Below are 57,671 nucleotides of genomic sequence, written 5' to 3' on the forward strand. Positions count from 1 at the left end.
AAGGCAACGATCTATATATATCTTGCCTTACAGATTTTTTTTTGCTCACTTTTTCAGTGCCATTGGACTTTAGTCCTCACTACAAAACCCGACTCGTTATCTCGATGCGATCGCCCCGATCGCACTTTAGGATTGTTCGCTCGGTTGTTCGATCGGCAATTCTATGATAAACTCGGCTCCGTGGCCGAGTGCAGACACGCAGCTAAGTTTACCACCGTGTTCTTGGACAACTTTGTAGGAAATTGACAAGCCTAAACCGGTGCCTTTGTCGGCGGGTTTGGTGGTAAAAAAAGCCTCGAATAACTGCTGGGAAACTTCTTCTGGCATACCGGGGCCGTTGTCAGAAATCCTAATTACAGCATTGGAGTTTTGGATTTCTGTTCTAATTTTAATTTTGCTGCGGTTAGCTTTGACTTCGGCAACTGAACGCCCTTCGTTGTATTCCTCGATCGCGTCGATCGCATTTCCGATCAAATTCATAAATACCTGATTGATTTTTCCAGCATAACACTCAACCAAAGGCAAATTTCCATAGTCCTTAATTACGGCAATTTCGGGATAATTGCCTCTGGCTTTCAGGCGGCTTTGCAGAATCAGCAACGTTCCTTCAATCCCTTCGTGCAGGTTAACTTTGCTCATTTGAGAATCATCTTTGCGGGAGAAATTTCTGAGCGATCGCACGATTTCCCGAATGCGATCGGCCCCAACCTGCATCGAAGACATCGCTTTCGGCAAATCTTCTAGCAGAAACTCTAATTCGATATCCTTAATTTTATTTTGAATTGCTGCCGGCGGCTGCGGGCAGTGCTGCTGGTACATATCGAGCAAATCCAGCAAATCTTCCGTGTAGTGGCCGACGTGAACGAGATTGCCGCAGACGCTGCTAACAGGATTGTTAATTTCGTGAGCAACACCGGCTACCATTTGACCGAGAGTAGACATTTTCTCAGTGTGAATCAATTGAGCTTGAGTTTGCTGCAATTCGTGCAAAGTATTTTCGAGTTGCAGTTTTTGTTGGGTTAACTCGGTTTGCGATCGCCGCAAAGCTTCTTCACTGCGTTTCTGCTCGGAAATGTCAGTAATTAACCCTTCCAAAGCTATCAATTCTCCCGAGTCGGAAAACACTCCCAAACCTTGCTCCCAAACCCATTTTAATTCGCCATTTTTAGCAGTAATTCGGTAATTTAGCTGATAGGGTCTATTTTCTTGCAAGGCAACTTGCACGGCATTCCACAAATTCTCGCGATCGTCCGGGTGAGTCAATTCCGAGATAGAAACTTGCCTAGTGCCGATAAATTCTTCAGGAGAATAGCCGGCTAACTGATAGCAACCTTCGCTGACAAACTCCATACTGCGATCGGCATCATTGCGAAAACGGTAGGCCATTCCCGGCAAATTGCTCATCAGCGTCGCCAAGGCCCGCTGACTTTCCCGTAGGGCTTCTTCGGCGTGTTTGCGATCGGTAATATCCGTCATCACCGCCAGCATACAGAGTTCGCCGTCCAAATTAATCAACTCTGCAGACAGCAAACACACCACCACCGATCCCGACTTCATCCGAAACTCGCATTCCTGATTGCGAACAACACCTTGTTCGTGCAAACGTCGCCTAAAATTAAGTCGGTCTTGAGGCCTTACCCAAATATTTAACCCCGGTACTGTATTCCAGGTCGTTTCTTCTAAATCGTAGCCAGTCATCGACAAGAAACTATCATTAACTTCAATAAAACGACCCTCTGCAAAAGTAGTAATTATCATCGGATCTGGACTTGAGCGAAAAGCCTTAGAAAACTTTTCTTCCGATAAACTTAACTTTTTAATAGCCTCTTCCAACTGACTTGTCCGCTCTTTAACCCGGCATTCCAATACCTCATTAGCCTGCTTCAGGGCTTCCTCAGCCTGCACCCGATAAGTGATATCGCGCACCACCCCTTGCAGCCCTATTTTGCCACCGATATCCATAGAAGTTAGCAGCACTTCCGCCGGGAACTCAGAGCCATCTAAACGGCAGTGCCGCCAGTCAAAACGGCAATTTCCCGATCGCAGAGCCGTATTAATTCGCTCTTGATAAAGACTCATAGAATCTTGTTCGTCCGGTTGCAACGGCGGGCTGAACTCCGAAGGATGCTTGCCGCAAAACTCCGACTCAGTGCTGCATCCAAATAACTTTAAAGTCGCCGGATTGCAATCCAAAAAACCCTCTTCGTCTAACAGCATTACCGCATCAGTCGTCGATTCGTACAAAGTGCGAAACTTTTTTTCCGACGCCTGCAAAGAAGCAATCAACTGCATCTTTTCCTCAGCCGCCCGCTTTTGCTCAGTAATATCCTGCATTACTTGAGAAAAGCCCTGCAACTTTCCCCTTTCATCGCGCAAAGGAGTAACAATAATATTCGCCCAAAATCGCGAGCCGTCTTTGCGAAGGCGCCAGCCTTCATTTTCGTATCGACCTTCTGCCACCGCCAGGATTAATTTTTCTTTGTGCTTGCCGATTTCAAGATCTTTTTTAGTGAAAAAACACTCCGAGTTATTGCCTACTATCTCATGAGCTCTGTATCCTAAAATGCGTTCGGCACCAGAATTCCAGCTAGCTACATACCCATCAGGATCTAACATGAATATAGCGTAATCCTTAACGCCTTCAATTATTAAGCGCAGGCGTTCTTCGCTTTCTCGAAGTGCAGATTCTGCTTGCTTGCGCTGGGTGATATCTTCTACAAAACCTTCGTAGTAGAGCAATTTACCTGCTTCATCGCAGACAGCCCGCGCATTCTCAGCGATCCAAATTATTGTTCCGTCCCGCCGATAAATCTGCGATTCAAAATCCGATACGATACCCTGTTCTTGCAAAGCAGAAACAAACTGATCGCGCCGATCGGGATTGACGTAAAGCTGATCGCTGATATCAGTCAGACAGCCCATTAATTCTTCGGCGGAACTATATCCGTAAATGCGAGCCAAAGCTGGGTTAGCGCTGATGTAGCGACCGGATTGGGTTGTTTGAAAAATACCCGACACAGCATTTTCAAACATACTATAATATTTTGCTTCCATTTGGTGCAGTGCCTCCGCGACATTCAGGCATTCTATCGCTTTATTTCCTAATTTTTGATTTCCCACTTGTGAATACCCTGCTCTTGTGTGTGAGTTGAATATTTTGGTCTACCGCCTGTTAAATTTGAGCCGTTAGTTAGGCTGAAAGATGGTGTGTCGCAGCCGGAGAGGAGTGTGTTTATTCATCTGTCCTACTGGGCTGTTAGTTGTTAATAGTTGCTGCGGAAAGTTTAGCTGCTCCGGTATTTATTTGAGGCTTGACTGGCTGTCACGATCGCATTGGCATATCGATCGGCCTGCGGTGCAGGTGTTCGAGCAAAACCCGCTCCTTGAAAACTCCCTGAATATATTAGCAGTTGAATACCCTGAAATAAGTTAGTAGCAAGGATGTTGTTACAATAAAAGGCAGCGACTTCTACAACCGCAAGAGCCTATTTTTAGGATTTGGGTGAGAGTACGATCGACTCTTACCCTAGGCAACTAACCCGCCTGCAAGAGCTAAACGCTCGCTGTCCTTGCTGTCAGTCGATTGGAGATTTTATATTTTAGATTAAAGTTGACTCCACAGATGAATCTGGGGTTCTCCTAAGATCTAAAATTTTTTGCTTTCCACAACTCCTGTCGGAAACTTTTATGGGTCTTTGGGTGCTCTGAGTTACTGTTAAGTATTATTGCTAATAGATAATACAGTAGACTGCTGGCTGGCAGTTGTACGATCAGGGGTTTCTATGTAAAGTTGGCACAACAATAGGGTAATTGTTGTATCAAAAAATTCATATTCTGCTGCTGCGGGCGGAAAAATTCTGTAGCGGTGCTGGCATTTGGGCAAAAATCTGGGTTCGATCGCGCAAAATTTGGTCGGCCAGTCTGGTAAAATCCCGATCGATTCTCGGTTTGGCCGCAAAGCTCGATCGAGCTAAATTTGACTAGAAATAAATGACAGATTCTCCTCTACTAGCAACGCCAGAGTTATCTCCTGCTTCAACCCAGACGGCGGATTCTCCTGTGTGGCCAGCCCTCCTGCAACAACTATTAGACAGACAATCTCTCTCGCGCGCCCAAGCAGCCGACTTGATGCAGGGATGGCTAGCAGAAGCTATTCCCCCCGTCCTCTCAGGAGCCATTTTAGCGGCCATCCAAGCCAAAGGCATCTCTGCCCCAGAATTGGCAGGAATGGCTCAGGTATTGCATTCTCAGTCGCTTGCAGGCGAGCCCGAGAGCGTTTTAAATCCCAAATCCTCAATCTCCAATCTCAAATTAATTGATACTTGCGGCACCGGCGGCGACGGCGCTTCTACGTTTAACATTTCCACTGCTGTAGCTTTTGTCGCAGCCGCGGGCAAAGTTCGAGTCGCGAAACACGGAAATCGCTCCGCATCAAGCAAAGTGGGTTCTGCTGACGTGTTGGAAGCACTGGGAGTCAACCTCAACGCCGATGCCGCGAAGGTAAAAGCTGCGGTAGACGAAGTAGGCATCACCTTTTTATTTGCGCCTGGGTGGCATCCCGCACTTAAGGCTGTAGCGTCGCTCCGGCGCACTTTGAAGGTGCGGACTATTTTTAACCTATTAGGGCCCCTTGTCAATCCTATGCGCCCTACAGGGCAGGTAATCGGGGTGTTCGATCCTAGTCTGGTATCAACTATTGCCCAAGCTTTGGGCGAGTTGGGGACTGAGTTAGCTGTAGTCGTTCACGGCAGAGAAAAATTGGACGAGGCGGGGTTGGGAGATGTGACTGATTTGGCGGTTTTGTCGGATGGCAAAGTGGAACTCACTACTTTAGACCCCCAAAAGGTAGGATTGACACCAAGTGCGATCGGCTCGTTAAAAGGCGGAAATGTTGAGGAAAACGCCGAGATTTTGCGGAACGTTTTGCAAGGCAAAGGTACGCCAGCACAAATGGATGTTGTAGCTTTGAATGCGTCTTTGGCTTTTCAGGTGGGAGGTGCAATTCCTATGGGTTCTCACGCCGCAGGAGTTTCTATGGCTAAGGACATTTTATTGAGCGGCGAATCTTGGTTGAAGTTGCAGCAGTTGATTGAGTTTTTGAAATGAAGGAAGAAGGAAGAGGGAAGAGGGAAGAGGGAAGAAGGAAGAGGGAAGAGGGAAGAAGTAAAGAAAAATTTAGAATACCCCAATCTTCCCGCTCTAACCGTCTAAAACTCAGCCTTCTGCATTCATACTTTTTCAAGTTGGGAAACTTTTTTCTCTCTTCTCTTCTTGTTGGTTAGTAAAAAAAATCCTTCTTCCTTCTTCCTTCTTCCCTCTTCCTTCTTCCTTCTATTTAAGAGCGCGATCGAAATTCAATGACATCTTGCTTAATAGTCACATCTTTATTACCAAAAAAGTCGTGACCCAACAGTCCGATATCTAGCGACGGCGAGACTGCGACAACTACATTGTTAACTGCCAGACCACCTGCTTCCATAGAAGTCAAGCGACCGAGGGGAAAAGTAGCAACTCCGTTGGGAGTTTGTGCTTGCACTGTTCCCTGGAGAACAACGCCCAAGGCTTTAGCCATTGCTGGTGTAATTACTGTGCCACTAGCTCCAGAATCTACCATCATCTCGAACTTTTGTTTGCCGTTAAACGTGACTTCTATGACGGGGATATTAGCCTCTCGGCGTTTGATTTTTGCCTGAAACACTCCCGACTTTGCCGCCGCCGAAGTGCTGGGAGTCAAGTCTTTGGGGAGAAAACCGCAGACTGATTGGCTGAGGTTGACGGTTCTGCCTGACGAGCTCCGCATGAAGCATCCCTCACTTTCTTGAGCCACTGCTCGCGAGGAGTTGGCAACAGTCCCTACTAAAATTGAACTGCTCAGAGAAATAACTGTTGTTACAACCAGTAACGGTTTGCACAGTTTTTGAGAGTTCAGTAGATGCTTGTATAAGTTTGAGAGTAAAGGCAAGGGAGATTTACTAGCCATAGTTTCGTTAAACGCTGTAGCTCGATCGTAACAGCGACAACTGCCTTTTGGTATAGATTTCGTATAGATAGAGAATTTCCGCCCGCCACCTAAGCTGCTGGCAGATAAATTGCTGGCGCGGGGGGAGATGGAAAATTTGCACTTGTTGCAGCTTTTTGATGACCTGCTGCTTCTGCCTCCGGCATAAGTGCCTTGGTTTTGCGAACCCTTGCACAAATTAAAATAATATCTGTACATTACTGACTAGCATCAAATCCCTGGCAGTGGTAAGAATGAAACCAAACGAAAGTAATTAAGGATGCCATGTCACTTTCAACTGCACAACCCGCTCTCCTAGTCCTGGCTGACGGTACTGCTTACCGCGGCTGGTCGTTTGGCGCTGATGCCACCGTCGTTGGCGAGGTAGTATTTAATACGGGAATGACGGGCTACCAAGAAGTATTGACCGATCCCAGCTATTGCGGTCAAATTGTAACTTTTACTTATCCAGAATTGGGCAATACCGGGGTAAATCTCGAAGACGAAGAATCCTCGCGCCCACAAATTCGAGGTGCGATCGCCCGGAACGTATGCAGCCGCCCCAGCAACTGGCGCTGCTCGCAATCTCTGCAAGACTACCTAAAACAGTACGATATCCCCGGCATTTACGGGATAGACACCCGCGCCCTCACTCGCAAAATTCGCACGGTGGGAGCGATCAACGGTGGCATTTCGACCACGATTCTCGACCAGGCAGAGCTTTTGGAGCTAGTACAAGACGCCCCCAGCATGGACGGGCTCAATCTGGTTCGGGAAGTCACCACCCGCGAGGTTTACGAGTGGTCTGAAGCCACGGACTCGGTTTGGGAGTTCAGTCCTACAGTTAAACCTGCTAACGGCAAAATGTGGACGGTGGTAGCGCTAGACTTTGGGATCAAGCGCAACATCCTGCGGCGTCTGGCGAGTTATGGGTGTCGGGTAATCGTTGTCCCCGCTGACACGTCGCCGGAGGAAATCCTCAAATACAACCCGGACGGCATTTTTCTGTCCAACGGCCCCGGAGATCCGGCGGCGGTAACGGAAGGGATCGCGACTGCAAAAGCTTTGTTAAAGTCGGACAAACCCGTATTCGGCATCTGCATGGGACACCAAATTTTGGGACTTTCCTTGGGCGCAGAAACTTTTAAACTTAAGTTCGGCCATCGGGGATTGAATCATCCAGCGGGTTTAACTGAGCAAGTAGAAATTACTAGCCAAAATCACGGTTTTGCGATCGACCCCGATTCCCTAGCCCCCGAAGTAGAAATTACTCATCTCAATTTGAACGATCGTACCGTAGCCGGATTGAAGCACAAAACTCTGCCACTGTTCTCAGTGCAGTACCACCCAGAAGCCAGTCCGGGCCCGCACGACGCCGACTATTTATTTGATCGATTCGTGCAGTCAATGCGAGACAATCAGAAAGTAGCCAGCAGTAAATAGTCCGCAGTCCGCAGTCAGCAGTCAACCGCTAATGACTGCTGCCTCAAAAAAACTAAAAACCGCTGACCAAAAAAAACTGTAGACAAAAGACCAAAAAACTCCTATAATGAAGCCTCGACTTTAAGCCATATCTAGCTAGGAGGGTGTCATTCCTGAGTCATTGACCCTGACCGTTAGCCTCAGAGGCACTCGCGAAGTCAGGAATAACTGTCAGTTATTTCGCCTGACGGGCCTGCTGGACGCTTTTTCTGAGGCCACTTTTCGGAAGGTAATAAGCAAATGTATTGACGAGGGCCCAAAACACGTAATTTTGGACTTGTCTCAGATAGACTTTGTGGATAGTTCAGGCTTGGGCGCACTTGTGCAACTTGTCAAAAAAGCCCAAACCTTGGAGGGGACATTGCAAATTGTCTCAAATCCCCGCGTAACTCAGACTGTTAAACTGGTTCGCTTAGAGAAATTTTTGTCTTTGCAGCCTTCGGTTGATGAGGCGGTAAAAAACGTCAAGGATGCTTGACGCCAAAGTGAATTAAATTAGCTATCCGGTTCTCAACGCTGGATAGCAAATTTTTATTTTTGTGCGGGTAAAACAATACCGATTTTCCCCGAAGCTGCGACACGCGCCAGCCGCTATTTCCCCGATGCTTAGAGTTTCGGTGGATGGGCAGTAAAATATGTGTGGCAAACACGCGGAAAAATGGTATAAAAATTAGAGCATCCCGCTTTGGTATAAAGCCTTTTTTAGGAGTGCGATCGTCACGCAAAGCTTTGCCTATATATCTCGTTTCGCGATCGGACAGCGAACACTCCTGTGAAAGCTATAATTGCTGAAGTAACGAAAGACGAAATAAGTAAGTGACTAGAAAAACCAAGCTGTGCGGAAGTTTTATTTAAAAAAGTATGTCGCCGATCGCAGATGACGGGCTCAAACTGAGTCTGACGGATATCAGTTTAAATCGAGTGCATCCTGCGAGGGCTACACCAGCAGAAATAGAAAGAATTTCGCCCGCAGCCTGGGCATATTTGGGAGATGCAGTATACGAACTCTACGTTCGGAGTTCGTACTTAGTCCCACCCAAAAGATTGCAAGCTTATCACGAATTAGTGGTGGGGCAAGTACGAGCCGAAACTCAAGCGCGTCATTTGCGATCGCTCTCTCCTTACTTGAACAGTACAGAATTAGCAATTGTCAAGCGCGGCCGCAATGCCGCAGCGGGCCGTTCCAAGCGAGCAGATCCAGAGATATACCAACAAGCCAGCAGCTTAGAAACCTTGGTCGGATATTTGTATCTTACCGATCCCGAAAGATTGACTGAACTTCTGGCACTTTTAGATCTTGAGATTTAAAGGATTTAGCAGTTAAGAGTTGGGCATGGGGAGGGATTAATTAACCATCCTTGCACGGCTAACATAAAACCGCAAAAATCTCGATCGGCAAAACAGGATTTATCAGTTATTAACTAGCAATTAGAACACAGCAAAATCCTTGCTCCCTCGCTAGACAATCTAAAATCTCAAAGCCCCAAGATTGCTCCCTCAATCAAGAATCTCACATCTACAATCTACAACCGATTAGCCTTCAGCTAAAACGTTTTGACCAAAAGAAACCAATGAGAAAATTTACCAGACCAAACTCCTCGCGATCGAATTCCGACAGCAAGCCATTCAAAAGCGAAGGCCGCCGTCAGGACTCACAACCATCCTCTCCCCGCTTTGAACGCAAGCCCCGTCCCGACACTCGCCCAGGAGACGCGCCTCAAAAGCGATCGACCTTCGCCCCGCAATCACGAGAAATGCCCGTGAGAGCAATTTTCAAACGCAGAGTCGATTCCGACAGCCAACCATCCCTTCGCAGAAATAATACTTTCCAAGACAGAGACAGCAGCCCGCAGGAATCTAGTGGAAATTATTACCACGACAGAGACAGAGACAGAGACAGCAGCCCGCAGCCGGCACGCAACAACTTCCGAGACAGAGACAGAGATAGCAGCCCGCAGCCTGCCCGCAACAATTTCCGAGACAGAGACAGAGACAGAGATAGCAGCCCGCAGCCTGCCCGCAATAATTTTCGAGACAGAGACAGAGACAGAGACAGCAGACCGCAGGAATCCAGAGGCAATTATTACAAAGACAGAGACAAAGACAATAGCCCGCAGGAATTCCGGGGCAACCATTTCAGAGACAGAGACAAAGACAGAGACACTCGCCCTGTTGACAGTGCCTCAAATACAGTCGTGCAACCAGACGCAGACACAGACGACATGATTTACGGCCGCCATGCAGTGCAAGCCGCTTTAGAAACAAACCAAGTCCTCAACCGGATCTGGGTTGTCCCCCACCTGCGCTACGATCCCCGCTTTCATAGCTTGCTAACCGAAGCCAAAGCCAACGGCAGCATCATTGACGAAGTTGACGATTTGCGCCTCGACTACATCACCCGCAAAGCAAACCACCAAGGCGTAGCCGCTCAAGTATCAGCTTACGAATACCTGGATTTGAGCGAACTGATCGCGAAGGCTAAGTCTGCTTGCCAAGATCCAGTAATTGTGGTAGCAGAAGGACTCAACGACCCGCACAATCTAGGGGCGATTATTCGCACCGCAGAAGCATTGGGATCTCAGGGCATGGTGATTCCGCAGCGGCGGGCTGTTGGGATTACCTCGGCAGTAAGAAAAGTGGCAGCAGGGGCATTGGAAAGCCTGCCCGTGGCGAGGGTTGTCAATCTTAACCGGGCGCTGGAAGAACTCAAAGAGGCTGGATTCTGGATTTATGGCACTGCAGCAGGCGTCGCTCAATCTATAGAGACAGTTAAGTTCTCCGGGCCCACTGTTTTAGTGGTGGGTGGTGAAGCTGACGGTTTGAGCCTTTTGATACAGCGCGGATGTGACGGATTAGTTTCAATTCCTTTAAGGGGTAATACTCCTAGCCTTAATGTCTCGGTAGCAACGGGGATGGCTTTATACGAAATTTACCGCCAGCGTGGGCCCAAAAAGTTTCACGTACACGGATCGTAAAGGTGCTTGAAAAAAAGAGCACAACAGAGTAGCTTATTGTGAATGCCGCCCAGAATGGAGCAGCATCACACATTGAACAAGTAAGGATAGCCGATCGACTGTCGTTACTTGTTTAGGCGAAAGTAGAAGGGGCCTTGCCCCTAGGTTCAAACAGGAATTCGACACCCATCTATTTAAATATCACCTTTAAATAGTTTTGGATCGGTTCTTGGCAGCAGTTAGCCACGTGTAAATAACAAAAGCCTAGGCGTGTTCGCAGCACCCTGAAAACACCGTCAAATACATTAGAAAAGCAGATGAAAGAATTCTTGATTAGCTTGCTCAACTTTTTCGGATTGGCTTGGTGGGTTGAAGTTAAAACTTCAGCGCCGAGGTGCATTTACTATTTTGGCCCGTTCTTAACTGATGGAGAGGCGGAAGCTGCAAAAGCAGGATATGTAGAAGACATAGAAAATGAAGGGGCAGAAGGTGTTAGTGTTTCGATTCACCGCTGCAAACCAATTACTTTAACTGTTGCAGAAGATTTGGGAAAGCTTGGTGATGGAGGGCTCTGGCCGGTTTTGAGCGGTCAGTAGAAGCAGGGGGAATTTTGAGTTTTGAGAGGGTTACGCTTCCCTCGCAACGCTGTGCGGTTTTGAGTTGTGAGTTATATAACTTCAAAACTCTTGAGTGTTTCGTGATAAATTGCTTGTGACAAACTCAAAACTCAACACTCGCAATTGCCAACTGCTTCGGGGTGACTCTCAATCCAGCAATCAATGTCTGCGAGTACCCGATCGGGAATTTCCCAAGGGAACAAATGGGCTGTATTGGGATAGCACTGCCACTGACAATTGTGGAGGTGGCGGGCTGTTTCTAAACTTGATGCGGAGGTTATGTGCCGATCGGCCTCTCCGGCCAACACCAAGCTGGGACATTGAATGTCGCCCAGGTGGATCAGTCGATCGTATCCAGCCCTCAGAGCGGTATTTAACGCCTTGGTAGCTGTGTTGGAAGTCTTGAGGTAGGCGGGGGTACCTGCCTGTGCTAAGTAGCGGTAAGGGGTGGCGTTATGCTGCTGTATCAAGTAGCGAAAGAGCGATCGCCTAGCAAAAGTATCAATATTCCACTGCCAACCGGGTATCGCCCAATTGATAATTCCGGCTAAACCAGTGTAAAGGTTATCTTGCCAAGAGATGGGAGGGTGACTTCCTCGTGGTTTGGCTGCGGATGCAAGGAGAATCAAACCGGTGACTCGCTGGGGATATTTCATTGCTAATTCCAGGGCTAAAATCCCTCCCAAAGACCATCCAATCACCAAACACCGATCGACTCCTAATCTGTCTAATAGTGCTTCTAAATCGACCAGATGATCGGTCATTTCAAAGAAAGTTGAGGTACGGCTGTTGCCGTAGCCGCGCAAGTCAGGGGCGATCGTCTGGAAGCGTTTTGATAAGTGTTCTGTAAATACCGACATACAATCGCCGGAACCTGGATGGCCGTGCAAGCAGAGAATCGGAAACCCTTTGCCTTTGACGGAAACACTGAGTTTTTGATGCGGCATTTTTTAACTGTTTGGGCGGTGCGTTTTCCCCGCTATAAATTGTATATTCCAGCGATTAAAAGCTGGGGTTTCGGACAATGTAATCGGCAATTTTAGAAATAGACTGGCGCATTTGTAGCTCGCCGCTGCTGCTGTCAATCACAGTAATCACATAGGCCTCGTCGTCAACGCTCATCGCTAAAGTTGTGCCGAGTACCCGAGAATTTTGGCCTGTTTTTTCGCCCAACCACTGAGCTTTAGTTCCTTCCAAGGCGGCAAATCCCAGAGCGTGATCGTACTGGCGGTTGAGAGTTTCTATTAACAGTTTAGCACCGGGTGTTTCGCCGTTATAAATTTGCACCATCATTTCGGTGAGTTCGTTAGCAGTCAGGCGGTTGCGACCAGAACCGGGGTTGGAGGGCATAATTCTTTCCCCCATCAACTTGAAGTTGACGCGGGTGACTTCGTAACCACTATTATCTAAATATTGATTGATGTAATCCGATCCCAAATAATCGATTAGTTGATTGGTGGCGATATTGCTGCTGCGATAGATCATTTCTTCTAACAGTAGCTGTAGCGGGTAATTGCGATTGGACCTAATCTTTGCCGATGCGTCTTCGGTGAAATTACCGCGACTGACTAATACTTCCTGGTTCAGACTAATTTTTTCTTTTTCGACTTTTTGCATCAGGGCAACAGCAATCGGCAATTTAATTAAGCTGGCCGGACTGGCAGGAGGCACATCGCCCCGGAGGTTTACGCACTCTCTAGAAAGGTTGCAAACACCGATCGAAGCTTGAGCCGACAAACCGCTTTCCCGGGCAAGCGCACCCAAAAAATCAGATTTTGCTTGCTGCACTTGAAAGGTTGCTGCTGTTAAATTTTCCCGGTATTCTTGAGTTTTTGAGGCGGTGAGCGAAGCTAAAAAGGAATTTTGAGGAACTTCCTGCAAGTTGTTGAGAGCCTGATGCCAGAAAAATTGAGTTTGCTGCGAAGATGCGATCGACTTATTTTGCTGCCGTTGAGTTTCTACGGCTCGGTTGGCTAAACGGACTGCTTGCTGTAAGTCGTCCTTAGCTCTCTGTTCTACTAATATTTGAGCTTCCACCGCTTGCAACTGCTGTAGCAGTTGTTCTTGAGGATTGGCGGCAACGGGAACTAAGCGCGAGAGCAGGGTTGGTTCTGGGGAGGGAGATGAGGGTTGTTCTAATTCGGCGATCAGCCCATCGCGAATTTTGTAGAGTTCGTCTAGGGAACGCGGGTTTGATGATTGAGAGAATGAACTTGCGATGGTTAACATCTGAACCAGTCCGATGCCGGCTACTACTGCCGCCATCTTGTTGGCGATCGACAAAAAACACCTTATATCTCGCATATTTAACATCCTCAACACCACCACATTCAATATAAGCAGCTATTGTTACATCAGTCAAACTATTTTAGATTTTAGATTTTAGATTTTAGATTTCACATTGTAGATTGCAGAACAAATCTACAATCTACAATGTGAAATCCGAAAGTTAGATTGCAGCAAAATAATCAAAATAAAGGGAGCGATCGCACCAAAGCAATCAACCCCCTTTAAATATGGCGAACTATCTACTTTTTGCGCCGCCGTCGCCAGTCAGCACCCAACCGCTTGAGGTAATCCCAGCCGCGTTGGGGCCAGACATGATCGCTACCGATTTTTTCGGCAATCCAGCGAGCAACTTTGGGGCCTGTCCAGTCTCCGCCGTCGGGGGCAGGGCCTTGCAGCGCTTGTCGCAGTTCTTCTTGCTGTTCAGGATTCAGCAAGGATTTCGCAGGAGGGGGCTGGCGGTCTCCGCTGCGGTTCCTGACAGAGTTAGGCCCTTCTCGGTTGTAGCGCTGGACAATTTCTTTGGCATAGTCGTAGTTGAGGCCTACGACTTGGGCTGCTTGTTTGATAGTCCAATTTCTGGAAACTAACAGCAGCAAGTGCCAGCGGCGCGACTCTGTGGTGTTTTGTGCCTGCCGGTAGCGAATTTTGAGTTCCTCTGCCGTCAGGTGGGATTCTAAGTGAGCTTTAGGTGGCATTCCTCCAACGGGGCATCGGGAACTTCTTACCATATATCTTTGGTTTTGGGGATAATTCCGGATGAAATTATTTTCCTGGGGATCGTGGTGGCAAATAAGTAGCTTTTTTTACCCCCGATGCACGCAGCTAGTCGCACTTGAGGAAGTACTGCTGTTGTTTTGCAGGTGCGCGCCACAGGAGAGCTCGGCGTGGCGGTGAGCGTTTCGAGCTTTTTTGTGAACCCCAGATTTCTGACAGGCTTTTTGACCTCTGGCACAATGGGCGTGTATCGGAAAAGGTCGATCGCTATTTTCTTCGATCGCCCAGCCGCCATTAATTCACTCCGATGAGTGATAACTTTCAGTAATTTTTGACTAAAAAAGTGTTCTTCACAATCTGACCCTAATTATTAGGGTATGTGCCGCCCTAATCTAATATTAGATTATCATAATTTTCTAGTTTCAGTTCCTTATATTCTAGACTTTAAGACCAAATTAATTGCCTAAAAACTCAGCTTTGTATCCTCCAAAATCTGCCTTTAAAAAAATATTTAACAAATCTGGTTATATCTGGGAAAGGATTTTTTTAGTTAGGTTTGAATATTCCCCGAAATAAAGCAGTTAAGACAGGAATGAGTTTATTTTTTATGCCATCTTTTCATACCATAAATCCTGGGTTGCGTTGCAGAGAAGCTGGGCTCTAATATTTTATAATTTAGATTACAGAATTGGGAACGAGCGAAAGTATCCATATACAAGCCCCCGGATTCATTCCGAAAGCAGACTGAGGACCGGTGAAATAAAAAACCTGTATCCGATGAAACTTGCCCCCCGAATTTATCCGTGGAGTCAATGCTTCAATTCTAAAATCTAAAATCTAAAATCTAAAATCTAAAATCGATTGACTGATTTCCTAATGATTGTGATATTGCATACACATTCTTGGAGGCCGAACCTAATTATGTAGGGATCGTATTGCACACCTTACCCCTTACTCATGTAAATCTCGCATCAAACCACTTTTTGCATCAGTCGTGATACAGTTGCATGCTTGGTTTGTTAAAAGATTAGGTAAAAAACTCGATCGCTATTTTGTGTCCGGTGGGATTTGGGGAATTTAATCTATTGTATATAAAATGACCGATCGCGCGTTAGCGGAACCCTCTTCGAGGCTCGAACTTTCGCCACAAAAATAGCCGACTTTGCCTTCGGGCTGTAAGCAGGTACAATTGCCAGTTATATTAACTGTATTGTCTCAAAGTAGAAATAATAAAGGTACGAGCATGGCATCCATCCGCGAGTTGCACCGACAACTGGTCAATAAAGAACGCTCTGCTGTGGAAATTACTCAAGAAGCATTAGACCGAATTACCCAGCTAGAGCCGAAGTTGAAAAGCTTTCTGTGCGTGACGGCAGACAGCGCATTGGCGCAGGCCCATAAAGTGGATGCCCAAATCGCAGCCGGAGAGCAAATTGGCCTGTTGGCCGGCATCCCGATCGCCGTTAAAGATAATATGTGTACCGAGGGCGTTCCCACAACCTGCGCCTCTCGGATTTTGGAGAATTTTGTGCCTCCCTACGATGCAACCGTCGTCTCGAAACTCCAAGCAGCCGGTGCGGTGATTGTGGGTAAGGCAAATATGGACGAGTTTGCAATGGGGAGCTCGACAGAAACTTCTGCCTATCAAGTTACCGCGAATCCTTGGGACTTGGAGCGCGTGCCCGGAGGGTCTTCTGGCGGTTCGGCCGCAGCAGTGGCCGCCGGAGAATGCGTCGTGAGTTTGGGTTCGGATACAGGGGGCTCGATCCGCCAACCTGCTGCTTTTTGCGGGTTGGTGGGGCTGAAACCGACTTATGGGTTGGTTTCTCGCTACGGTTTGGTCGCCTATGCTTCTTCTCTCGATCAAATCGGGCCCTTTGGCCGGACTGTTGAGGATACAGCGATTTTGTTGGGGGCGATCGCCGGTTACGATCCGAGAGATTCCACGAGTCTTAATGTCCCAATTCCTGACTACGCTCAAGCTTTAAGACCCAGTTTGCGACCGAAGGGTCAGATTAGAATTGGTGTAATTAAAGAAACTTTTGGTGTAGGGCTGGACTCGGGGGTTAAAGACGCTGTTACTAAGGCGATCGAGCAATTTCAACAATTGGGCGCAGAAATTCAAGTCATTTCTTGTCCCCGGTTCCGCTACGGTTTGCCCACTTACTACATCATTGCTCCCTCGGAAGCTTCGGCAAATTTGGCGCGATATGATGGAGTGAAGTACGGTTTCCGATCTCCAGACTCCGATAATCTTTTGGATATGTATGCCAAAACCCGCTCTCAAGGGTTCGGTGCGGAAGTTAAACGCCGGATTGCGATCGGCACTTACGTATTGTCGGCTGGATATTACGATGCCTATTATCTAAAAGCTCAAAAAGTTCGGACTTTGATTAAAGAAGACTTTGAAAAAGCTTTTTCTCAAGTTGATGTTTTAGTCTGTCCCACTGCTCCTACTACCGCATTTAAGGCAGGCGAAAAATTCAATGACCCCCTGAGTATGTATTTGTCAGATTTGATGACTATTCCCGTGAATCTTGCTGGTTTGCCAGCTTTGAGTTTGCCCTGCGGATTTGATGATAAAGGACTGCCCGTGGGTATACAACTGATTAGTAATGTTTTGCAAGAATCTCGGTTGTTTCAAGTGGCTCACGCTTACGAACAGTCTACGAATTGGCACTTACACCACCCGGAATTGCATTAATTTTTGAAAATCGGCGGAATGCTGCGGCGGAAGTTAGTAATCGATCTTGGCTAATTGTCTGAATTAATTATTTGCCATTAGCTTTTGAGCGATCTCTACTTTCCCGCGTGCTCTATCTATGAACAATTTGCTAGTATTCCTTTTGTCTAAATCGCTAATAGCTTTTGGGATAGTTTTTGCCGTTGCTTATTCTGCTGCTTGTGTATTCCTATTTGTAGCGCAAGGTAAGTTTATCTTTTTTCCTGCGCGGGCGATCGAAACTACGCCAGATGATTTTCAGTTGAAATATCAAGATGTCTGGCTGCCAATTCCAACTAAAACAGGCGCGGTGGACAGCGTGCACGGGTGGTGGATTCCTGCCTCGGAAAATCCCCCCAGCCCCCCCAAAGCTTGGGGGGGAGCAAGAAAGGGGGAGGCTGTTCCCTCTGTTAACGCCGGAGACTTGGATACCTCCCCCAGCCCCCCCTTGCCAAGGGGGGGAGCTAGAGGAGTCGGAACGTCCCCCCAAAGTGAGAGACGGGCAGTCGCTGCGGTTCCCCCCATTAACAAGGGCTTAGGGGGGGTAGTTTTGTACCTGCACGGCAATGCTTCAAATGTGGGAGCAAATGTCGAACACGCTTATCGATTTCATCGATTAGGTTTTTCGGTATTTGTGATGGATTATCGCGGTTATGGAAAAAGCCAGGGCGATTTTCCGAGTGAATCTCAGGTTTATGAGGATGCTCAATTTGCTTGGGATTATTTGGTGAAACAGCGGGGGATTAACCCGAATCAAATTTATCTCTACGGTCATTCTTTGGGAGGGGCGATCGCGATCGATCTAGCCGTGCGTCACCCGGAGGCTGCGGGGTTGATTGTAGAAGGCTCTTTTACTTCGACGCGGGCGATGGTGAATTTCCAAAAAGGGCTGTTTTGGATGTTTCCGATCGATTTTTTGCTGACACAGCGGTTTGATTCTCTTTCAAAAGTCGATCGCCTGCAAATGCCCGTACTCTTTATTCACGGGACTGCTGACCATGTAGTTCCAGTGGAAATGAGCAAAAAACTGTTTGAGGCAGCACCTGAGTCCAAACAGTTGTACATAGTTCCTGATGGAGGTCACACTAATGTAGCCGAGATCGGGGGCGCAGAATATCTGCAAATACTGAGCAAATTTTTAGGTTCTTCAAAGTAGATAAAAGCTATCGGCGGTAACAGGTTAAGTTTGATATCTGTACCGCCTAATCGCACTTCTAACAGTACATATTAAACAGAGTAGTGATGGCGATGATACTGCTTAGTAGAACCTTAATACATTCAGCCACCAGTCATTCAAAGCATAGCAGTAATTACAGTAATTGTTCGTGCTGATCGCGGGTTCTTTCTTAACTTCGCAGCCTCGCCGAGAGGTTTTTTGATCGGGCATCCGGGCTCCACAGAGATTAGCATCGGTGAGATTAGCTTTGTTCAATCTCGCATCCCTCAAGTCTGCCAATCTAAGGTCGGCACCAGCGAGATTTGCACCACTTAAATCGGCTTCTTGGAGGTCTGCCCCGGTGAGATTTGCACCGCTTAAATCGGCCTTTCTCAGGTCGGTTCTATTTAGTTTGGCGGCGCTCAAATTACTGCATTTTAAGTTAGCCAACTGGAGGGATGCGCCTCGAAGAAAACTCTCGCTGAGGTTAGCATTTTCTAAGTTAGCTCCCCTGATATCGGCCCTGCTCATGTCGGCTTTGCTGAGGTCGGCGTCGGCCAAAAAGGCGTTTCTCATGTTGGCGTGGTTTAAATTAGCTTCCATTAAGTCAGCCGCAGTCAAGTCGGCATCAACTAAGTCAGCCCTGCTGAGAGTGGCGCGGCTCAAGGAAGCGCCAAACAAATCTGCACGGCTCAAGGAAGCGCCAAATAAGTCGCATCCGGGACATCCTCTGGTTTCTAGCAGTCGCTTGACTAGAGACAGATTTTGAGCTTGTAAGGGAAGTGCGGCGCAAAATGGGAGTAGCATTATCGCTGCAGTCAGAATTTTCAGTTGGATTTTGGTCATAGTCTGGGTAAGTCCTGTAACTGCCTTTCATCACCGATTTGTCTGCTGGACTTACGCGCGCGGGCCCAAAAACCCGGTTTCCTCGTTAATTCCTCGCTGCCAAACCCAATATTCTAAGCAGAAACAAAGTTGTTTGAGTAAGTCCTAGTCTAGTGGATGGACGCGACTCGACGGTGTAAGGTTCGTAGGCGTAAGCCGGGGCGTAGCCATCGCCCTCACGGATATTACTTAGGCCTTGGGGATGAAAGCGCGCACCTCAAGGCTTCTTTGCAGCGAGCGACCAACGGCCGGATGCCCTGAATACCAGGGATTCGGGAGCTTGCGACGGCTGGAACAAGTGGCTGACTCCGACAGCGGATCAGTATTTGTAATCGATGTAGTTGGATTTAGCTGCACAGGGCGATCGTTGTCCGTACAGGGGATAGGTAAATAAGCCAATTGGCTTAGACTCTTAAGACATATTGCTGATGCGCTGCTTTCTATAAAAAAGATAGCATTTTTGTGTGATCCCCGAAATAATACCGAGCCAGCAAGTATAAAAAAAATACCACGTGTCTCGGCGGGTGGGAACATTGGGTACAGCTAATACTTTCAGACGAGGAAAATAGATGTCTAACAGCATAGATCGACTTGCAGAAGGCGGCAGGGGGATCAAACTCATGTGGCAGATTGCAGACGAGCTCAGTTACACCCGGACTCTCGACAATCGAAATTGTTTGTCGCTGAGCAAAACTTACGAAGTAGAAAATCGCGATCGCTCCCAAAATATAAAAAAAGCTAGCATTTTAGATGGGTTAATGAATTTATTAAACACCTGGGATTGGCAGACTGAAAAACAGCAGGAAGAAGAGCTGCATGAAACTTGTATTCAACATATTAGCCTGCAAGTCAACACAGATGTCAATGCTTTAACCCAAGTTTTGTTGTGGTTTGAGCAGTTGAAAGATTTATCGCTCCCCAATGAGGTTTGGTGGAAGTTTCAATTGGGGTTGGCTGAAGGTTTCACTAATGCAGTTCGCCACGCTCACAAAAATCTACCCGTAGAAACTCCTGTTCAACTGGAAATTAGGGTATTTAAGGGACGGTTGGAACTCAAAGTTTGGGATTGTGGCCCGTGTTTTGATTTTGATGCTAAGCTGAAGGAAATTCTGGCAGCCGATAGAAATAACGGCTTGAATTTAGAGGTTGTGAACGATACTTGCTTAATGCCTAGCAGACAGAAAACTTTGGAACAGTCTCTATTTCTAATTGCTGGGTAGCTTTGGAGTGAGGGACAATTAACACACTGGCACGGTGAAAAATGTGTTATGGTAAAAACGGTGTTAGGGAAAAAGTTACGGGTTTTGTCTCCGCGTGGGTGAGGGGTTTTGAATACTGCAAACCTGCTGTGGCTTGGGTTAAAAGCTATGGTCTTGGGTGACTCTATAGCGGTTCGATAGAAACGGGTGGATCTGTCTAATTAAATATTAAAAACTAAACATTAAAAGTTAAAAAATATTCACACTAATTTTTGACTTTTTAACTTATCATAGTATCTGGTCGCTCACCAATTACTAATGATTTCCAAAGAAACTTTATTTGTTCTGTCTCTATTTCCCTACTTGGGATTTCTCTGGTTTTTGACTCGCTCGGGAAAAACACCCCGTTTAGCTCTGATGGGATTTTACGGCACTCTCGTTTTTGTGGCTGTGACTATTCCTGCCGCAATTTACGCAAAAGTTGCCTACAACGAGTCACTAGCAAATGTCGATTGGCTGCACGGTTCTGCAGAACTCTTCTTAACAATTGCCAATATTTTATTAGTTTTAGGCTTTAGAGAAGCGGTGATTAAAGCCAAAGCATCCTCACAGAAGGGCGGCGAGGAGCCAGAGTGTCTTTTAGACGCGGGAGAATAGGCGGGATCATCTCAATTTTGTATTTGCTCTCCGCATAAATGCTCCAGAATAGCCGTAGTTAACAGTTAACAGTTAACATACCAGTTTGCGATCCGCCAACCTGCAAAATTTTAGGAAAGCATTAGAATATATGGAAACTCACATCAAGCACTTCTAGTGTCCTCACCTTGGTTTCTTGCCACGGGCTCAACTTGAGAACCGAGATTTTGGGTTAAGAAAGCGAGTTTCTCAGGTATTGTCGAGAATGGTGCTCTGGGCGTGAGTGGAAACAGACTGCCATGTTGCTAAGTTTAGCTGTGGTGGGAATCTCCAGGCAGGAAAAAAGATGAGCTATTGCCTCAATCCCCATTGCCAAAAGCCGCAGAATGCTGACTCAACCAATTTTTGTCTGGCGTGCGGCTCTAAATTGCTACTGAAAGAGCGTTACCGCGCAATTCAACCTATCGGTGAAGGAACATTTGGCAGAACTTTTTTAGCTGTCGATGAAGATAGGTTGAAAACTCCCTGCGCCATCAAACAATTTTTCCCCCAAGTTCAAGAAAAAGCTGAATTAGAAAAGGCAACTGCACTGTTCAAACAAGAAGCTCACCGGTTGCACGAACTCGGAGAGCACCCGCAGATTCCAAGTTTGCTGGCTTCTTTTGAACAAGCCAAACGTCTGTATCTTGTGGAAGAGTTAATCGAGGGAAATAATTTGTTTCAGGAGTTGCAGCAGCGGGGAGCTTTTAGCGAGGAACAGATTTGGGAATTGTTGATCAATTTGTTGCCTGTTTTGCAATTTGTTCACGAACAGCAGGTGATTCATCGGGATATTAAGCCGGAAAATATTGTGCGGAGAACTCCCCAAACCTTGTGGGCGGCGGCGGGATACAGCACCTCAACTCCTGGTAAAGGAAAAGGAGGGGCTTCTTTACCTCAATCTTCTGGTGGCATGAAAGGGATAATTGTCGCTGAATCTCCTGCTGTACAGGGGAAGGCCAGGGGGGGTCAGTTTGTGCTAGTTGATTTTGGAGTTGCTAAGCACATTACCGGCCTTTCGGAGGCGCAAACTGGAACGATAACTGGAACTGCTGGCTATGCGCCAATCGAACAAATTCGCAGCGGCAAGGCCTATCCAGCGAGCGACCTTTACAGTTTGGGCGTTACCTGCATTCACCTGCTAACTGGGGCGGTATTGAAGGATTTGTTCGATGCTTTGGAATGCAAATGGATTTGGCGATCGCACTTGGCGCAAAAAGGCATAAAAGTCAGCTCAAAATTAGCAACTATTTTGAATAAATTACTCAAAGATTCGGTAAAAGATCGATATCAATCTGCTGGTGAAGTGCTGCAAGACTTAGTAAAATTTGGGCAATATCCTCGCTCTCAAATCTCTTATAATTATCGAACCAAAATCGCTATTAATTCGCCAGTAACTAACTCGGAGCCAAATACAGCAACCGCCGTCTCGGCCGCGCCGCCCCAGAATATTTATGTTGTGCCATCCGCTGGCAATCCGAGATTATTGTCGTCTAATAACTGGCGGTGCGATCGCATTATCCAAGGTCATTCAGCCCCGGTTAATGCTGTGGTTATTAATCCTCAAGGTAATATTCTCGCGAGCGCCAGCGACGATAAAACAATTAAGCTGTGGAACCTGCAAACAGGTGAATTCATCCATACTTTTTTCGGCCATTCCGCAACGGTTGATGCTGTGGCAATCAGCCCAGACGGGAGAATGCTAGTTAGCGGCAGTTTTGACAGAAAAGTTATTGAGTGGAAGCTGGATAAAAAGGCGATGATTCGCGAATTTTATAGCGATTTTGGTTCGCCGTACAGTCACCGCTACGGCTCCGTGTACTCGGTGGCTTTTAGTTGCGACTCTGGAGCGATTGCGAGTGCCAGTGGCGACAAGAGTATTAAATTGTGGAACCAGCGCAACGGAGAATTGGTTCAAAAACTTTCGGGACATTCGGACAAGGTTTTATCTGTTAGTTTTCGCCCTCAAAGTATGATGCTTGCCAGCGGCAGTGCTGACACAACTATCAAGATGTGGCTTGTAGGTATTGGGGAGAGTATACGGACTTTTGTCGGTCATTCAGATTGGGTTTATGCGATCGCATTTAGTCAAGATGGAAAGACGATTGTCAGTGGAAGTGCCGACACTACTGTTAAATTGTGGAATGCCGATACAGGGGAATTGATTAATACTTTGAGGGGGCATTCAGATGCGGTGATTTCGGTGGCGATTAGTCCAGATCGGGAAACTATCGCTAGCGGCAGTCGGGACGGTACGGTTAAACTTTGGAATCTGGAAACAGGAGAATGTTTGTGCTCTCTTGCTGGGTGCAATCCGGTGGCTTTTAGTCCTGACGGTCAAACTTTAGTCACCGGTGGCGATGGTGGCGAAGTGTTAATTTGGCGGGCGTCTGTTTAGTTGGGCGAGATAAGTGACATACTTGTTAAGGCGATCGGTTTTAGTGTCAAGTAAGCGACTGGCCCAAGAATGTACATTAAGTTGCGATCGCATTTCTCGAAATACCGCAGCATCCCCGCGATTGTGTAGAGGAAAAACCCAAGCATCAAATCCAGCCGACTTGAGACGGCTAACAGTTCCCTCGCCATCTTGCACCCACAATTGAGGGTTAATCCGAAGGGGTTGACAGGAATATTCACCGACAACAATTCCGCCCACCGAAACGCTAGCACCTTCTCCACGATTGGAAAGTTCTTGCAAAATAGCTTTGAGGGAATTGAGTTTTTTGCCGTCTTGTACTTGCTGCGGTGTCAGCTTGACAATCACCATTTCTAAAACTTCGACAGGTTTTGTCGATCGTACAGTGTTGACTGGTTCCGCCGGCCAATCGTTATTTATTTCCGGTTCCTCATTCTCGATTTCCTCTTCAACCTGTACTGTTTCAACCGGCTTTGCAGTGTCTACAATTATCTGAATTTCCTCCCCATCTTTCTCAATTTTTCCACTAATATGTAAGATCGCATTCTCTACAATGTAAGGCTTCACTTGTTCGTAAGCCTTGGGGAACACCACAGCTTTTATTTGAGCTGTTAAATCTTCTAATTGCAAAATTGCCATCGAATCGCCTTTTTTGGTCACTACCATTTTGATAGCGCTGAGCATGACAATAACTGATACTTTCCCTTTTTTATCTGCTAACTGTTCGAGAGTCACAACATCGGGGTCTTCGTTTACTTGCATGAGAAACTTTAGGGGATGTTCTGACACATAAAAGCCCAGCAATTCTTTTTCTAAACGCAATTTCTCCTGTTGGTCAAAATCTTTTACCAATTTAGATTTAGGTGCAGACTCATAGGTATTGACCGACTTACCAAAGCTATTCGCACCTAACAAATCAAAGAGATTACCTTGGCCGCTTTCTCGGTCTCTTTTTCGCTCTTGCGCCCATTTCATCACTCCTTCTAGGTCGTTTACTAATTGCTTGCGGTTGTTTTCAATTTTATCAAAAGCACCGCATTGAATTAATGCTTCTAGAGCGCGGCGGTTCACAGAATGGAGATTTACGCGATCGCACAAATCCGGCAGCGATTTAAACTGACCCCCTTCGTGCCTCGCTGCCAAAATATTTTCAATCGCCGCTTCTCCCACATTTTTAACAGCAGAAATTCCAAACAAAATTTTATCCTTTGCAGCTCCAGTCCTCTGTTTGGGAAGCGGTGTAAAAGTAAGTTCCGAGCTATTAATATCGGGCGGCTCAACCTCAATACCCAGCTTGAGACAATTGGCAATATATTTCTGTACTTTATCCTGATCGCCCCTGTTAGCAGTCAGCAGTGCAGCCATGTATTCTAGAGGATAATTAGCCTTTAAATAGGCAGTTTGATACGTGATATAGGCATAAGCCATTGAATGGGATTTATTAAAACAATATTCCGCGAATTGCAGCATCTGCGCAAACAGTTTATCAGCAATTCTTTGACTGACTCCATTCTTAGTTGCGCCGTCGATAAACGTTTCTTTTTGCTTCTGCATTTCATCAGCTTTCTTCTTGCCCATTGCACGCCGCAGCAAGTCAGCTTGCCCCAAAGAATAGCCCGCCAAATCTTGAGCCATCCGCATAATTTGCTCTTGAAAACAAAGCGTTCCGTAAGTCTCTTTTAAAATCGGCTCTAATAGCGGATGATCGTACTCAACTGTTTTACCGTGCTTGCAGTCAATAAACTGAGGAATCAAACCTGCATCCAGCGGGCCAGGTCGGTAAAGTGCCAAAATAGAAGAAATATCATCGAGACAGGAAGGTTTGAGTTTTTTCACTACATCCAGCATTCCAGAGGATTCTAACTGAAAAATACCTTCTAAATCTCCTCTTTCTAAAAGTCTATAAGTTTTATCTACATCATTTGGTAACTTTTTGATTCTGGCAAAAGCCTCTTGAGCTCTGCGCTCTATATCAGAAGGCAGCATTTCTGGATCGACTATTTGATTTTGGGTGTGCTTAATATAATCAACTGTTTTCTGGAGCGTTGTTAAATTTTTTAATCCCAAAAAGTCCATTTTCAGCAGCCCCAAAAATTCCAAATCTTCCATGAAATATTGGGTAATTACAGCACCCTCATTATTCTTTTGCAGCGGTACAATTTCATCCAACGGCTCTGAAGAAATTACTACACCTGCGGCGTGAACGCCATAGGTTTTGTTGGTTCCTTCAATGCGAATTGCCATGTCAATCCACTGACGAACTGGGACTTCTGTCCCTGTTTCTTCATTAATGCAAATTGTCTTTTCATAGTTTTCTTTAAATTCCTGTGCCGGTGTGTCAGCGGAAATCATCACTTTAAGTTTTTCCGGTTTTCCCCTGGAAACGGGAATTAATTTTGCCATTTCGTCGGCTTTTTTGTAGGGAATACCTAACACTCTGGCAACATCTTTCAAGACAGCTTTTGATGTCATTCTGTTGAAAGTAATAATTTGCGCTACGCGGTCGCTGCCATATTTTTCAGTAACGTATTTAATCATGTCGTCCCGCCTTTCTATGCAGAAGTCGCTATCAATATCAGGCATAGATTTGCGTTCGGGATTGAGAAATCTCTCGAATAGTAGTCCGTGGTGTACGGGGTCTATATTGGTGATTTTGAGGACGTAGGCAACTAGAGAGCCTGCGGCAGAACCACGTCCTGGGCCTACGGGAATATTGTTATCTCTAGCATATTTTATGTAGTCCCAAACTACTAAAAAGTATTCCGAAAAGCCCATCTGCTGAAGCATTTTCAGTTCGTATTCTAGTCTTTGTTTGTAGACGGGGGGGATTTCATTTCTGGTGCGGGCTTTGAGGCGTTCTAAGAGTCCCTGCCAGGATATTTCTTCTACATAAGTATCGGCTGTATGTTCGGGAGGGATTGGGATTGTGGGAATTCGAGCTTCTCCTGTCAGCTCGTATCTCGATACTTTATTTGCGACCTCTAGGGTATTTGCGATCGCCTCTTTGATTGTTTCATCATCCAAATGGTCTCGAAACAGTTGCGCCATCTCCTCCGCAGACTTAAGATACTCAGTGCCGCTGTAGCGCATCCGCTTGTCTTCTTCAATCAGTTTATTGGTATTAATGCACAGCAAAGCATCGTGTGCTTCTACGTCGTTGCAGGAAATATAGTGAGAATCATTGGTGGCAATTATTTTAATGTTGAGTTCGCGGGCAATTTTGACTATTTCAACATTAACAATCCGGTCTTCTTGGGAACCGTGGTCTTGAATTTCTATATAGTAATCTTCCCCAAATACTTCTTGATACTCTTTTGCAACTTTGCGGGCAGCATCTAACTTGCCTTGCAAAATCATTTGGGGAACTTCGCCGCCCAAACAAGCACTGGTAACAATTAAACCTTCGGAGTATTGTTTTAGCAGTTCTTTGTTGATGCAGGGTCGAGCAAAAATACCTTTTTCAGGCATTCCCTTTAAGTGGGAAATTGTGGTTAGCTTGACGAGGTTTTTATAACCTTGGGTATTTTTAGCTAAAACAACTTGATGGTATTTTCTTCTACCTCGAACTTTTACTTCTATGTCGCCGTTGACAACATACATTTCATTGCCAATAATTGGCTTAATATTTTTATTTCGGCAAACTTTGATTAGCTCGATCGCGCCGTACATCACCCCGTGGTCTGTAAGGGCGATCGCGGGCATCCCCAATTCCACCGCCCGTTCTGCGAGCTGCTGTAGCTGAGAAGCCCCATCTAGTAAGCTATAATCGCTGTGAATGTGCAAACCAACGAAGGACATAGGGATTTTAGATTTTAGATTTTAGATTTTAGATTCTACACTATCTGCGTGTCAAAGTGTAAAATAAACAAACAAACTTTTATGTTACTTTTGAGATAATTTTGGTAGGGGATACGATGCCGCAGCGCATCAGTTCGCCTCCGCCGTATTTGTTAACAATTATCAATTGTTGAGTTACGAGTTCCAGGTTAGGCGTTAAAATATTGAGTGCTATAGTTAAGCATTTACTGTTATTTTTTTTAAGTGCAAAACAAGGTAATTAAATGCTGCACAATTATAAACTAACTCTCGAAGAAATTCCGCCACTGGCTCAAACTATTGGCGAGCATTTTAGCAGTTTGCCTCAAGTTGTAGCGGTAGTTTTAGCAGGTTCTCGAACAACTATAGTTACGGATGAGTCGTCGGATTTTGATTTTTACGTGTATGTTGAAGAGGAAATTCCTGTTGACATACGGGAGGCGATAGCGAGACAATTTTCCGATCGCATCGCCATCAACAATCAATTTTGGGAACCCGGCGACGAGTGGATAAATATTAACACTGGCTGCGGTATAGATATTATGTACCGCAGGCCCGAATGGATCGAAGAAGAACTCGATCGCGTCCTGGTCAAACATCAAGCATCAGTAGGTTATTCAACCTGTTTTTGGTGGAACGTTCTCACCTCAGTATCATTGTATGACAGAGACGGTTGGTTTCAGCAATTTCAAGCCAAGGTCGATCGACCTTATCCCGAACAACTCCGTCAAGCCATAATTGCCAAAAATTATCCGATTTTGCGCCACCAGATTTTTTCATTTCGCCACCAGCTAGAATCCGCTGTTTTGCGCCGCGATTTAGTAAGCATTATCCATCGAACAGCCGCTTTTTTAGGCAGTTATTTTGATATTGTTTTTGCTATTAATTCTATACCTCATCCGGGCGAAAAGCGCCTGGTAGAAAGGGCAACAGCTTTGTGCTCAAAATTGCCTGAAAATTTGGATAGCCAAATTCACAGTCTAACTAATTCTATTTCGTTACCTGCGGGCGATCGCCAAATTTTACATTGTCTTGATGGACTGGTTGACAGTCTCGATCGCTTGTTAATTGAGGCAGGTTTAATTGCTACTAATTCGATCGCTAAGTAGGTAAGTGCAAAAAAAACCTAGTTCCATATCCTAGGGTTAGCAGTGTGCACCTCCCTAAAGAGCGATCGAACTTTTACAAACTTGCTTGTTGCAAATAACGCTCCAAGTCTTTCACTCGTTCTTGTGTCACCCTCGCTCTGCAATAACCGTAGGTAGAAGCAGCCAAAGTTCCACCTTCAAACTGCCCCATTTCATAATTGCAAGATTCATCTCTAAATTTGAGCCAACTACGCTGTGCTACTATCAATCTTTGCTTTTGTTTGCTGTTGAGTTTCGGCTGAAGTTGCTGATATACTTGATTAAGTTTTCTGTCGGCTGCCTGAAACTCTTGACTGGAACACACATTCTGATCCTGTGTAGTTTGAGGACTTTTGCAGTTAGGCTGTTGGGCGAGTTCCAAGGAAGTGTTGCTGGCTTGGCTGGGAAGTAAAAATCCGGCTGTTAACAACAGCGAACTCGCGCCTAATTTGACCCAAATAGTAATTTTTTTCAAAATATTTACCTCTTTTTCAATCTTTAATTTTCTCTGCTGGTTGAGCCGATCGCCAAATCCACCAAGCCGCCGCCCACAGAGTAAAATTGCCGATGAGAGTCATCGCCGCTTGCAGGGTAACGATCCATTCTAGGGCGGGAGAGTTGTCAAAATAGTGCCACGTACAGGCACACATAGCGCTGACAAGAGCGGGCAGCATTCCGGCGGAAAGGGCCCACCAAGCTCGGTTTTGAGTGACTTCGCCGTAAGTCCAAATTAACCAGATGGCGGCAATCCACTCGACGACGCTAGAGACGTGAATAATCCAGGTGGGAATTGACAAAGCGTGCATTTTTTGTATTGTGAACGAAGATGAAAGATTTATCGATCGGGACTTAGGCAATTGTCATATTAAAGTATGATGAGTCAGTCGATTTTAGATTTTAGATTTTAGATTTTAGATTTACTCCACAGATGAATCTTGGAGCTTGAGCTTTGGTCTAAAATTTTAGGAGCATCCACGACTTAAGTCGGGGCTTGTACCTGTTTTTGGGCTGGTCATACAATTTTAGATTAGCGATTTGAGATTTTGTTAGATTTGCGATTTGAGCTGACTGATGACGCAAAGCCTTGAAGCTTGCTGACAGTAGCATTTTTTTGGTAGTAGGATCAAATCTCAAATATCAAAAAAATCTAAAATCTAAAATCTAAAATCGTTAGATTCTCCATCACAAACAAAGAAAAGAGTAGAAATGCGAGCAATTTTGTGCGGCTATTACGGTAAAGGCAACGGCGGCGACGAGGCGCTGTTGGCATCGCTACTGCAAATGTTACCAGATGGCGTGACGCCGATCGTCCTGTCTGGCAATCCTGTCGAGACAAATAAGCGGTACGGGGTAGCTGCGCGCGATCGCATGAATGCGTTCCAAGTTCTCGAAGCACTCCGCACCTCCGACGCGCTAATTTGGGGTGGCGGTAGTTTAATCCAAGACGCTACTAGCATAGCGAGCCCTTTCTATTATGGGGGTTTGATGGGATTAGCGCAGCGGATGGGCTTAAAAACAGTTGCCTGGGCCCAGGGAATTGGGCCTTTGAAGCGCGAAATGACTCGCAAGTTATCTCAGCGCTGTTTTGCTGGATGCACCGCCGTCAGCGTGCGGGATAAAGGCTCAGCTACTTTACTTGCAGATTGGCAAATTCCCTTTACTTTAGCGCCCGATCCCGTGTGGGCTTTGGAGAATTCTCCCGTGTCGGGTTTGTGGGATTTGCCAGCACCTAGAGTTGCTGTTTGTTTGCGTTCTCATTCTACACTAACTCCGGCGCGTTTGTCAATCTTAACTCAAGCTTTAGTTGACTTTCAAAAAGCAACTCGCACCTTAATTTTGCTGCTGCCTTTTCAAGCATCTCACGACTTAGAAATTGCGAAACATTTGCACGACGCCCTGCCGAAAACGAGCCGCATCCTCAGTTTAGACGATCCGAGAAAATTGAAAGGAGTGTTCCGGGGAGTCGAAATGGCGATCGGGATGCGCTACCACAGTTTAATTATGGCAGCATCGGAAGAATGCCGCTGTTTTGCCCTCAGCTACGATCCGAAAGTCAGCCAGTTAATGGAAGAGCTAGAAATGCCGGGATACTTATTATCAGAATTGCCAGACGATCCTTATTTAATCAGCAAAACCTGGATCGAACACTATGCTAACGGCGACGCCTTATCGTCAGACAGGATAAAATTTATTGTAGGGCGATCGCTCTTTCACCGCGAAGTATTGCAAACTGCACTCCAGTAATCTCATTTAGAGGTGAAATACAATGACAATCAGTACAGCCGACTTAAAAATTACCTGGAAAAAATTGCCAGACGACTTCCTTTTAGACGAGGAACCTGTGGAATATATCGACCAACCCTTGCTCGCTGCAGCCTTGCGGGAAATCTTAGAAATCGCAGGGCTAATTGTAACAGGAATATTAGTTGCCCCAAACATGGGAATTTGTGCGACAGTAGACAGCAAGCTAGTTATCAAAGCTCCAGATTGGTTTTATGCCCGCAACGTCCAGCCGCTTTCTAGTCAAGAAATTCGCCGCAGTTACACTCCCAACTTAGAAGGGGAAATTCCGGCGCTCGTGATGGAATTTTTATCAGCTAGTCCCAACGATGAATATTCTAGTAAACAAACTTATCCCCCCGGCAAATGGTTTTTTTACGAGCAAGTATTGCGAGTACCAATATATGCTATTTTTGAACCAGCCAGTGGATTCCTAGAAATATACCAGTTGGATTCATCAGGCAAGTATCAAGTACAACAACCAGATTTAAATGGTCATTCTTGGATTGCAGGAGTGGGGTTATTTCTGGGGGTTTGGCAGGGAACAAAAGCTGAAAGAACCGGATATTGGTTGCGCTGGTGGGATGAGAGCGGAGAAATGTTATTGTGGGGAGCAGAGATGGTACAAAGGGAACGGCAGCAAAGGGATATCGCTCAACAGCAAGCCGAACAAGAACGAGAACGATCGGAAAGATTAGCCGCCCAATTAAGAGCAGCAGGCATTGAACCAGAAGCCTAATGCAATAATGAGCAGTTTAAAATTGTCTTTCTACAATTTAAGATGGCTCATTAATTAAAAAGTATTGAACAACATCGCAAAAATCAATATTTATCTGCGTTAATCCACGTTAATCTGCCTTCATCAGCGGTTAAAAATTACATTCAGGAGACAGCAAAATTGGCAAGAGTAAGAGTGCGGGAACACGTCAATCCCCTATCAATTAGATATCAAGCATCTGCAAGTCCCCCGGATTGGACTAAAATCTATGCCGACTTAAATTTACCGCTGCATTTAGATATCGGCTGCGGCAGAGGAAGGTTTTTGTGGCACATGGCGCAAATCCAAACTGACTGGAACTTTCTCGGATTAGAAATTCGGGAACCACTGGTAGAGGAGGCGAATCTTTGGCGGGACGAAAAAGGCTTGACTAATTTGCACTATTTGTTTTGCAATGCGAATAGTTCCCTAAAGCCAATTTTAGAAACTTTACCCGCAGGTATTTTGCAGCGAGTTAGCATTCAATTTCCCGATCCGTGGTTCAAGAAAAAGCACCACAAACGCCGGGTGGTGCAGCAGGAATTAGTCAACGAATTGGCAACTTATCTGGCAATTGGCGGCGAAGTCTTTATTCAGTCAGATATTGAGGAAGTAGAAAGAGAAATGTGCGATCGCTTTTCATCTCACCCCAGTTTTAAACGTCAAAACGGCGACCACTGGCTAGCAGAAAATCCCCTGCCTGTGGCTACTGAAAGAGAAATTGCTACTCTGAAACGGGGTGAACCAGTTTATCGAGCACTGTATCAAAAATAATGCTATCTTATCTCACCGTTAAGTAACCTACTTGCTCGAAGTCGTAAGGTGCGCACTGCGCACCCTACAAGTAAAGTCTGTGCGTAAGTCTTATCTAACTTAAACCCAAGAAGGAAGCCACATCCGAATATCAAATTCCCACTTAGACAAAGGCAGTCCCAAATAGATAGGCATCCAGAAAATAAAAGCACCCAAAACCAGAAAAATAATTGTTACCCCCATCCCTCGGAGTCGAGTTTGAGGGCTGTGCAGCCACCTGTCAACCCACCAAGCAAGCGCTAAGGCTGCAAACACAGAACAGCCCATATAATGGTACAAAAATATGCAGCGAGTCACCTTCATCCAAGGCAGCAAATTAGCGGCCCAATTAACTATTAAATATAACGCCAGCCACATTTGGGCAGTCGGCGGAAACAAAATCGGCCGCTGCTGTTCTATCGTGTCAACAGAAGCCTCGCTGCGCGTTTGCACCCACACCAAAACCCGGTGAACTAAAACTCCTATTACTAGCAGTAAAGCTAAGGTTGACAGCCACCAAAGCAATGGATTTCCCATCGCGTGAACGTCAAAAATTACCTCAGTTGCACCTTCAGGTAAAGGTGGCAAAACCGGATCTGGTTGGGCATTGCTGCTAGCTTTTTTGAAGAAGTAAACTATCGGGCGCAGCATCAACGGCCAACCGTACCACGCGGAACAGTAAGGATGCACATCTGGGCCGCTTTTAATCCGCTGGTGATAAGTCAAAATTTCCGTTTGCATCTGCCAGAAATTGGGAGTTGGATTAAAGTGCAGGTGAGGAATCCAAGAGATGCTGTAAACTAAAATAGGAATAATAGCTAGACTCAAGCAGAGTTCTATAAAATTGAGTTTAGTCAGTTTTTGTACGGGACTTTCGGCAGGAATTAAAGGCGAGTCTACCTCGCGGCTTTGTTCTTCATTTCCTCTGTTACCCTGGATAAAACGTACTGCCCAAGCACAGATTAAAATTAGATAAGTACCGAAAAGGAACCATAATCCGTTCCATTTAATAGCCGCAGATGCGCCGAAACCTATTCCGGCGAGTACCAGCCAAAGCCAGCGCTTTTTGCCTTCTGCTTCTACGGCTTTTAAAATAAATAACTGACCTAAAATTCCAAATAAAACCAGATAAATGTTGTTCAGCGCGTAGCGAGACTCAACTAAAAACAAACCGTCGCAGGCGATCAATAAAGCAGCAATAAAAGCAAAGGTGCGACGCGGAACTAGCTGATAAGCTAGGGCTCCCACAACAAGCGGAATAAAGGAACCTGTGAGAGCATTTAGCCAGCGGTAATCCCAAGGGGAAAGCAGGGAACCGGCCATACTGTTGACGGCGGTTTTGCCGAAGGGAAGGTGAGTTCCGATCCAAATGCCGATCGCAATTATGTACTGGCTTAGAGGCGGGTGAGCGTTAAAAAAGGGAGTTTTTGTGAGATAATCGTTGGCAAATTTAGCGTAATAAACCTCGTCAAATACTAAAGTGTTAAATCGCTCTAGTTCCCAAAAGCGTAGACTTAAGGAAAAGAGGAACACACCGAGCATTGCTAGGGAGAAAATAACGTTCGCTCGGTTTAATTGTTTTTTCTTGATTTTCATAAAACAGCAGCCAATAATAGATACTAAATTTGAGGGCGATCGCTAATTTAAAATTCCTGAGTTGAGAGTAACGTAAAATAGGACTTGTGCAGAAACCGAATTTTTGAGGAGAAACCGGGTTTTTGGGAAAAACCCGGTTTCTTAAACCCGGTTTCTAATAATGCTTGGAGAGTGCAGCGAGAAGCAGTAGCGACTCTTGTTTCACCAAATGCTCCCCATCTAATTGGCAAGCAGGAAGGAAAAGGGTGCATCGCAAGGTGCGATAGATTATGATAGCAGCTAATCATGTCTTTTTTGAGCGAGTGCTTATGAATCCCATACTTTCGATTTGGGGGCGTTGGGGCTTAGCTGTAGGTGCGACTATCCTGATGGGATCTGCCGCCGCGCCAAATCCCCAGACATTTGAAACTTTTGCTGATTTCTGTACCAACAAAGAGAATTTGCCCCCTGAAACCAGACATACGGTGGAGGTGTTGCTATCAAAAGCAAAAACACAAGAGTGCGATCGCGCTCAAAAAACCCTGACTAATCTCACAGAACTTTCCCTAATTCGCAATCAAATAGTCGATATCAAACCATTATCAAAATTCACCAATCTGAGAAAGCTCAACCTCAGTTTAAATAAAATAACAGATGTACAACCTTTATCGGGACTGACTAATCTGAGATTTCTCGTCCTCAATTTCAATCAAATCTCAGACGTGAAACCCTTATCGGGACTGACTAATTTGACAGAGCTTTTCCTCGAAGCCAATCAAATCGTAGATGTAAAACCTTTAGCGGGATTGACTAATCTAACAGGGCTGTCGCTCGCATCTAATCAAATTGTAGATGTGACACCTTTATCGAGAATGACTGAGTTAAACTTTCTTTATTTGAGTGGCAATAAAATCGTAGATGTGAAACCAGTATCAGGATTAACAAATCTGATACTGCTTTTCCTGGCATCAAATCAAATCGCAGATGTCAAACCTTTAGAGGGATTGACAAATCTGACCGCCCTAGACCTCAGTAGCAATCAAATCGCAGATGCTAAACCTTTAGCGGGATTGGTAAATCTAACAACCCTCGATCTCAGTAGAAATCAAATCCCGGAGGGGGAAGCCGATCGATTAATTCAGAAAAACAAACAACGATTAAATCAAAAAACAGATGAAGCCGAGCGATTGGTTCAGGAAGCTAGGCGACTATTCGCTCGCGAAACAGCAGCATCTTACCAGGAGGCCTTGCAAAAGTTTGATGCAGCGCGTTCACTTTATCAAATGCTTAGAAATCGGGAGAGGGAAGCTTACACGCTGCATCAAATGGGCTTCATTACTAATAGATTAGGAGACAGACAGCAAGCCCTGAACTACTACAAGCAAGCCCTTTCTTGGAATCAGGCTGTAGCCGATCGCCCTAAACAAGCCGTCATCCTCAACAATATCGGCGCCGTCTACTATGCTTTGGGAGAGAAACAGCAAGCCATCGACTACTATAACCAAGTCCTTTCCCTAATTCGGGAAATGGGCGATCGCCCTGAAGCAAGTATCAACCTCAGCAACATCTCGAATCTACCCGCAAACAGCGATACATCTTTGGGCGATCGCACTGCGGAAGCCACCACACTCAACAACATCGGCTTAGCCTACAACGATTTGGGAGAAAAACAGAAAGCAAAAGAGTATTTCAACCAAGCCCTTCCCTTATTCCGCGCTGTGGGCGATCGGGCTAAGGAAGCAACTACTCTCACCAATATTGGCATAGTCTACTATGATTTGGGAGAAAAACAAACAGCCCTCGACTACTACAAACAAGCCCTCGATTTGAGACAAAAAGCGGGCGATAGGCGTGGAGAAGCCAACAGCCTCAACAATGTAGGTAATACTTACTCAGAATTGGGAAAACTGGAGAAAGCAGAAGAATATTTCAACCAAGCCCTGCCGCTGTTTCGCACTGTGGGCGATCGTCCTGGGGAAGCTCTCACCCTCTACAATAGGGCTATTCTCAAAGGCGATCGAGGCAATTTAATCGCAGCCCTCACTGACATTGAAACCTCCATCAAAATCATCGAAAACCTCCGCACCAAAATTACCAACCACGAGCTCCGCATATCATACTTTGCCACGGTACAAGACTATTACCAGTTCTACATTCACCTGTTAATGCAACTGCACAAAACCAATCCCAACTCTGGTTACGATCGCAAAGCCTTAGAAGCCAGCGAAAGTTCCCGCGCCCGCAGCCTCCTCGAACTTCTTCAAGAAGCAAGCGCCGATATTCGCCAAGGTGTCGCCCCCGAATTATTGCAGCAAGAACGCAATTTACAACAGCAACTCGATGCCTTAGAAACACGCCGAATCGAAACTCTAAGCCGCCCCAATCATACCCCCGCAGAAAAAGTAGAATTAGACCAAAAACGGCAAACTTTACTAGGACAATATCAGGACATTCAAGCCCAAATCCGCTCCACCAGTCCCCGGTACGCCACCCTCACCCAACCGCAACCTTTAACCCTTTCACAAATTCAACAACAAATCCTCGATGACAATACCATTTTACTCCAGTATTCTTTAGGGAAACATCGTAGCTATCTCTGGGCTGTGACTAAAACCAGTATCACCAGTTATGAATTGCCCAAACGTGCCGAAATCGAAAAAGCCGCCCGCAATTTCCGCAATGCTGTGACTAACCCGCGCTACCGAAACATTCCCGATCGAGTTGCTGAAGCTAACAACACGCTCAGTCAAATTATTTTACAGCCCGTAGCAGCACAACTCGCTCAAAAACGCCTGCTGATTGTTGGCGATGGCATTCTCAATTACCTCCCCTTTGCCGCCCTTTCGCTTCCCGAAACACCCGGTAAAAATCGGAATTCGCCTTTAATTGTAGATCATGAAATTGTGCTGCTGCCTTCCGCTTCCACCTTGGGAATCTTAAGACAAAACTACAATGACAGACAACCCCCAACTCGGACTTTAGCAATGCTAGCCGATCCAGTTTTTAGCCCGGAAGATGAACGATTCAAAAACCCGTCAACCGCCACCAATCTGCAAGCAATAGAATCAGTAAATCTGGGTTTAAGCCGCTCTAGCCGCGACAATAACATACAGTTGAGCCGTTTAAAATTCACTCGCCAAGAAGCTCAAATCATTCAAGCGTTAGTACCAGCTAATTCTAGCACCGAATCTTTGGATTTTGCAGCCAGCCGTGCCGCAGCAACCAGTCAGAACTTAAGCCAATATAAAATCATTCATTTTGCCACTCACGGTTTAGCGAATAGCACTAACCCGGAACTATCGGGAATCATCTTGTCACTGGTAGATGAAAAGGGCAATCCCTTAAACGGATTTCTGCGACTAACTGATATTTTCAATCTGAAGTTAGCAGCAGATTTAGTAGTGTTAAGTGCCTGTCAAACCGGAATGGGGCCGATCGTTCAAGGCGAGGGCATGGTAGGATTGACACGGGGATTTATGTATGCAGGGGCTCAGCGAGTTGTGGTGAGTTTGTGGAGTGTGGACGATGAAGGAACTGCTACGTTAATGTCGAGTTTCTATCAGGCAATGCTGCAAAAAGGGTTAACGCCAGCGGCGGCATTGAGGGCGGCACAACTGGAAATGTTGAAGCAGGAAGAGTGGCGTTCTCCTTATTATTGGGCGGCTTTTACGCTTCAGGGGGAATGGCGATAATTGTTGGTATGTTTATGTGCCGAAGCTTTTGACGTTCCGATATAGCCATCCTAAATCATTTATGAATTTCTTACTCCCTCCCCTTGATAAGGGGAGGGTTGGGGTGGGGTCAAAAAATTACGACTCCTGCAAGGATTGCTAGACCGGAAAGTAGTGCTCGCTCAACTTCAAACTTGCACACTCTTAACCCGCACCTCACCATATCTATTATGGTATATTGGATGGCAGTTTATTTTCTGTAATCTCTTTTGAATGAATTTATGAAACTAGCCATTTTTTCTATACAGAGTGTTGCAATACTAGGGAGCATCTTAACTGTTTTGAATATAGCAGTTGTCAAGGCACAACCCATTATTCCTGCTGCGGACGGGACTGATATTACTACAGTTAGCCCCAGGGATATAGGGCGCTTACTCGACAGAGGCGATATCCCTGAAGCGAGTTTCTTTATTGATATCCATTACAGTGAACAAGTGGGGTCTTATGTCAACCAAAAAGTCAGGCGGGATTTGCAATCTTTTACAGCCATACAGCAAAAACTCACAGCAATCTTCAATCAGACAGGTAAGAAACCCGCTATTATCTACACCTTAGTCCGCCCTGAACAATTAGACCTTATCATCGTCCCTCCTAGCGGCATCCCTATTAATAAAAGCATCCCCGCCGCCCGGCGCGAAGCTCTCAGGGAAGTTGTTAGTAATTTCAGGTCTGAAATCACTAGCCCCAGAAAACGCAATTCTCAGAGCTATTTACCACGAGCCCAGCAACTTTACCAATGGATAATTGCGCCATTGGAAGCGGAGTTGAAAGCTCAACGTATCGACACGCTAGTTTTTAGCATGGATGCGGGGTTACGAACGCTCCCCTTAGCTGCCCTCCATGATGGCTCCCAATTTCTAGTAGAAAAGTACAGCATCGGGCTCATTCCCAGTGTCAACTTAACCGATACCAATTATCAAAGCGTTAAAGATGCTGAAGTTTTAGCAATGGGATCCTCACAATTTGCCGAATACAATCCTTTACCCACGGTACCACTTGAGCTTTCTAATATCACATCAGAATGGAGAGGTAATTCCTTCCTCAACGAATCTTTTACCCTCAAAAATCTTCAACTGCAGCGCAAGGAAAGGCCATATCGGATTATTCACCTAGCCACTCACGCAGACTTTCGACCAGGATCACTAAGTCTTTCTTTTATTCAGCTATCGGACACTAAACTAACACTCGATCGGATAGCTGAATTAGGGTGGAATCAAGCACCTAAACTAGAGCTATTGGTATTGAGTTCTTCTAGAACTGCGGTGGGAGATAATAATGACCTCGAACTGGGTTTTGCAGGCCTAGCTGTGCAAGCGGGGGTAAAGTCAGTTTTGGCAACTATCTGGTACGAAAGCGATGAAGGTACTTTAGGGTTAATGGCTGAATTTTACCATTTTTTGAAAGTCGTGCCGATTAAAGCGGAAGCCTTGCGGCAGGCTCAAGTTGCGATGATTAAAGGTCAAGTTCGCATAGATAAGGGTCGTTTAATTTTGTCAAACTTAAATAAAGAGTTAGAATTGCCGCCAGAATTAGGTGAGGTGAATAGTAAAATTTTATCCCATCCTTATTATTGGTCGGGTCACACAATGATTGGCAGTCCTTGGTAAGTTGTAAATGTGATTTTGTCCGCCGCCATCGCACCCGCCCAACCCGTCACACCCGCATCTATTCAATATAATTATATTGATTTATGAGGCCTTCGCCTCGTGGCACTACGCATTATTGAGAAGAGTTAAAATCCAGACAGCGCCAGGCGAAAAACTTTTTATCTGTCTAAAGTGACAAAAGAGGTAACTCGATTATGATAGGCGTTAACAAAGTCTTTTTTGAGCGGGTGCTTATGAATCTAGCGCTTTTGGTTTTGGGACGTTGGTGTATAGAGATCGGTGCGAGTATTCTGCTAAGTCAACCTGTCATGGCTGCACCGATGACAACCCAACTGAGTCAAAGAGTGTCGCAGCAAGGAGGGGGAAACGCAGTGACGGCGGCTGAAAAAGCATTGAGGGAAGGACTACAACTCTATCAACAAGGGACCGCGGAATCGAAGAGACAAGCGATCTCGAAGTTTGAAGAAACATTAAAACAGTATCGAGAAGCAGGGGATAATAAGGGGCAAGCATTTAGCCTCCTTGCTCTGGGCAAAATCTACTCAGATTTGGGAGAAAAGCAGAAAGCCCTAGAATATTACAGCCAGTCCCTTCCCCTAAGTCGCGCAGTGGGCGATCGCAGGGGGGAAGCCGTCACCCTCAACAACATCGGCTTAGTTTACTCAGATTTGGGAGAAAATCAGAAAGCCCTGGAGTATTACAGGCAGTCCCTTCCCCTGTTTCGGGCGGTGGGCGATCGCTCTGGGGAAGCTACTACCCTCAACAATATCGGCCTAGTTTACTCAGATTTGGGAGAGAAGCAGAAAGCCCTAGAGTATTACAGCCAGTCCCTTTCCCTATTTCAGGCAGTGGACAATCGTCGTGGGGAAGCTGCCACCCTCAACAGTATGGGCAATGTTTACTCAGTATTAGGAGAAAAACAGAAAGCCCTAGAATATTACAGCCAGTCCCTTCCCCTGTTTCGGGCGGTGGGCGATCGTCGTGGGGAAGCTACTACCCTCAACAATATCGGCCTAGTTTACTCAGCATTGGGAGAAAAACAGAAAGCCCTAGAATATTACAGCCAGTCCCTTCCCCTAAGTCGCGCAGTGGGCGATCGGTCTGGGGAAGCCGCCACCCTCGCCAACATCGGCTTAGTTTACTCAGCATTGGGAGAAAACCAGAAAGCGCTAGAGTATTACAGCCAGTCCCTTCCCCTGTTTCAGGCACTTAGCGATCGCACTCTTGAAGCTCGTACCCTTAACAACATCGGCGGAGTCTACTCAGACTTGGGAGAGAAGCAGAAAGCGCTAGAGTATTACAGCCAGTCCCTTCCCCTGAGTCGGGCAGTCGGCGATCGCTCACAGGAAGCTACCACCCTCAACAACCTCGGCTTAGTCTACTCAGAATTGAGAGAGAAGCAGAAAGCGCTAGAGTATTACAGCCAGTCCCTTCCCCTGAGTCGGGCAGTCGGCGATCGCTCACAGGAAGCTCACACCCTCAACAACATCGGCTTAATCTACTCAGAATTAGGAAAAAACCAGAAAGCGCTAGAGTATTACAGCCAGTCCCTGCCCTTGAGTCAGGCAGTCGGCGATCGCAGGGGGGAAGCCGTCACCCTCGCCAGCATCGGCGCTGTGTACTCGGAATTGGGAAATAACCAGAAAGCACTAGAGTATTACAGCCAGTCCCTTCCTCTGTTTGGGGCAGTGGGAGATCGCTCTGGGGAAGCTGTTACACTCTCTAATATTGCTGCTGCCAAACACGATCAAGGTAATCTCACTGAAGCCCTCACGAACATTGAAACAGCTCTCAAAATTATTGAAGACCTCCGCACCAAAATTTCTAGTCCAGAACTCCGCACCTCATACTTTGCCACTGTACAAAACTATTACCAGTTCTACATTGATTTGTTAATGCAGTTGCACAAAACAAATCCAAAATCTGGTTATGATACCAAAGCCTTTGAAGCCAGCGAACGTTCCCGTGCTCGCACCTTACTCGAACTCTTACAAGAAGCTAATGCCAATATCCGTGAAGGCGTTTCCCCTGAATTACTGCAAAAAGAACGCTCTTTACAACAACAACTTGATGCCTTGGAAAAACGGCGCATCGAAGTTTTTAGCCCTACCAATCAAACTCCCCAGCAAGAAACAGAATTAGAACAGCAACGACAAACTTTATTTGCTCAATATCAAGACATTCAAGCCCAAATTCGCACTACTAGCCCCCGTTACGCCGCCCTCACTCAACCCCAACCTCTAACCGTTTCACAAATTCAACAACAAATCCTCGATGACAACACAATTTTACTTCAATACTCTTTAGGAAATGACCGCAGTTATCTTTGGGCTGTCACCAAAACCAGCATCACCAGTTATGAATTACCCAAAGCTGCCGAAATCGAGACAACTGCCAAAAAATTCCGCGATGCTGTCACCGCTCCAAGTTCCCGAAACAGCCCCAATCAAGTCGCCCAAGCCAACGATGCTATCAGTCAAATAATCTTACAGCCCGCAGCAGCACAACTAGCTCAAAAGCGCCTGCTGATTGTTGGCGATGGCGTTTTGAATTATCTTCCCTTTGCTGCCCTTTCGCTCCCCGGAAAATCCGGTGAAAATGGGAATCCGCCTTTAATAGTAGACCATGAAATCGTGCTGTTGCCTTCAGCTTCCACCTTGGGAATCTTAAGACAAAACTACAGTGACAGACAACCTCCTACTCGGACTTTAGCAATACTCGCCGATCCAGTTTTTAGCGCTAATGACGAACGAATTAAAAATTCTTCTTCAGCCACCACTCAGCAAGCGGTAGAATCAGCAAATCCCGGTTTAAGTCGCTCCAGAGGCGACAATAACGCACAGTTTAACCGTTTAAAATTCACTCGCCAAGAAGCTCAAATCATTCAAGCCTTAGTCCCGGCGAATTTTCGCACCGAATCTTTGGATTTTGAAGCCAGCCGCGCCACAGCAACCAGCTCAAATTTAAGCCAATATAAAATCATTCATTTTGCCACTCACGGTTTAGTTAATAGCACTCACCCGGAATTGTCAGGAGTCATCTTGTCGCTAGTAGATGAAAAAGGTAATCCCTCAAATGGGTTTCTGCGGCTGACAGATATTTTTAATTTGAAATTAGCAGCAAATTTAGTAGTTTTAAGTGCCTGTCAAACCGGCATGGGACAGATTGTTCAAGGCGAGGGCATGGTAGGATTGACGCGGGGATTTATGTATGCTGGGGCTCAGCGAGTGGTGGTGAGTTTATGGAGTGTGGATGATGAAGGAACGGCTACGTTAATGTCGAGTTTCTATCAGGGAATGCTACAAAAAGGGTTGACGCCAGCGGCGGCATTGAGGGCGGCACAACTGGAAATGTGGAAGCAGGAAAAGTGGAAGTCTCCCTATTATTGGGCGGCTTTTAACCTTCAGGGGGAATGGCGATAAATTTTAGGGAAAACCAGCATTAATTCCAATACCGGGCGACTGTAAGTCGCGACTACACAAACGAAGTCCGCCTTCGCGGACTCAATAAAATAATGCTTAAAAACCGGATTTGCTCTGAGTTTTTTTCCATCTTCAGTCCGCGCAGGCGGACTTTGTGTGTGTAGCGCCCGACTTGAGTCTGGCGAGAACTTTTTGCGGTGAATCTGGATACCAAAAAAAAGCGGCTCCGCTTGTCGCAGAACCGCCGTCACAGAGGATGAGAAATCAAAACTTAACGCACAGCGCCCTGTACTGAAGGTGATTCAATTGTCTTCATGAAGTACAGCTTCAACAACTGCCAGCCGTTCGACAAATACAAAGGCAATTTTTGGAAGAATTGCAAGAATTTCGGAGTATTAGAAGCAGCAATTGCAGTCAACTGCTGATTGTTCTTGAGGCAAACATCCAGCCGTTCATAAAATTCTGGATTGTTCACGTCCAGCATCACGGGGAATACGCGGCCTGCTGTTTCGTTGGTCTTTTTGATGACTTCGATGTCGTATTCGCGAGCATCTAGACCGAGCGATCGATAAAAACCGGCGCGCTGGATATCATTGAGATACATTGTCGCGAACACTGACAGCAAGAAGAAACGGCACCACAGCTTAGCGCGCCAATCGTTCAACATCTGAGGCTGAGCTCTCATCACCGCATCGAAGAAATCTCCGTGGCGGTTTTCATCCTGGCACCAATTTTCAAAGAATCGGAAAATCGGATAAATCTGGTCTTCAGGATGGGCTTTTAAGTGCTGATAAATCGTGATGTAGCGCCAATAACCGATTTTTTCCGACAAGTAAGTCGCGTAGAAAATAAACTTCGGCTTAAAGAATGTGTAACTGCGGCTCTTTGTCAAGAAACCCAAATCCAGGGACAAATTAAAGTCCGAGAGGGCTTTGTTGAGGAATCCGGCGTGCCGCGCTTCGTCCCGCGACATCAGGTTGAAACCTTCGGCCAGCACTGGATTTTTGTCTTTGAGCCTGCGTCCCAATTCTTTGTAAAGCAAGAACCCAGAAAACTCAGCGGTGCATGAACGTTCTAGAAACTCAATGAACAACTGGCGTTTTTCGCCGTCAATGTGATCCCAAGATTGAGCGAACTCCTCATCCCGCACGAAGTGGTTTTTGTTGTAGTCAACGCGGAACTCTTGGATAATTGCTTCTAGTTCGGCTTCATTTACCGAGATGTCCATTTTGGCCATCTCGTCAAAATCTGTTGTGTAAAATCTCGGCGTGAGAATAGTTTCTTTGGCTGGGGCTTTCACTCCCGGCCGCAGTTCTTCAAAAGTGGGTTTTTTGAGGGAATCTACCATATTTTTATTGGATTTCTGCTTATAACTACTCGCTTGTTTCCATTGTCGGGTACTGCGGGCGATCGCGCTCGTGTATGTCCGGCCAGCGCTGGCGGCGCGCTTGCTTTGGCGCTCCGTCAAGAAACCATAGTGGAATCCTGGTCTAAGCTGCTGTAATTTCCACGCCCTCCAGTTTACCAAGCTCTCGCCCGCGCAAATATGTTGCTGGCGTTAAGAATTGCTACGCAAAATTACTCATGGGCTTCCAGACACAAGGTATTGGGAAACCAAATTCTGCCTTTTGTCAGTTTATAAGGCTACCACACAAATAAATTCCCATGTCAAGCTGTTTAAACAGCAGATAGAAAGTACAAAATGTATAAAGGGACTCCAATTCTTAGAATAATCAGGCAGGACGGTCAGAAAATGAGCAATTTAGGTGTTAGTTACCTTTTATGGGCAGCTTGTTTTTTCGGCCCATTCGGACTCCACCGCCTCTACAACGGCAAGATTGGTACGGGTTTGCTGTGGCTGTTTACCTTTGGTTTGTTTGGGTTTGGGCAATTGTTTGACTTGCTGCTGCTGCCGAACATGGTGGACGAACGCAATGCCACTCTCAGGGGCAAACTCGGCGTATCTCGCGAAGGTATACCGCTATATCCCAGCAGCGGGGCGATCGCCGCGACATATCCCAAGCCAACTCCAGACCAGTTAGGGGTTAAACTCCTGAAGGCAGCTTATACCAAGAACGGAAGATTATCTGTCACCCAAGGGGTGATGGCAACCGGGGCTACTTTTGCCGAAGTGGAAGAGGCTTTCACGGCAATGCTCAAAACGGGTTATGTGAGTATCGAGAACGATGCCGTAACTGGCGTCGTGATCTACCACTTTCACGAACTTTAGCTGGTGCGGGTGCGTTACGTAGGGGATTTTGTCTATTTTTCCAGAAGCTAATCGCTGACGCACCCTACTACTTGATATTGCTGGCCCAGCAGTTATTGCCGTTTTTTGAGTAAGCATTGCCGACAAAATCGGCTAGAATGTTTGTTTGTCTATATAAGCAAGCACAAAGTATTTAGCGTCATGGCAGTCCCTAAGAAGAAAACCTCCAAATCCAAGAAGAATATGCGTAAGGCCACATGGAAGCGCAAAGCTGTAGTGGCAGCTCAGAAAGCTCTGTCTCTGGGCAAATCTGTTCTGACTGGACGTTCCAACAGCTTCGTGTATCCCGGCAATGAAGAAGAGGAGGAAGAATAGAAACCCAATACCGGGCATGGGGCGAACCCGATGCCCGATCGATCAATCCTTTTTTGCTGTTGGTAAAATCAGCATGGCATCGCCAAAGGAATAAAAGCGGTACTCTTGCTCGATCGCTTCTCGGTACAAATCCAACAGCCGAGGCCTTCCAATCATCGCACTTACCATCATCATCAAAGTAGAGCGGGGCAAGTGAAAATTGGTAATCATCCCCTCTACAACCCGCCACTTGTAACCCGGGTAAATAAACAAATTGGTCGCGCCACAAAAAGGTTGCAAGGAAAAATCGCCGCTCGCTGCCGCGGCTCCCTCTAAAGCTCGCACTGCTGTGGTACCCACGGCAATGATCCGCCCGCCTCTAGCTTGAGTTTCGCGGATTTTCTCGACGGTGGCGGGGGTTACTTCCACCCATTCGCCGTGCATTTTGTGAGCCGTCACGTCTGCCACCTCCACCGGGCGAAACGTCCCTACTCCGACGTGTAAGGTGACAAAAGTTTTTTCGATTCCCCGCTGTTCCAAGCGGCTGAACAATTCTTCGGTGAAGTGCAGGCCTGCTGTGGGGGCCGCCACCGCCCCAAGCCGATCAGCATAAACAGTCTGGTACTGTTCCGCTGAAGCTTGGGAATTGTCGATGTAGGGCGGCAGGGGTATGTGGCCGTATTCGTCCAAAAACTTCACCAGATTCTCATCTGTGGGGATGTCAAACTCCAGCAGCCGCCCCCCTGTGGCGTCGTCCCTCTCTATAACTGTTGCAGTCAAGCGACGACGATCGGGCATCGTGGCATCGGGAACGCAACAGCAAGGAGCTGTGGTCGAGTCCTTACAGGCAGGGGCGATCGGGTCAAATTCAATTTGCGAGCCCAACTTTAAGCGTTTCCCGGGTTTAACCAAAGCCAGCCAACAGTTGTGCTGCCGTTCTTCCATCAACAATATCTCTACAGCCGGGCCGTTGGGTTTGTGCCCGTAGAGCCTCGCTGGCAGCACGCGGGTGTTATTGAGTACCAGCAAGTCTCCCGGTTCCAGCAAATCTGGCAAATCCCGGAAAATCCGGTGTTGCTGGGTGCTGGGAGAATCTACAGCCAGCAAGCGAGAACTGTCCCTCGGCACTACGGGATTTTGGGCAATGCGTGAGGGCGGAAGTTCGTAGTCGTAGCCGTCCAAAGACCAGTCCATCTCTGTCATCGAGTGAATTCCTGTGCGATCGATCTGTCAACTGGGTAACAAATTGGGTAAAAACCCCCATCCAAAGTCGGGTGCTTTTCCCCTTGTGGTGGCGGGTATAGCCCGCGAGGATAGAGGTATAGCATCAGCTTTGCTCATAAGGATCGTTATGGAATACCTCTACTACATCGCCAATACTAGCCTTACTCTGAGAGTCGTGGATTACCTACGCACGGCTCATCATCTTCCCTTGCAATTTATCACTGTTATTCACCAAATTGACGGCTGGGTGGTAAAGGTGAAAATGAGCCAATATTTAACACCCGAAATGCACGGGGATTTTCGGGCTTTTATGAACGAACTCGGGATTCCTTACGATCCTGAAATTCGCTTGCAAATGGCGCTTTGGAGCTTGGAAACCGGACAGTCGCCGCTGAGCGTGATGCGCCGCTACCAGGTGGCAGTGGTTTGTCACGGCAGCCCTGACCGCAAAGAAATTGAAGCGTTTCGCCAGCAGTTTGTCAAGGGTCTGGGATATTGCCCGGAAACTCTGGCCTAGATTGCTACGCATATAAATTAATTGTGATGACAGAACAGGAGAGGGAGAGAAGGGGAAAGCGGGAGAAGATTTAACGCTTTTTTCAGCTCCGTTAAAGCTCAAGAGAGAAATGCGCGACAGCCTAGGCAAGTTAACAATTAAAAATTACCTAGTGGTATTGCTTTGAGATTTTACCCTCTAACTTTTAATTATATATTTTTAATTGCTAAAAGCCGAGCGAATGTATTCTTGCAGGGTGAGTCGGTAGTTTCCTGCAACGGCGGATTGAGAGTTCGCTGCTGTTAATGCTGGTAATATTTGCTTGGTGTTTTGTTGTGAAGGTTCGCACCTGACTAAGGCGACATCAAAGCGACAATAATTATTGGCTAAATCTGGATGAGTGCTTAAAAATATTTCGGCTGTTTGCCAAAGTTTGGCTTGTTTTGTGGTAGTAACAGCCAGCATTCCACCAGCATCCCAATTTCCCCGGCCGCGAGTTTTTACCTCTACAAATGCTAATGTTTGGGATGTGTGATTGGGAAGACCTCGGTTTTTTGCGCTTTCTTCATCTCTTCCGAGTGCGATGATGTCAATCTCTCCCCAGCGACAGTGCCACTGCCGGTGCAAAATTTCCCAACCTTGCTGCTGCAACCAGTCGGCGACTAAGTTTTCTCCCAATGTGCCGATATCCCTAGAGTTTGGGGATTGGGGGGAATGGGAGTGGGCCGTCGCTAACGGGCGATTCCCTACGGGATAGCTACGCTTGACGCTCTTTCTGGTAGAATTCAATTCTGAACTGTCACGACTGCCCATTAGCTTGAACTTGTATGATGATTTCTCGAATTCGCCAACATATTTATACTTTCTTGCTGAGTTTTGTTATTTTAGCAGTAATTGCCACTGGGGCGATCGCCATTAATCCCGCACCTGCTTTCGCTTTGGATCACGATAAAGAAATCCTAGTCGGCGCTGATTTTACTGGCCAAGTTCTGACTGACGACAGCTTTAATAAAGCCAATCTTCGCAATAGCAATTTTACTAATGCAGATTTGCGGGGCGTCAGCTTTTTTGCGGCCAATATGGAAGAAGCAAATTTAGAAGGCGCGAATTTTACAGGTGCGACTTTAGATTTGGCTCGCATGATGAAAGCAAATTTAACTAATGCTATCCTTGAGGGTGCTTTCGCTTACAATACCAGGCTCGAAGGAGCTGTCATTGACGGTGCTGATTTTACAGAGACACTGCTGCGAGACGATATGATAGAAAAACTTTGTAAAGTGGCAAAAGGTACTAATCCCGTGACAGGTAGAGATACTCGCGAAACTCTTTTTTGCGATTATTAAAAGGCTCGTTGAATAAAGGAATAAAGTCCTTAGTACAAACAGGTTGATAGTAAGGACTTTATTATTGATATCAGTTAAAAAAATGTAACCGCAGGCAAGCTTCCAACCTCTATCGAACGAGTCATCCCCAATCTAAAATCTAAAATATAAAAGGGTATTAGCCCCAAGGCACCGATGTTAAATCGTAAAAATTAACTTGACGCAGCCGCTCTAATTCCTTCAGCCATTCTTGCTCGGCACAGAAGAGTTGATGATATTCTATAGCCTCTTCGCCACTGCTAGCGGCCTTGGCTTTTTCCCACATATTGAGTGCAATCCGGCGGCGCTTCATGCTGATAATTTGCTCGATACAGGCGAGGGCAGATCTAATTACTAAAGGGGCGCGATAAACGTTTCTTTCTGAGAACTCGTTTAAGTGAAATAAATGCGAGATTTGATGGAGTTGATTCGGATATTCAATGAAGATATCTTGCAATTTCAAGATTAACTCAGAAGGAGCTACTTGTAAAGACGTTTTGTGCAATATTTCTGCATTCACAATCTGATGCCACAAAAATCTGTGGTGAGAAAGGCTAAACTGCACGTCTCTAGCTTCTATTGCTTCTCTGACATCTTGGCGATATTCGGGACAGTGCAAATAAATCTGCAATAATTGCGCTTCTGCTTCTTCTAAAAGGCTGCGGGCTACGGCAGACAAGCTGGATTTTGAGTTTTTGTTTTCGCCACTGGAACGCTGCTTTTTATATTGTTTGTTCGGCTTAAGCTTGTTTCTAATTAACAGGGGCATTGTTAAGGATTCGTCTTGACTCTGCCGCTTTGCCCAATCGCTGACTACTTGATTGAGCAAGTTTTCTGCAATCATTTTTGTGAGTCTAAAATCTCCTTTGCTGAGAATTTCTGCACACTTTTGCAGGTAATGTGCTAGCTGATTGTCGTCAGTGATATTGGTTAATAAATTAATGATTTTTTTGGTGACTTGCTGGGAAGTATCGGCTTGCTTCAAATCTTGATTTACGAGCATTTGTTGCAGTTGCCAGTCGATCCACAACGGAGCATTCTCGAGCAATTCTCGATATTGTTCTGGGGAGTACGTTTTGAGGTATTCGTCGGCATCTTTGCCGTCGGGAATGTTGAGCACCCGCAGTTGCACTTCTCCTTGATAAGCGAGTTTTTCTATTTCTCCAATTGCGCGTTCTGCTGCTTGAGTTCCTGCTTTGTCGGCGTCGAAGTTGAGGATAATTTGTTTGGAGTCAGTGTAGCGCAATAACTGCCGCACTTGGTTTAAACTTAAGGCTGTGCCGAGGGAAGCGACGGCGTTGGAGATGCCGGCGGCGTGAAGTGCGATCGCATCAAAGTATCCTTCTACCACAACTGCACGATCGGCTTTGCTAATGGCTGTTTTTGCTGTATCTAAGGCGAATAAAGTTTTGCCTTTGTCGAATAGTTCTGTTTCGGGAGAGTTGAGGTATTTCGGCTGTTCGTCGCCGAGAGCTCTGCCGCCGAAACCGATGACTCTGCCTTGGGTGTCGCGAATGGGAATCATAATGCGATTGCGGAAGCGATCGTAATAGCCGCTGCCTCCTGATTTGCGGGGTACAATTAATCCAGCTTGTTCTACTAATTGCGCCGGATAGTTTTTCTGTTCTACCAAATAAGTGTAAAGTGCTTCCCAACCTTGGGGTGCATAACCTAATTGAAATTGTTGGATAGTTTCTTCGCCCAGCTTGCGCTCTGATTTGAGATATGCTAAGGGTTCTTCTCCTTGGGTTTGCCGCAAAGCGTGTTCGTAAAACTTGGCTGTTAGTGCTGAGATTTCATACAGTTGTTCCCGCAGAGAAATTTGGCGCTGCAATTCTTGTCGGTGTTCCGGTTCGACTGTTTTGATGGGGACTTGATAATTTTTAGCTAATTCTAATACTACTTCGCTGAAAGGGCGTTTCTCCAATTCCATGAGAAACTTAAAAGCATTGCCGCCTGCACCGCACCCGAAACAATAATACATTTGTTTGCCGGGACTGACTGTAAAGCTGGGAGATTTTTCATCGTGAAAAGGACACAAACCTACAAATTCTTTGCCGCGTTTTCGCAACACGACGCGACCGGAAATAACGTCTACTATGTCGGCTCTTTGTTTAACTTCTTCGATTGTTTCTGGATGCAGCCGGGGAACTTGCATAGGGCTATTTTAGGGAAGTTGAAAGTATGGGAGAAGGAAAGCACTACACGGATGAGGACACGGATACACGGATGAATTATCTACTCTGAGTGATTTCTCATGAGATTCAAAATCCCAGCCCCCTTAAAAAGGTGAAAGAATCAGTGTCAAAGTCCCCCTTTTTAAGGGGGATTTAGGGGGATCTCCGGGGATAGAAAACACGCCCTAGGGCATAAATTTATTGTAAGATGTTTACACTAACTGTAAGGAGCATCGAAAATAATGCGAATTTTAATGATGGGCGGGACTCGGTTTATCGGAGTTTATCTTACTAAGATTTTAGCAGCACAAGGGCATGAAGTGGTGTTGTTTAACCGGGGCAACAAGCCTGTACCGGTTGCGGGCGTAAAACAGATTCAGGGCGATCGCACAAATGTCGAACAACTGCAAGAAAAGTTATCGACGATCGAGTTTGACGCGGTTTTTGACAATAACGGTCGCGAACTCAGCGATACAAAGCCTTTAGCTGAAATATTTAAAGGGCGGGTGCAGCACTTTGTTTACATGAGCTCTGCGGGGGTTTATTTGAAGTCGGATCAAATGCCTCATATCGAAGGGGACGCTACCGATCCTAAAAGCCGGCATTTGGGTAAATGCGAAACCGAAAATTACTTGGCTACATCGGGTTTGCCTTGGACTTCGATTCGCCCGACTTACATTTACGGCCCCCAAAATTATAACGATTTAGAGGCTTGGTTTTTCGATCGCATTGTGCGCGATCGACCGATTCCGATTCCCGGTAACGGAATGCACTTCACGCAGTTGGGGCACTGTCAGGATTTGGCTAAAGCAATGGCGGCGGTTTTGGGCAACTCTAGGGCGATCGGGCAAATTTACAACGTTTCGGGCGATCGATTTGTCACCTTTGACGGTTTAGCACGCGCCTGCATTCAAGCCGCAGGCAAATCCCCTGATGCTATTAAGATTGTACACTACGATCCGAAACAATTTGACTTCGGCAAAAAGAAAGCTTTTCCGATGCGATTGCAGCACTTTTTCGCTTCAGTTAATAAAGCTGTCACCGATCTTAACTGGCAGCCAGAATTTGACTTACTTTCTGGATTGAAAGATTCTTTTCAGAATGATTATGTAGTTTCGGGGCGGGACAAAGCTGAGATAGATTTTTCAGTCGATGACGAAATCTTGAAAGCCGTTTAAAGTAAAATTAAAGTATGGTGTGCCGCGCGCACCATACCAATCTGAAGGGAGAAAAATAGCATGAGATTTATCAATCCCAAAATTGATTTTGCATTCAAAAAAATATTTGGCTCTGCCCAGAGTAACGACATTTTGATTAGTTTCTTGAATGCCATACTCTATGAAGGCAGATCCATCATTGAAAGCTTAGAAATCCTTGACCCTTATATTGCCCCTCAAATAGCCGGAGTTAAAAACAGTTACTTAGATGTCAAAGCGCTACTTAACGATGGCACATTTGTGATTATCGAAATGCAAGTTTTGAAGGTGCAGGCATTTGGGAAGCGAGTTTTGTACAATGCAGCAAAAACGTATGCACTGCAACTAACAAGGGGAGAATTATACCAGCAATTGCGACCTGTGATTGCTTTAACTATCACAGATTTTGAAATGTTTAGCGGGCATCAAGATGTAATTTCGCATTTTGTCTTCAAAGAAAGAACTCGCCTGTCTGATTATCTACAGAATGACATTGAGTTAGTATTTGTAGAGTTGCCCAAATTTAAGAAAGAATGGAATCAACTAGAAAATATTACGGACAAGTGGATTTACTTTATCAAAACCACGGGCACTTTGGATGAAGTACCTCAAACAATGGCTACAGTTCCGCAAATTCAGAAAGCTTTTGAAATTGCCAACGAAGTTAGTTTGACACAGGATGAATTGAACACCTTACAGCAGCAAGAGTTCTTTGCTCAAGATCAGGAAAGTTCAGTGGCTGTAGGCCGGGAAGAAGGCAGACAAGAAGGCAGACAAGAAGGCAGACAAGAAGCACAAATAGAGTTTATTATGATTTCGCTGAATCGCCTTTTAGGTCAACTAAACCCCGATATAGACAGGCGCATTCAGCAGTTATCGAGCGACAAATTAGAAAATTTAGTAAACGCCATATGGGGTTTTTCAAACTTGGAAGAGTTGAGTGATTGGTTGGAAGATAATTCTCAATAAGTTGATAACGCACCCTAGCAGTTAAATAAAAGTAAGGTGCGTAGTTCACAGACTAAGAAATATTAGGTAAATCTCATGCTTGGAATCACACTCAGCAGTCGCTACAGTATTATCCGTCACTTGGGAGGTGGCGGATTTGCTCAAACTTATTTAGCTGAAGATAAGCAGCTACCAGGCAATCACCTCTGCGTCGTCAAGCAGCTTAAACCTCACGCAACTGATCCGCAAACTCTACAGGTAGCTAGACGTTTATTCGATACCGAAGCACAAGTTTTGTACAAATTGGGAAATCACGATCGCATTCCCCGACTTTTTGCTTTTTTTGAAGAGAACCAAGAGTTTTACCTAGTTCAAGAATTTATAGAAGGTCACGATTTAAGTCAAGAAATTACGCCCGCTTCTCCTGGGAATGCGGGAGTCATGCAGGAAGATCAAGTTATTTGTATATTGCAAGAACTTCTGGAAATTTTAGAGTTTGTACACCAGCACAATGTGATTCACCGCGATGTCAATCCCCGCAATATACTCCGCAGAGATAGAGACGGAAAATTAGTTTTAATTGACTTCGGCGCAGTCAAAGAAATTACTACTCAAATCACCAACTCTCAGCCCAAAAATAGCTTGAGTGTGAGCATTGGTACTCCCGGTTATATGCCCAGCGAACAAGCTCACGGCAACCCGAAACTCAGCAGCGATATCTATGCCGCAGGTGCGATCGCAATTCAGTTCCTCACGGGTATAAATCCTCACCAAATGCCAAGAAACCCCGATACAGAGGAAATTATTTGGCAGGACAAAACATCAGTCAGTCCTGAATTTGCGAAGATTTTAGATAAGATGGTGAAGTACGATTTTCGCCAGCGTTATTCTAGTGCCGGCGAAACGCTACAAGCTATTAAACAATTAAAAGATTCTTTCAGCGGTACAGTTCCTGTATTGCCTCCGGTTGCTGCTGCGAAGACGCCTGTAAAACCCCGAACAAAACTGTATTTAAAAATATTGTCGATCGCCAGTTTAATTGGCATCAGTATTATAGCATCAATTTATGGTGTAAATACTTTTAATGCGGCCAATGCAACTGACCTGTACAACCGAGGCAATACTCTTTACAATTTAAGCCGGTTTGAAGAAGCTCTGGCAGCTTATGAACGAGCAATAACTCTCAGGCCGGACTACGCGGAAGTTTGGCAGGAAAAAGCCAAAACTTTATATGAATTGAAAAAATACCAAGAATCGCAGTCAGCTTATGATAAAGCCATAGAATTAAAGCCGGAATACTTGGAAGCTTGGACGGGACGCGGTTATGCTTTGGAGAAGTTGCAACAGTCTCAAGAGGCGATCGCATCTTTTGATAACGCTTTGAAAATCCAGCCCGACTATGCCGCAGCGTGGGAAGGCAGAGGCGATACTCTTTTAGATTCGCAGCGGTACGAAGAGGCGATCGCCTCCTACGAAAAAGCGGTACAATTTCAGCCCAATTTGTACGGTGCTTGGTACAATCGGGGGCAAGCTTACCAAAAATTAAAACAGTACGATCGATCCGTTGAATCCTATCAAAAAGCAGTTGAAATCAAATTCGATAATTATGAAGCTTGGTACAATTTAGGCAATGTTTTCCTCGAATTAAACAAAAACAAAGAAGCTTTTGAAGCCTACGAAAAAGCCGTGCGGTTTCAGCCCAATTTTTATCAAGGGTGGTACAGTAAAGGCATCGCGTTGCTGAAAATGCGCCGACATGAAGAAGCGGTAGAAGCTTACGAAAAAGCTGTTAAATTAAAACCGGATTATTATCAAGCATGGTACAATTTAGGTTGGTCGTACCACGAATTACGCAAGTACGAACAAGCAATTGAGTGTTACAGCAGAGCCTTAGATTTAAACCCGAAAGAATATCAGGCGTGGTACAATAGAGGAAATGCTCAGTACAATTTGAATCGGTATGAAGATGCGCTAGTCTCTTACAACGAAGCCGTTTATGTCAAGCAAGACTACTCCGAAGCCTGGTACAGCCGAGGCAATGCACTGATGGCGGTAAAAAGATACGAAGATGCGATCGCCTCCTATGACAAAGCAATTCGCTACCAACCAGATTATCGAGCCGCAATGGAAGCAAAAAAGCGGGCCGAAATTCAGCTAGGAAGCAGCCCGCTAGAATCCCAACAACAACAATAATTGTTATTAGTCCCCTTAAGCGGACTTGGTTTGGGAAGAAGCAATTTGAATTGCCAAGTTTTATCTTTTAGCGAACAGCGGGGGCAATTACAGTGACGCGGCGGCTGTCTACTAACATCGGCCAAAAACCTCGATCGCTTAATGTTTTTACAGCAGCAGTAGCGGCGTTTTGATCCGTTGTATAAGCGACGAATAAAAAGGGACGCTGGCCGTAGGAAGCTAAGCCTACTTGCGTGCCTAATGCTTGCCTGACTTCGGCGGCTAATTCCGGTTGGTTGAAGTAATCTACTAACACTGCATAACCAGGGCCCAGGGGTTGGGGATTGAAGGCAAGATTGCCGGTTGAAGGATTGGTGATTGGTTCAGAATCGGGTGCTGGCTGAGGGTTGTAGACTGGCAAATTTTGGGGTAGTGCCGCTGCGGGCGATCGTACTACGTAAGCTTGCAATCCAACAACATCCTCGATGTATTTAACCCAATCGCTGGCGATTTGCGAGTCCCGAAAGCCGCCAACTCGCGTCACCGTGTCGTTGATGTACCGACAAACTGTGTTGTTAGTATTTCCGGGGAAAGAGCGTTTTGCTCTTTCTTGCTGTTCGGGTGTTGGGGTGACAATTAACAGTAGATATTCATCGGACTGGGGCGGTTGGCAGCTAGACTCAGCTTTAACAGAACTGGATAAAATTGTCAAGACCAAAATGGCGATCGAAGTAGCAGAAAATAGGGGGAGAGACAAAATAAATTTGTACAATTTACCCCTAATTGTTGCTAGTTGTTTGGTCGGATATTTTGCTATTTTAGTCATGCTGTCTGTAGGGATGCGAGGGCATCGGGAATAGTTGCTGACGGTGCTTGAAATTCACCTGTCAGTACATATTCTAATCGCAGTTTCAACCAAGTGATGAAGACAGGATCTGTAGAAATAATAGCAGCGGCTGGCTGAGGGCATTTTGCTTTAACTTCTGCCATTGTCGGTGCTTCTAGGAAAGCGGGCTGTTTGACTAGCCAGAAGTCTATTTGTTTTTCTTGTTCGTTGTAGTTGCGAGTTCTTTCTTTAAACACTTCATCTAGGGCTTCTTCTTCTAGCAAAAAGCGTTGGCTGGCTAAAACGTAGTAGTAGGTTTGCATTTTTCTCGATTGTTAGAGGTTGACGGTTAGCGGTTAATGCCGCCTGTATCGGCCAGTTTTGCTGGTCAGGGGCGGGTTTGCTCAGTTGCGGTCGTTGGAGAGTTCTAGACTCTTGTGCCGTTTACTTTACCTTATTTGCTGTCATCTTGGGTAGATGCAGAGCAAGTCGCCTCAGAAAAATCTTTGGTGGTGAGAGTTGGGGGAGTTGTGAGAGTTGCGAGAGTTGCTGGTGGTTTGGGGATTGGGGCGATTATTTTTCGGGCTGGTGATTTTCGGGAAAATTTAGGTGACAATAGGAAATTAGATGGAATTGCAGGTTGAATAATTGTCAATTATTGAGGCAATCTGGATTGTTAAACCGGATTGGGAGTGTTTTGCATATGGAAAGTTGTTGGAGTGCGATCGCGATTGGTATTGCTTGGTGTCTGGCTTGGGGCGAGGGGCGCGAACCTCTGTTTGATTTGAGCGTGTTGCAGGAAATGCGACGGGCTTTGAATTCTGGGGAGGAAGTGCCGGAGGATGTGAGAGAGATTGTCGAGAGAGTGAGGGAACTGCAAGCTATTCCTCAAGATTACTTTCCTGAAACCATAACTGAACTAAAGGATAAGTATCAAGATTTATGGAAGGAAGAAACTAAAATTGGCTTAGTTTATGGTGGTGCAACTAAGATCAAGCAATATGTGTTTGAATCTGCAAAACTACCAGATATCCGAGGAGCATCAGCACTATTAGATCAGATTAACCTGATTGACTTACCCGCATTCTTTGGTCGAGAACCAACTCTATGTGATATCTATCCTGATTCACCAGATTGCCAAGAGGCTAGAAATTGGTATCAACAAGTCAGGCAATGGTTAGATACCTGTTCTTTAGAAAATGCGAATCATCCTAAATTTTCCGAAGTTCTAATCCCAGAACTAATAATTTACTCTACAGGTGGAAATATTTTAGCTTTCTGTCCGGCTGCTTTTGTCGATGACCTAGCTAATGCGATAGAAAAGCGATATACAGAGAGGACTTTAACTGCTAATTCCTGTGCTGTAGGTGAAAAATTTAGGCTTTTAGAACTTCGCTTTGGTATATTACGCGATGAAAATCAGCCTTGGTTAGATTGGTATCTCCGACAAGACGTACACACTAACCCTCTGGTAGAAGCATACTTTGGTAGTTCGCGAGATAAACAAACCAAACAAAATAAAACTTTACAGCAGCTAACTCAGGCGTTTCAAGACCGCAAAAACTTTAACGAGTTAGCGGGCAAGCTAGCCGCGCTTTTCCAGCAACGGCGTAATGGTAATGAGGGATTGGGAATTAATCGAAGCAGTCGCCGCTATCCTCCAATGTATGAAACCCATCCTTATCTCATACGGGATGAAAATGAACATCGTTCGGCTGTGATTCGAGAAGACAAGTTACCGGGAAGACCTTATTTATCAGAATCTTTAAGACGCCAACGAATTATAGGAGATAAAGCCAAAAAAGAGCAAGAAAGTCAATGGTATCAGGATACAGAAATAGATAAAAACTGGGAACCTGGGTTTGTTGAAAGTTGGGTGAGTAAGTTCAAGCAATTTTTGCTGGATTCTGGAAGTTGGCAAGACTATTATTTAGGTATTCCTGAAAACCGTGTTATGGAAGCGAAACGACTAGAAGAAATTGGTAAGGCATCTCGTTCAGACCAAATCTTCCCTAAGCAAAACTTACTGAAGTATTCCATAACCAGTAGTAATGGTTTTGTTGGCTATATCTCTGCTGATGTGAATAATATGGGGGGCTATATACAGAAACAGATTAAAACCCCACAACAATATCAGCAATTCAGTCAGGATGTTTTGCAGGTTATGGAAAGTGCTGTTTATACAGCGCTAGCCGCACATCTTAATCCACGTCGCTTGGAAAATTTAACTGAGCCAGAATCCATAAATCGTAATGGCAAAATTGTTCATCCTTTTGAAATACTAGCTATTGGTGGAGATGATATTCTACTAATTGTCCCAGCGGATAAAGCATTGGAAATTACTCAAACTATTGGCAGCGAATTTGAGAAACAACTCGCGCAGGTAAGAAACGGACTCTATGGTTTACCTGAAACTCATGATGATAAATCAGTCCATCGTTATCAAGTAGAAAATGTTAAATCAAGCAGATGCAAGTTAAGTATATCTGTTGGG

Annotated in this window: 44 protein-coding genes (1 of these 44 running past the window's edge); 28 read left to right on the forward strand and 16 right to left on the reverse strand. The window is 45.8% G+C overall.

The genetic code is table 11. The features are described 5' to 3' along the window. Window positions 1-126 precede the first annotated feature (126 nt). The gene (locus tag QUB77_RS06355; RefSeq protein ID WP_333174856.1) at window positions 127-3,120 is read right to left on the reverse strand and encodes a PAS domain S-box protein; all 2,994 of its coding nucleotides are present in this window, start codon (window positions 3,118-3,120) and stop codon (window positions 127-129) included. A 690-nt stretch (window positions 3,121-3,810) separates the two neighbouring features. On the opposite strand from QUB77_RS06355, the gene QUB77_RS06360 reads away from it, so the two are divergent. Beyond that, window positions 3,811-3,984, forward strand: coding sequence for a hypothetical protein (locus QUB77_RS06360; protein WP_333174853.1), 174 nt, complete (start codon window positions 3,811-3,813; stop codon window positions 3,982-3,984). Between the two features lie 6 nt (window positions 3,985-3,990). Beyond that, on the forward strand, window positions 3,991-5,106 hold the full coding sequence (gene trpD, locus QUB77_RS06365; protein ID WP_333174851.1) for an anthranilate phosphoribosyltransferase: 1,116 nt from the start codon (window positions 3,991-3,993) through the stop codon (window positions 5,104-5,106). Between the two features lie 229 nt (window positions 5,107-5,335). Here trpD and QUB77_RS06370 read toward each other — a convergent pair whose 3' ends face one another. Then, window positions 5,336-6,217 carry a retropepsin-like aspartic protease gene (locus tag QUB77_RS06370; RefSeq protein WP_333174848.1) on the reverse strand — a complete coding sequence of 294 codons (882 nt, stop codon included), beginning with the start codon at window positions 6,215-6,217 and terminating at the stop codon, window positions 5,336-5,338. Window positions 6,218-6,283: 66 nt separating this feature from the next. Here QUB77_RS06370 and carA point away from each other — a divergent pair, with 66 nt between their 5' ends. The 5 genes from carA to QUB77_RS06395 all read left to right on the forward strand — a co-directional run bounded on the left by carA (window position 6,284) and on the right by QUB77_RS06395 (window position 11,030). After that, window positions 6,284-7,441 carry a glutamine-hydrolyzing carbamoyl-phosphate synthase small subunit gene (carA, locus tag QUB77_RS06375; protein ID WP_333174845.1) on the forward strand — a complete coding sequence of 386 codons (1,158 nt, stop codon included), beginning with the start codon at window positions 6,284-6,286 and terminating at the stop codon, window positions 7,439-7,441. A 160-nt stretch (window positions 7,442-7,601) separates the two neighbouring features. Next, entirely contained in the window at window positions 7,602-7,958 is a 357-nt protein-coding gene (locus tag QUB77_RS06380; protein WP_015176627.1) for an STAS domain-containing protein, read from the forward strand. Between the two features lie 383 nt (window positions 7,959-8,341). Beyond that, the gene (locus QUB77_RS06385) at window positions 8,342-8,788 is read left to right on the forward strand and encodes a ribonuclease III domain-containing protein (RefSeq protein WP_333174843.1); all 447 of its coding nucleotides are present in this window, start codon (window positions 8,342-8,344) and stop codon (window positions 8,786-8,788) included. A gap of 263 nt (window positions 8,789-9,051) precedes the next feature. Further along, window positions 9,052-10,455, forward strand: coding sequence for a 23S rRNA (guanosine(2251)-2'-O)-methyltransferase RlmB (gene rlmB, locus QUB77_RS06390; protein ID WP_333174841.1), 1,404 nt, complete (start codon window positions 9,052-9,054; stop codon window positions 10,453-10,455). A gap of 296 nt (window positions 10,456-10,751) precedes the next feature. Continuing rightward, a complete protein-coding gene (locus QUB77_RS06395) occupies window positions 10,752-11,030 on the forward strand; it encodes a DUF1816 domain-containing protein (RefSeq protein WP_333037226.1) in 279 nt (92 codons plus the stop codon). Window positions 11,031-11,161: 131 nt separating this feature from the next. Here QUB77_RS06395 and QUB77_RS06400 read toward each other — a convergent pair whose 3' ends face one another. The 3 genes from QUB77_RS06400 to QUB77_RS06410 form a co-directional block, all read right to left on the reverse strand. Beyond that, window positions 11,162-11,998: an alpha/beta hydrolase gene (locus tag QUB77_RS06400; protein WP_333174837.1), complete on the reverse strand. Its 837-nt coding sequence runs from the start codon at window positions 11,996-11,998 to the stop codon at window positions 11,162-11,164. 55 nt (window positions 11,999-12,053) lie between these two features. After that, a complete protein-coding gene (locus tag QUB77_RS06405) occupies window positions 12,054-13,355 on the reverse strand; it encodes a serine hydrolase (protein WP_333174833.1) in 1,302 nt (433 codons plus the stop codon). Window positions 13,356-13,579: 224 nt separating this feature from the next. After that, complete coding sequence (locus QUB77_RS06410; RefSeq protein ID WP_039886916.1) at window positions 13,580-14,035, reverse strand: helix-turn-helix domain-containing protein; 456 nt, start codon at window positions 14,033-14,035, stop codon at window positions 13,580-13,582. A 1,262-nt stretch (window positions 14,036-15,297) separates the two neighbouring features. On the opposite strand from QUB77_RS06410, the gene gatA reads away from it, so the two are divergent. Beyond that, window positions 15,298-16,758: an Asp-tRNA(Asn)/Glu-tRNA(Gln) amidotransferase subunit GatA gene (gene gatA / locus QUB77_RS06415; protein ID WP_333082744.1), complete on the forward strand. Its 1,461-nt coding sequence runs from the start codon at window positions 15,298-15,300 to the stop codon at window positions 16,756-16,758. Window positions 16,759-16,876: 118 nt separating this feature from the next. Continuing rightward, complete coding sequence (locus QUB77_RS06420) at window positions 16,877-17,932, forward strand: alpha/beta fold hydrolase (RefSeq protein ID WP_333174829.1); 1,056 nt, start codon at window positions 16,877-16,879, stop codon at window positions 17,930-17,932. Window positions 17,933-18,034: 102 nt separating this feature from the next. On the opposite strand, the gene QUB77_RS06425 is transcribed toward QUB77_RS06420, so the two are convergent. Then, on the reverse strand, window positions 18,035-18,739 hold the full coding sequence (locus tag QUB77_RS06425; RefSeq protein WP_333174827.1) for a pentapeptide repeat-containing protein: 705 nt from the start codon (window positions 18,737-18,739) through the stop codon (window positions 18,035-18,037). A gap of 647 nt (window positions 18,740-19,386) precedes the next feature. Here QUB77_RS06425 and QUB77_RS06430 point away from each other — a divergent pair. The 3 genes from QUB77_RS06430 to QUB77_RS06440 all read left to right on the forward strand — a co-directional run bounded on the left by QUB77_RS06430 (window position 19,387) and on the right by QUB77_RS06440 (window position 23,089). Then, entirely contained in the window at window positions 19,387-20,037 is a 651-nt protein-coding gene (locus QUB77_RS06430) for an ATP-binding protein (RefSeq protein ID WP_333174825.1), read from the forward strand. 297 nt (window positions 20,038-20,334) lie between these two features. Further along, complete coding sequence (locus QUB77_RS06435; RefSeq protein WP_333174823.1) at window positions 20,335-20,673, forward strand: DUF3593 domain-containing protein; 339 nt, start codon at window positions 20,335-20,337, stop codon at window positions 20,671-20,673. A gap of 325 nt (window positions 20,674-20,998) precedes the next feature. After that, a complete protein-coding gene (locus QUB77_RS06440) occupies window positions 20,999-23,089 on the forward strand; it encodes a serine/threonine-protein kinase (RefSeq protein WP_333322854.1) in 2,091 nt (696 codons plus the stop codon). Here QUB77_RS06440 and QUB77_RS06445 read toward each other — a convergent pair. After that, on the reverse strand, window positions 23,066-26,905 hold the full coding sequence (locus QUB77_RS06445; protein ID WP_333322856.1) for a DNA polymerase III subunit alpha: 3,840 nt from the start codon (window positions 26,903-26,905) through the stop codon (window positions 23,066-23,068). The two genes, QUB77_RS06440 and QUB77_RS06445, sit on opposite strands and share 24 nt — an antisense overlap. 263 nt (window positions 26,906-27,168) lie before the next feature. Between QUB77_RS06445 and QUB77_RS06450 the strand changes: the two genes are divergently transcribed. Beyond that, complete coding sequence (locus QUB77_RS06450) at window positions 27,169-28,032, forward strand: DUF4037 domain-containing protein (RefSeq protein WP_333322858.1); 864 nt, start codon at window positions 27,169-27,171, stop codon at window positions 28,030-28,032. A gap of 73 nt (window positions 28,033-28,105) precedes the next feature. On the opposite strand, the gene QUB77_RS06455 is transcribed toward QUB77_RS06450, so the two are convergent. Next, complete coding sequence (locus QUB77_RS06455; RefSeq protein ID WP_333174815.1) at window positions 28,106-28,525, reverse strand: lysozyme inhibitor LprI family protein; 420 nt, start codon at window positions 28,523-28,525, stop codon at window positions 28,106-28,108. Window positions 28,526-28,541: 16 nt separating this feature from the next. After that, window positions 28,542-28,856 carry a DUF2499 domain-containing protein gene (locus QUB77_RS06460; RefSeq protein ID WP_332990381.1) on the reverse strand — a complete coding sequence of 105 codons (315 nt, stop codon included), beginning with the start codon at window positions 28,854-28,856 and terminating at the stop codon, window positions 28,542-28,544. Window positions 28,857-29,256: 400 nt separating this feature from the next. On the opposite strand from QUB77_RS06460, the gene csaB reads away from it, so the two are divergent. From csaB to trmB, 3 genes are all read left to right on the forward strand, one after another. Further along, complete coding sequence (gene csaB / locus QUB77_RS06465; RefSeq protein WP_333322860.1) at window positions 29,257-30,294, forward strand: polysaccharide pyruvyl transferase CsaB; 1,038 nt, start codon at window positions 29,257-29,259, stop codon at window positions 30,292-30,294. 22 nt (window positions 30,295-30,316) lie between these two features. Next, window positions 30,317-31,069, forward strand: a complete 753-nt coding sequence (locus QUB77_RS06470; protein ID WP_333322862.1) for a Uma2 family endonuclease — start codon at window positions 30,317-30,319, stop codon at window positions 31,067-31,069. 159 nt (window positions 31,070-31,228) lie between these two features. Then, window positions 31,229-31,861, forward strand: a complete 633-nt coding sequence (gene trmB, locus QUB77_RS06475; RefSeq protein WP_333174808.1) for a tRNA (guanosine(46)-N7)-methyltransferase TrmB — start codon at window positions 31,229-31,231, stop codon at window positions 31,859-31,861. Window positions 31,862-31,960: 99 nt separating this feature from the next. Here trmB and QUB77_RS06480 read toward each other — a convergent pair whose 3' ends face one another. Further along, on the reverse strand, window positions 31,961-33,475 hold the full coding sequence (locus tag QUB77_RS06480; RefSeq protein WP_333322864.1) for a phospholipid carrier-dependent glycosyltransferase: 1,515 nt from the start codon (window positions 33,473-33,475) through the stop codon (window positions 31,961-31,963). A gap of 308 nt (window positions 33,476-33,783) precedes the next feature. Between QUB77_RS06480 and QUB77_RS06485 the strand changes: the two genes are divergently transcribed. The 3 genes from QUB77_RS06485 (at window position 33,784) to QUB77_RS06495 (ending at window position 42,214) form a co-directional block, all read left to right on the forward strand. After that, on the forward strand, window positions 33,784-37,146 hold the full coding sequence (locus QUB77_RS06485; protein ID WP_333322866.1) for a CHAT domain-containing protein: 3,363 nt from the start codon (window positions 33,784-33,786) through the stop codon (window positions 37,144-37,146). Window positions 37,147-37,406: 260 nt separating this feature from the next. Further along, window positions 37,407-38,792, forward strand: a complete 1,386-nt coding sequence (locus QUB77_RS06490) for a CHAT domain-containing protein (RefSeq protein WP_333174799.1) — start codon at window positions 37,407-37,409, stop codon at window positions 38,790-38,792. 233 nt (window positions 38,793-39,025) lie between these two features. Then, window positions 39,026-42,214 (forward strand): tetratricopeptide repeat protein, encoded by a 3,189-nt coding sequence (locus tag QUB77_RS06495; RefSeq protein WP_333322868.1) that lies wholly within the window; start codon window positions 39,026-39,028, stop codon window positions 42,212-42,214. Between the two features lie 271 nt (window positions 42,215-42,485). Here the strand turns inward: QUB77_RS06495 and acsF are convergent, their stop codons facing one another. Further along, window positions 42,486-43,562, reverse strand: a complete 1,077-nt coding sequence (gene acsF / locus QUB77_RS06500; protein ID WP_333174860.1) for a magnesium-protoporphyrin IX monomethyl ester (oxidative) cyclase — start codon at window positions 43,560-43,562, stop codon at window positions 42,486-42,488. Window positions 43,563-43,967: 405 nt separating this feature from the next. On the opposite strand from acsF, the gene QUB77_RS06505 reads away from it, so the two are divergent. Together QUB77_RS06505 and rpmF are read left to right on the forward strand one after the other, a co-directional pair. Next, the gene (locus tag QUB77_RS06505; RefSeq protein WP_333174791.1) at window positions 43,968-44,444 is read left to right on the forward strand and encodes a TM2 domain-containing protein; all 477 of its coding nucleotides are present in this window, start codon (window positions 43,968-43,970) and stop codon (window positions 44,442-44,444) included. Window positions 44,445-44,624: 180 nt separating this feature from the next. Then, entirely contained in the window at window positions 44,625-44,798 is a 174-nt protein-coding gene (gene rpmF / locus QUB77_RS06510) for a 50S ribosomal protein L32 (RefSeq protein ID WP_006632406.1), read from the forward strand. 42 nt (window positions 44,799-44,840) lie between these two features. Here the strand turns inward: rpmF and queA are convergent, their stop codons facing one another. Then, window positions 44,841-45,980: a tRNA preQ1(34) S-adenosylmethionine ribosyltransferase-isomerase QueA gene (gene queA, locus QUB77_RS06515; RefSeq protein ID WP_333174788.1), complete on the reverse strand. Its 1,140-nt coding sequence runs from the start codon at window positions 45,978-45,980 to the stop codon at window positions 44,841-44,843. 148 nt (window positions 45,981-46,128) lie between these two features. Between queA and QUB77_RS06520 the strand changes: the two genes are divergently transcribed. Further along, the gene (locus QUB77_RS06520) at window positions 46,129-46,518 is read left to right on the forward strand and encodes a hypothetical protein (protein WP_006632408.1); all 390 of its coding nucleotides are present in this window, start codon (window positions 46,129-46,131) and stop codon (window positions 46,516-46,518) included. Between the two features lie 198 nt (window positions 46,519-46,716). On the opposite strand, the gene QUB77_RS06525 is transcribed toward QUB77_RS06520, so the two are convergent. Further along, complete coding sequence (locus tag QUB77_RS06525; protein WP_333174787.1) at window positions 46,717-47,310, reverse strand: YraN family protein; 594 nt, start codon at window positions 47,308-47,310, stop codon at window positions 46,717-46,719. Between the two features lie 14 nt (window positions 47,311-47,324). Between QUB77_RS06525 and QUB77_RS06530 the strand changes: the two genes are divergently transcribed. Further along, on the forward strand, window positions 47,325-47,840 hold the full coding sequence (locus QUB77_RS06530; RefSeq protein WP_333174784.1) for a pentapeptide repeat-containing protein: 516 nt from the start codon (window positions 47,325-47,327) through the stop codon (window positions 47,838-47,840). A 157-nt stretch (window positions 47,841-47,997) separates the two neighbouring features. On the opposite strand, the gene dnaG is transcribed toward QUB77_RS06530, so the two are convergent. Next, window positions 47,998-50,016 carry a DNA primase gene (gene dnaG, locus QUB77_RS06535; RefSeq protein ID WP_333174781.1) on the reverse strand — a complete coding sequence of 673 codons (2,019 nt, stop codon included), beginning with the start codon at window positions 50,014-50,016 and terminating at the stop codon, window positions 47,998-48,000. A 261-nt stretch (window positions 50,017-50,277) separates the two neighbouring features. Between dnaG and QUB77_RS06540 the strand changes: the two genes are divergently transcribed. The 3 genes from QUB77_RS06540 to QUB77_RS06550 all read left to right on the forward strand — a co-directional run bounded on the left by QUB77_RS06540 (window position 50,278) and on the right by QUB77_RS06550 (window position 54,372). Continuing rightward, on the forward strand, window positions 50,278-51,213 hold the full coding sequence (locus QUB77_RS06540) for an NAD-dependent epimerase/dehydratase family protein (RefSeq protein WP_333174778.1): 936 nt from the start codon (window positions 50,278-50,280) through the stop codon (window positions 51,211-51,213). 60 nt (window positions 51,214-51,273) lie between these two features. Further along, window positions 51,274-52,200, forward strand: a complete 927-nt coding sequence (locus tag QUB77_RS06545) for an Rpn family recombination-promoting nuclease/putative transposase (protein WP_333174774.1) — start codon at window positions 51,274-51,276, stop codon at window positions 52,198-52,200. 75 nt (window positions 52,201-52,275) lie between these two features. Then, the gene (locus QUB77_RS06550; protein ID WP_333174772.1) at window positions 52,276-54,372 is read left to right on the forward strand and encodes a tetratricopeptide repeat protein; all 2,097 of its coding nucleotides are present in this window, start codon (window positions 52,276-52,278) and stop codon (window positions 54,370-54,372) included. A 67-nt stretch (window positions 54,373-54,439) separates the two neighbouring features. Here QUB77_RS06550 and QUB77_RS06555 read toward each other — a convergent pair whose 3' ends face one another. Both QUB77_RS06555 and QUB77_RS06560 read right to left on the reverse strand, forming a co-directional pair. Further along, entirely contained in the window at window positions 54,440-55,177 is a 738-nt protein-coding gene (locus QUB77_RS06555) for a hypothetical protein (protein WP_333174769.1), read from the reverse strand. Beyond that, window positions 55,174-55,500, reverse strand: coding sequence for an MgPME-cyclase complex family protein (locus tag QUB77_RS06560; protein WP_333042436.1), 327 nt, complete (start codon window positions 55,498-55,500; stop codon window positions 55,174-55,176). The genes QUB77_RS06555 and QUB77_RS06560 overlap by 4 nt, the downstream gene beginning before the upstream one ends. Before the next feature lie 114 nt (window positions 55,501-55,614). Between QUB77_RS06560 and QUB77_RS06565 the strand changes: the two genes are divergently transcribed. Both QUB77_RS06565 and cas10 read left to right on the forward strand, forming a co-directional pair. After that, complete coding sequence (locus tag QUB77_RS06565) at window positions 55,615-55,821, forward strand: hypothetical protein (RefSeq protein WP_333174766.1); 207 nt, start codon at window positions 55,615-55,617, stop codon at window positions 55,819-55,821. 146 nt (window positions 55,822-55,967) lie between these two features. Then, window positions 55,968-57,671 carry the 5' portion of a type III-B CRISPR-associated protein Cas10/Cmr2 gene (gene cas10, locus QUB77_RS06570; protein ID WP_333174858.1) on the forward strand. The gene runs 606 nt beyond the window's last position, so the window shows 1,704 of its 2,310 coding nt (coding positions 1-1,704); the start codon lies at window positions 55,968-55,970; its stop codon lies beyond the right edge, outside the window.

Source organism: Microcoleus sp. AT9b-C3, assembly GCF_036705485.1.
Lineage (GTDB): Bacteria > Cyanobacteriota > Cyanobacteriia > Cyanobacteriales > Microcoleaceae > Microcoleus.

What these genes read in the sequence shown, in the direction of transcription:
- QUB77_RS06550 (WP_333174772.1), top strand. Translation starts at nt 52,276, where the DNA reads ATGCTTGGAATCACACTCAGCAGTCGCTACAGTATTATCCGTCACTTG.
- QUB77_RS06405 (WP_333174833.1), bottom strand. Translation starts at nt 13,355, where the DNA reads ATGCGAGATATAAGGTGTTTTTTGTCGATCGCCAACAAGATGGCGGCA.
- trpD (WP_333174851.1), top strand. Translation starts at nt 3,991, where the DNA reads ATGACAGATTCTCCTCTACTAGCAACGCCAGAGTTATCTCCTGCTTCA.
- QUB77_RS06490 (WP_333174799.1), top strand. Translation starts at nt 37,407, where the DNA reads ATGAAACTAGCCATTTTTTCTATACAGAGTGTTGCAATACTAGGGAGC.
- QUB77_RS06445 (WP_333322856.1), bottom strand. Translation starts at nt 26,905, where the DNA reads ATGTCCTTCGTTGGTTTGCACATTCACAGCGATTATAGCTTACTAGAT.
- QUB77_RS06425 (WP_333174827.1), bottom strand. Translation starts at nt 18,739, where the DNA reads ATGCTACTCCCATTTTGCGCCGCACTTCCCTTACAAGCTCAAAATCTG.
- QUB77_RS06540 (WP_333174778.1), top strand. Translation starts at nt 50,278, where the DNA reads ATGCGAATTTTAATGATGGGCGGGACTCGGTTTATCGGAGTTTATCTT.
- csaB (WP_333322860.1), top strand. Translation starts at nt 29,257, where the DNA reads ATGCGAGCAATTTTGTGCGGCTATTACGGTAAAGGCAACGGCGGCGAC.
- QUB77_RS06555 (WP_333174769.1), bottom strand. Translation starts at nt 55,177, where the DNA reads ATGACTAAAATAGCAAAATATCCGACCAAACAACTAGCAACAATTAGG.
- QUB77_RS06545 (WP_333174774.1), top strand. Translation starts at nt 51,274, where the DNA reads ATGAGATTTATCAATCCCAAAATTGATTTTGCATTCAAAAAAATATTT.
- QUB77_RS06410 (WP_039886916.1), bottom strand. Translation starts at nt 14,035, where the DNA reads ATGCCACCTAAAGCTCACTTAGAATCCCACCTGACGGCAGAGGAACTC.
- QUB77_RS06435 (WP_333174823.1), top strand. Translation starts at nt 20,335, where the DNA reads ATGATTTCCAAAGAAACTTTATTTGTTCTGTCTCTATTTCCCTACTTG.
- rlmB (WP_333174841.1), top strand. Translation starts at nt 9,052, where the DNA reads ATGAGAAAATTTACCAGACCAAACTCCTCGCGATCGAATTCCGACAGC.
- QUB77_RS06385 (WP_333174843.1), top strand. Translation starts at nt 8,342, where the DNA reads ATGTCGCCGATCGCAGATGACGGGCTCAAACTGAGTCTGACGGATATC.
- gatA (WP_333082744.1), top strand. Translation starts at nt 15,298, where the DNA reads ATGGCATCCATCCGCGAGTTGCACCGACAACTGGTCAATAAAGAACGC.
- QUB77_RS06420 (WP_333174829.1), top strand. Translation starts at nt 16,877, where the DNA reads ATGAACAATTTGCTAGTATTCCTTTTGTCTAAATCGCTAATAGCTTTT.
- QUB77_RS06450 (WP_333322858.1), top strand. Translation starts at nt 27,169, where the DNA reads ATGCTGCACAATTATAAACTAACTCTCGAAGAAATTCCGCCACTGGCT.
- queA (WP_333174788.1), bottom strand. Translation starts at nt 45,980, where the DNA reads ATGACAGAGATGGACTGGTCTTTGGACGGCTACGACTACGAACTTCCG.
- QUB77_RS06470 (WP_333322862.1), top strand. Translation starts at nt 30,317, where the DNA reads ATGACAATCAGTACAGCCGACTTAAAAATTACCTGGAAAAAATTGCCA.
- acsF (WP_333174860.1), bottom strand. Translation starts at nt 43,562, where the DNA reads ATGGTAGATTCCCTCAAAAAACCCACTTTTGAAGAACTGCGGCCGGGA.
- QUB77_RS06370 (WP_333174848.1), bottom strand. Translation starts at nt 6,217, where the DNA reads ATGTACAGATATTATTTTAATTTGTGCAAGGGTTCGCAAAACCAAGGC.
- QUB77_RS06480 (WP_333322864.1), bottom strand. Translation starts at nt 33,475, where the DNA reads ATGAAAATCAAGAAAAAACAATTAAACCGAGCGAACGTTATTTTCTCC.
- QUB77_RS06440 (WP_333322854.1), top strand. Translation starts at nt 20,999, where the DNA reads ATGAGCTATTGCCTCAATCCCCATTGCCAAAAGCCGCAGAATGCTGAC.
- QUB77_RS06460 (WP_332990381.1), bottom strand. Translation starts at nt 28,856, where the DNA reads ATGCACGCTTTGTCAATTCCCACCTGGATTATTCACGTCTCTAGCGTC.
- QUB77_RS06400 (WP_333174837.1), bottom strand. Translation starts at nt 11,998, where the DNA reads ATGCCGCATCAAAAACTCAGTGTTTCCGTCAAAGGCAAAGGGTTTCCG.
- QUB77_RS06430 (WP_333174825.1), top strand. Translation starts at nt 19,387, where the DNA reads ATGTCTAACAGCATAGATCGACTTGCAGAAGGCGGCAGGGGGATCAAA.
- carA (WP_333174845.1), top strand. Translation starts at nt 6,284, where the DNA reads ATGTCACTTTCAACTGCACAACCCGCTCTCCTAGTCCTGGCTGACGGT.
- QUB77_RS06560 (WP_333042436.1), bottom strand. Translation starts at nt 55,500, where the DNA reads ATGCAAACCTACTACTACGTTTTAGCCAGCCAACGCTTTTTGCTAGAA.
- QUB77_RS06485 (WP_333322866.1), top strand. Translation starts at nt 33,784, where the DNA reads ATGAATCCCATACTTTCGATTTGGGGGCGTTGGGGCTTAGCTGTAGGT.
- QUB77_RS06520 (WP_006632408.1), top strand. Translation starts at nt 46,129, where the DNA reads ATGGAATACCTCTACTACATCGCCAATACTAGCCTTACTCTGAGAGTC.
- rpmF (WP_006632406.1), top strand. Translation starts at nt 44,625, where the DNA reads ATGGCAGTCCCTAAGAAGAAAACCTCCAAATCCAAGAAGAATATGCGT.
- QUB77_RS06505 (WP_333174791.1), top strand. Translation starts at nt 43,968, where the DNA reads ATGAGCAATTTAGGTGTTAGTTACCTTTTATGGGCAGCTTGTTTTTTC.
- QUB77_RS06495 (WP_333322868.1), top strand. Translation starts at nt 39,026, where the DNA reads ATGAATCTAGCGCTTTTGGTTTTGGGACGTTGGTGTATAGAGATCGGT.
- QUB77_RS06525 (WP_333174787.1), bottom strand. Translation starts at nt 47,310, where the DNA reads ATGGGCAGTCGTGACAGTTCAGAATTGAATTCTACCAGAAAGAGCGTC.
- QUB77_RS06395 (WP_333037226.1), top strand. Translation starts at nt 10,752, where the DNA reads ATGAAAGAATTCTTGATTAGCTTGCTCAACTTTTTCGGATTGGCTTGG.
- dnaG (WP_333174781.1), bottom strand. Translation starts at nt 50,016, where the DNA reads ATGCAAGTTCCCCGGCTGCATCCAGAAACAATCGAAGAAGTTAAACAA.
- QUB77_RS06530 (WP_333174784.1), top strand. Translation starts at nt 47,325, where the DNA reads ATGATGATTTCTCGAATTCGCCAACATATTTATACTTTCTTGCTGAGT.